The sequence below is a fragment of the Psychrobacter sp. UBA5136 genome, assembly GCF_002414005.1.
GTDB lineage: Bacteria > Pseudomonadota > Gammaproteobacteria > Pseudomonadales > Moraxellaceae > Psychrobacter.
The window spans coordinates 1-57,671 of sequence record NZ_DHYG01000067.1 but is presented as its reverse complement, the minus strand read 5'-3'; the positions used below and the strand labels follow the sequence as shown (position 1 = coordinate 57,671).

At 44.3% G+C, this 57,671-nt stretch carries 49 protein-coding genes (1 of these 49 running past the window's edge); 20 read left to right on the top strand and 29 right to left on the bottom strand.

The annotated features are described in order from the left end of the window. Both B4240_RS11340 and B4240_RS11335 read left to right on the top strand, forming a co-directional pair. Positions 1-1,207: the 3' portion of an acyl-CoA dehydrogenase C-terminal domain-containing protein gene (locus B4240_RS11340; protein ID WP_296239286.1), read on the top strand. It extends 578 nt beyond the left edge of the window; only the last 1,207 of its 1,785 coding nucleotides appear in the window; the start codon falls outside the window, past its left edge; it ends in the stop codon at positions 1,205-1,207. Positions 1,208-1,580: 373 nt separating this feature from the next. Further along, on the top strand, positions 1,581-4,022 hold the full coding sequence (locus B4240_RS11335; RefSeq protein WP_296239284.1) for a site-specific recombinase: 2,442 nt from the start codon (positions 1,581-1,583) through the stop codon (positions 4,020-4,022). A gap of 106 nt (positions 4,023-4,128) precedes the next feature. Here B4240_RS11335 and B4240_RS11330 read toward each other — a convergent pair whose 3' ends face one another. The 7 genes from B4240_RS11330 to pdxA all read right to left on the bottom strand — a co-directional run bounded on the left by B4240_RS11330 (position 4,129) and on the right by pdxA (position 12,877). Then, the gene (locus tag B4240_RS11330) at positions 4,129-4,974 is read right to left on the bottom strand and encodes a symmetrical bis(5'-nucleosyl)-tetraphosphatase (protein WP_296239283.1); all 846 of its coding nucleotides are present in this window, start codon (positions 4,972-4,974) and stop codon (positions 4,129-4,131) included. Between the two features lie 45 nt (positions 4,975-5,019). Further along, positions 5,020-5,883, bottom strand: a complete 864-nt coding sequence (gene rsmA, locus B4240_RS11325) for a 16S rRNA (adenine(1518)-N(6)/adenine(1519)-N(6))-dimethyltransferase RsmA (RefSeq protein ID WP_296239282.1) — start codon at positions 5,881-5,883, stop codon at positions 5,020-5,022. Positions 5,884-6,307: 424 nt separating this feature from the next. Next, positions 6,308-7,342, bottom strand: coding sequence for a fimbrial protein (locus tag B4240_RS11320; protein ID WP_414707128.1), 1,035 nt, complete (start codon positions 7,340-7,342; stop codon positions 6,308-6,310). After that, positions 7,339-9,894: a fimbria/pilus outer membrane usher protein gene (locus B4240_RS11315; RefSeq protein WP_296239280.1), complete on the bottom strand. Its 2,556-nt coding sequence runs from the start codon at positions 9,892-9,894 to the stop codon at positions 7,339-7,341. Before B4240_RS11315 ends, B4240_RS11320 begins: the two co-directional genes overlap by 4 nt. A gap of 69 nt (positions 9,895-9,963) precedes the next feature. Beyond that, entirely contained in the window at positions 9,964-10,689 is a 726-nt protein-coding gene (locus B4240_RS11310) for a fimbrial biogenesis chaperone (protein ID WP_296239279.1), read from the bottom strand. Between the two features lie 77 nt (positions 10,690-10,766). Next, on the bottom strand, positions 10,767-11,300 hold the full coding sequence (locus B4240_RS11305; protein ID WP_296239277.1) for a fimbrial protein: 534 nt from the start codon (positions 11,298-11,300) through the stop codon (positions 10,767-10,769). A 482-nt stretch (positions 11,301-11,782) separates the two neighbouring features. Continuing rightward, positions 11,783-12,877 (bottom strand): 4-hydroxythreonine-4-phosphate dehydrogenase PdxA, encoded by a 1,095-nt coding sequence (gene pdxA, locus B4240_RS11300; RefSeq protein ID WP_296239275.1) that lies wholly within the window; start codon positions 12,875-12,877, stop codon positions 11,783-11,785. 345 nt (positions 12,878-13,222) lie between these two features. Between pdxA and dnaB the strand changes: the two genes are divergently transcribed. The 3 genes from dnaB (at position 13,223) to argF (ending at position 17,062) form a co-directional block, all read left to right on the top strand. After that, entirely contained in the window at positions 13,223-14,626 is a 1,404-nt protein-coding gene (dnaB, locus tag B4240_RS11295; RefSeq protein ID WP_296239274.1) for a replicative DNA helicase, read from the top strand. A 190-nt stretch (positions 14,627-14,816) separates the two neighbouring features. After that, positions 14,817-15,941, top strand: coding sequence for an alanine racemase (gene alr, locus B4240_RS11290; RefSeq protein WP_296239272.1), 1,125 nt, complete (start codon positions 14,817-14,819; stop codon positions 15,939-15,941). Between the two features lie 197 nt (positions 15,942-16,138). Then, complete coding sequence (gene argF / locus B4240_RS11285; RefSeq protein ID WP_296239270.1) at positions 16,139-17,062, top strand: ornithine carbamoyltransferase; 924 nt, start codon at positions 16,139-16,141, stop codon at positions 17,060-17,062. Positions 17,063-17,367: 305 nt separating this feature from the next. Here the strand turns inward: argF and rpiA are convergent, their stop codons facing one another. Then, positions 17,368-18,027, bottom strand: coding sequence for a ribose-5-phosphate isomerase RpiA (gene rpiA, locus B4240_RS11280; RefSeq protein ID WP_296239269.1), 660 nt, complete (start codon positions 18,025-18,027; stop codon positions 17,368-17,370). Between the two features lie 357 nt (positions 18,028-18,384). Here rpiA and ilvA point away from each other — a divergent pair, with 357 nt between their 5' ends. From ilvA to B4240_RS11245, 7 genes are all read left to right on the top strand, one after another. After that, positions 18,385-19,938 (top strand): threonine ammonia-lyase, biosynthetic, encoded by a 1,554-nt coding sequence (gene ilvA, locus B4240_RS11275; RefSeq protein WP_296239267.1) that lies wholly within the window; start codon positions 18,385-18,387, stop codon positions 19,936-19,938. A gap of 263 nt (positions 19,939-20,201) precedes the next feature. Next, positions 20,202-20,642 carry an RNA-binding S4 domain-containing protein gene (locus B4240_RS11270; protein ID WP_296239265.1) on the top strand — a complete coding sequence of 147 codons (441 nt, stop codon included), beginning with the start codon at positions 20,202-20,204 and terminating at the stop codon, positions 20,640-20,642. 219 nt (positions 20,643-20,861) lie between these two features. Then, positions 20,862-21,359 carry a low molecular weight protein-tyrosine-phosphatase gene (locus B4240_RS11265; protein WP_296239263.1) on the top strand — a complete coding sequence of 166 codons (498 nt, stop codon included), beginning with the start codon at positions 20,862-20,864 and terminating at the stop codon, positions 21,357-21,359. A gap of 93 nt (positions 21,360-21,452) precedes the next feature. Then, positions 21,453-22,613 (top strand): UDP-N-acetylmuramate dehydrogenase, encoded by a 1,161-nt coding sequence (gene murB / locus B4240_RS11260; RefSeq protein ID WP_414707127.1) that lies wholly within the window; start codon positions 21,453-21,455, stop codon positions 22,611-22,613. After that, on the top strand, positions 22,603-23,376 hold the full coding sequence (locus B4240_RS11255) for a YdcF family protein (protein WP_296239261.1): 774 nt from the start codon (positions 22,603-22,605) through the stop codon (positions 23,374-23,376). The genes murB and B4240_RS11255 overlap by 11 nt, the downstream gene beginning before the upstream one ends. A 286-nt stretch (positions 23,377-23,662) precedes the next feature. Then, positions 23,663-23,995: a cbb3-type cytochrome oxidase assembly protein CcoS gene (gene ccoS, locus B4240_RS11250; RefSeq protein WP_296239260.1), complete on the top strand. Its 333-nt coding sequence runs from the start codon at positions 23,663-23,665 to the stop codon at positions 23,993-23,995. 114 nt (positions 23,996-24,109) lie between these two features. After that, positions 24,110-25,093 carry a sulfite exporter TauE/SafE family protein gene (locus B4240_RS11245; protein WP_296239258.1) on the top strand — a complete coding sequence of 328 codons (984 nt, stop codon included), beginning with the start codon at positions 24,110-24,112 and terminating at the stop codon, positions 25,091-25,093. 134 nt (positions 25,094-25,227) lie between these two features. On the opposite strand, the gene B4240_RS11240 is transcribed toward B4240_RS11245, so the two are convergent. After that, positions 25,228-26,418 carry a DEAD/DEAH box helicase gene (locus B4240_RS11240; protein ID WP_414707130.1) on the bottom strand — a complete coding sequence of 397 codons (1,191 nt, stop codon included), beginning with the start codon at positions 26,416-26,418 and terminating at the stop codon, positions 25,228-25,230. Positions 26,419-26,640: 222 nt separating this feature from the next. After that, positions 26,641-26,856 carry a cold-shock protein gene (locus B4240_RS11235; protein WP_011513806.1) on the bottom strand — a complete coding sequence of 72 codons (216 nt, stop codon included), beginning with the start codon at positions 26,854-26,856 and terminating at the stop codon, positions 26,641-26,643. A gap of 529 nt (positions 26,857-27,385) precedes the next feature. On the opposite strand from B4240_RS11235, the gene aroQ reads away from it, so the two are divergent. Together aroQ and B4240_RS11225 are read left to right on the top strand one after the other, a co-directional pair. Next, entirely contained in the window at positions 27,386-27,922 is a 537-nt protein-coding gene (gene aroQ, locus B4240_RS11230; RefSeq protein ID WP_296239257.1) for a type II 3-dehydroquinate dehydratase, read from the top strand. Between the two features lie 227 nt (positions 27,923-28,149). Next, positions 28,150-29,451 carry an ABC1 kinase family protein gene (locus B4240_RS11225; RefSeq protein WP_296239255.1) on the top strand — a complete coding sequence of 434 codons (1,302 nt, stop codon included), beginning with the start codon at positions 28,150-28,152 and terminating at the stop codon, positions 29,449-29,451. Here the strand turns inward: B4240_RS11225 and B4240_RS11220 are convergent. After that, entirely contained in the window at positions 29,448-30,278 is an 831-nt protein-coding gene (locus B4240_RS11220) for an ion transporter (protein ID WP_296239253.1), read from the bottom strand. The two genes, B4240_RS11225 and B4240_RS11220, sit on opposite strands and share 4 nt — an antisense overlap. A 358-nt stretch (positions 30,279-30,636) precedes the next feature. On the opposite strand from B4240_RS11220, the gene B4240_RS11215 reads away from it, so the two are divergent. Then, entirely contained in the window at positions 30,637-31,386 is a 750-nt protein-coding gene (locus B4240_RS11215; RefSeq protein ID WP_296239250.1) for a YebC/PmpR family DNA-binding transcriptional regulator, read from the top strand. Between the two features lie 99 nt (positions 31,387-31,485). Here the strand turns inward: B4240_RS11215 and B4240_RS11210 are convergent, their stop codons facing one another. Then, positions 31,486-32,058 (bottom strand): methylated-DNA--[protein]-cysteine S-methyltransferase, encoded by a 573-nt coding sequence (locus B4240_RS11210; RefSeq protein ID WP_296239249.1) that lies wholly within the window; start codon positions 32,056-32,058, stop codon positions 31,486-31,488. Positions 32,059-32,121: 63 nt separating this feature from the next. Continuing rightward, positions 32,122-33,033 carry a signal recognition particle-docking protein FtsY gene (gene ftsY, locus B4240_RS11205; RefSeq protein WP_296239357.1) on the bottom strand — a complete coding sequence of 304 codons (912 nt, stop codon included), beginning with the start codon at positions 33,031-33,033 and terminating at the stop codon, positions 32,122-32,124. 962 nt (positions 33,034-33,995) lie between these two features. Between ftsY and B4240_RS11200 the strand changes: the two genes are divergently transcribed. From B4240_RS11200 to B4240_RS11190, 3 genes are all read left to right on the top strand, one after another. Continuing rightward, positions 33,996-34,148, top strand: coding sequence for a hypothetical protein (locus tag B4240_RS11200; protein WP_296239247.1), 153 nt, complete (start codon positions 33,996-33,998; stop codon positions 34,146-34,148). Positions 34,149-34,238: 90 nt separating this feature from the next. Further along, positions 34,239-35,705, top strand: coding sequence for a M16 family metallopeptidase (locus B4240_RS11195; protein ID WP_296239246.1), 1,467 nt, complete (start codon positions 34,239-34,241; stop codon positions 35,703-35,705). A 68-nt stretch (positions 35,706-35,773) separates the two neighbouring features. Then, positions 35,774-37,306 carry a M16 family metallopeptidase gene (locus B4240_RS11190; protein ID WP_296239244.1) on the top strand — a complete coding sequence of 511 codons (1,533 nt, stop codon included), beginning with the start codon at positions 35,774-35,776 and terminating at the stop codon, positions 37,304-37,306. A gap of 102 nt (positions 37,307-37,408) precedes the next feature. Here B4240_RS11190 and B4240_RS11185 read toward each other — a convergent pair whose 3' ends face one another. Further along, positions 37,409-38,398 (bottom strand): D-Ala-D-Ala carboxypeptidase family metallohydrolase, encoded by a 990-nt coding sequence (locus B4240_RS11185; RefSeq protein WP_296239242.1) that lies wholly within the window; start codon positions 38,396-38,398, stop codon positions 37,409-37,411. 307 nt (positions 38,399-38,705) lie between these two features. Between B4240_RS11185 and rodA the strand changes: the two genes are divergently transcribed. Continuing rightward, positions 38,706-39,848 carry a rod shape-determining protein RodA gene (gene rodA / locus B4240_RS11180; protein ID WP_296239241.1) on the top strand — a complete coding sequence of 381 codons (1,143 nt, stop codon included), beginning with the start codon at positions 38,706-38,708 and terminating at the stop codon, positions 39,846-39,848. A gap of 955 nt (positions 39,849-40,803) precedes the next feature. After that, on the top strand, positions 40,804-41,424 hold the full coding sequence (locus B4240_RS11175; protein ID WP_296239239.1) for a septal ring lytic transglycosylase RlpA family protein: 621 nt from the start codon (positions 40,804-40,806) through the stop codon (positions 41,422-41,424). A 202-nt stretch (positions 41,425-41,626) separates the two neighbouring features. Here B4240_RS11175 and radA read toward each other — a convergent pair whose 3' ends face one another. The 15 genes from radA to betT form a co-directional block, all read right to left on the bottom strand. Further along, positions 41,627-43,063 (bottom strand): DNA repair protein RadA, encoded by a 1,437-nt coding sequence (radA, locus tag B4240_RS11170; RefSeq protein ID WP_296239238.1) that lies wholly within the window; start codon positions 43,061-43,063, stop codon positions 41,627-41,629. Positions 43,064-43,358: 295 nt separating this feature from the next. Continuing rightward, positions 43,359-44,102 (bottom strand): LPS export ABC transporter ATP-binding protein, encoded by a 744-nt coding sequence (gene lptB, locus B4240_RS11165; protein WP_296239355.1) that lies wholly within the window; start codon positions 44,100-44,102, stop codon positions 43,359-43,361. 150 nt (positions 44,103-44,252) lie between these two features. After that, entirely contained in the window at positions 44,253-44,741 is a 489-nt protein-coding gene (gene lptA / locus B4240_RS11160) for a lipopolysaccharide transport periplasmic protein LptA (RefSeq protein WP_414707129.1), read from the bottom strand. A 213-nt stretch (positions 44,742-44,954) separates the two neighbouring features. Beyond that, positions 44,955-45,539 (bottom strand): LPS export ABC transporter periplasmic protein LptC, encoded by a 585-nt coding sequence (lptC, locus tag B4240_RS11155; RefSeq protein WP_296239235.1) that lies wholly within the window; start codon positions 45,537-45,539, stop codon positions 44,955-44,957. Beyond that, entirely contained in the window at positions 45,536-46,117 is a 582-nt protein-coding gene (locus B4240_RS11150) for a KdsC family phosphatase (RefSeq protein ID WP_296239233.1), read from the bottom strand. Before B4240_RS11150 ends, lptC begins: the two co-directional genes overlap by 4 nt. A 174-nt stretch (positions 46,118-46,291) precedes the next feature. Then, on the bottom strand, positions 46,292-47,284 hold the full coding sequence (locus tag B4240_RS11145) for a KpsF/GutQ family sugar-phosphate isomerase (RefSeq protein ID WP_296239232.1): 993 nt from the start codon (positions 47,282-47,284) through the stop codon (positions 46,292-46,294). Positions 47,285-47,561: 277 nt separating this feature from the next. Beyond that, on the bottom strand, positions 47,562-48,104 hold the full coding sequence (hfq, locus tag B4240_RS11140; protein ID WP_296239230.1) for an RNA chaperone Hfq: 543 nt from the start codon (positions 48,102-48,104) through the stop codon (positions 47,562-47,564). A gap of 386 nt (positions 48,105-48,490) precedes the next feature. Continuing rightward, positions 48,491-49,690 carry a tRNA (adenosine(37)-N6)-dimethylallyltransferase MiaA gene (gene miaA, locus B4240_RS11135; protein ID WP_296239228.1) on the bottom strand — a complete coding sequence of 400 codons (1,200 nt, stop codon included), beginning with the start codon at positions 49,688-49,690 and terminating at the stop codon, positions 48,491-48,493. Positions 49,691-49,798: 108 nt separating this feature from the next. After that, entirely contained in the window at positions 49,799-51,553 is a 1,755-nt protein-coding gene (gene mutL, locus B4240_RS11130) for a DNA mismatch repair endonuclease MutL (protein ID WP_296239227.1), read from the bottom strand. A 94-nt stretch (positions 51,554-51,647) separates the two neighbouring features. Further along, positions 51,648-52,172 (bottom strand): tRNA (adenosine(37)-N6)-threonylcarbamoyltransferase complex ATPase subunit type 1 TsaE, encoded by a 525-nt coding sequence (gene tsaE, locus B4240_RS11125; protein WP_296239225.1) that lies wholly within the window; start codon positions 52,170-52,172, stop codon positions 51,648-51,650. A gap of 27 nt (positions 52,173-52,199) precedes the next feature. Further along, on the bottom strand, positions 52,200-52,802 hold the full coding sequence (locus tag B4240_RS11120; RefSeq protein WP_296239223.1) for a 6-pyruvoyl trahydropterin synthase family protein: 603 nt from the start codon (positions 52,800-52,802) through the stop codon (positions 52,200-52,202). Positions 52,803-52,965: 163 nt separating this feature from the next. Beyond that, the gene (locus tag B4240_RS11115; RefSeq protein ID WP_296239221.1) at positions 52,966-53,295 is read right to left on the bottom strand and encodes a YnfA family protein; all 330 of its coding nucleotides are present in this window, start codon (positions 53,293-53,295) and stop codon (positions 52,966-52,968) included. Further along, a complete protein-coding gene (locus tag B4240_RS11110; RefSeq protein ID WP_296239220.1) occupies positions 53,292-54,113 on the bottom strand; it encodes a PhzF family phenazine biosynthesis protein in 822 nt (273 codons plus the stop codon). The genes B4240_RS11115 and B4240_RS11110 overlap by 4 nt, the downstream gene beginning before the upstream one ends. Positions 54,114-54,168: 55 nt before the next feature. After that, entirely contained in the window at positions 54,169-54,630 is a 462-nt protein-coding gene (locus B4240_RS11105; RefSeq protein ID WP_296239218.1) for a methyltransferase family protein, read from the bottom strand. Between the two features lie 459 nt (positions 54,631-55,089). Continuing rightward, complete coding sequence (gene betT, locus B4240_RS11100; protein ID WP_296239217.1) at positions 55,090-57,324, bottom strand: choline BCCT transporter BetT; 2,235 nt, start codon at positions 57,322-57,324, stop codon at positions 55,090-55,092. Between the last annotated feature and the right edge of the window lie 347 nt (positions 57,325-57,671).

Sequence of the window (57,671 nt, the reverse complement as noted above, 5' to 3'; positions counted from 1 at the left end):
TGGTACCAAAATCTTTATCACCGGCGGTGAGCATGACCTCACTGACAATATCATCCATTTGGTACTCGCAAAAACCCCAAATGCGCCAGAAGGCTCTAAAGGTATCTCGCTATTTGTAGTGCCAAAATTCTTGGTTAATGAAGATGGCAGCTTAGGCGAGCGCAACACCTTAGCGGTTGGCTCTATCGAGCACAAAATGGGCATCAAAGCCTCAGCCACTTGTGTGATGAACTTTGACAATGCCAAAGGCTGGATGGTTGGCGCAGAAAACACTGGTCTGTCTTCAATGTTCATTATGATGAACTATGAGCGCGTGACCATGGGTCTGCAAGGCTTGGGCGGTTCTGAGCTTGCTTACCAAAATGCGGCGCTCTATGCCAATGACCGTGGTCAAGGCCGTAGCGATACGCAAATCCAAAGCCCAGAAAAGCCTGCTGATGCCATCATTCATCATGCCGACGTTCGCCGTATGCTGTTAAATGCCAAAGCCAACACCGAAGCGTCACGCTGCTTTGCCATGTATGTCGCCAAAAACCTCGATGAAGAGAAGTTTAGTACTGATCCAGAAGCCGCTCAAGCCGCTGCTGCGCGCGTTGCATTACTGACGCCTGTTGCTAAGGCTTTCTTGACCGACAAAGCGTTAGAAGCGACGATTGATTGCCAGCAAGTATTTGGCGGTCACGGCTATATCCGCGAATGGGGTATGGAGCAAATCGTCCGTGATACCCGTATTGCCCAGATTTATGAAGGTACCAACGGCATTCAAGCGCTTGACTTATTGGGCCGTAAAGTTGCGCGCAATAACGGCAAATATGTCACCCATTTCTTAGGTGAGATTCGTGATTTTGTCAATAATATGCAAGCGGATCACGGCATTAAGCAAGCGACGCTAGACGCTGCCGATACCATTGAAGAGCTCACCACCACTGTGCTTAGCAATATTAGCTCACGTAAGAGTGAGATTAATGGCTGCGCCGTTGATTACATGCATGCTTTTGGTTACCTCGCCTACTCGTACATGTTTGCCTTGATGGTTGAAGCTGCGAATGGCAAAGAAGGTGAGTTCTACACCAACAAAGCCAAGCTAGCCGATTATTTTGTTGGTCGTATCTTGCCACGTATCAATGCTCATGCGCAGATGGTCAAAGCTGGCAGTGATCCAATGATGAACTTTGATCTTGCTTACTTTGATGTACCTGCTAGCTAATTTTTCACTTTTATAATAAAGTAAGCCGTATCAAACTAAGATAAAAGGGACAGCCACGTTACTGTCCCTTTTTTTGCCAAAAATACTGTCGCAGCAAGCAGCGCAATCACTAAGAGAATAACTGCTAACAAAATAATTAACCGCCCATGCATCGTTACGATTAAAATAACGCACAGTTACGCGGATTAATTTTACTAAAAGTTTCTTTAATTTTTAAACGAGAGAGCGATACATTAGCGAGCTAAAAATTAGCAATCAAAAATCCCACCTACTTATTGCAACATCGATAAACACAACCATTGCGAAAAACAAATATATCCTTGCCCGCACTAAATAATAACAAAGACTGAAATAACCACATAAGGGATGCGATGTGTCAGAAATAAAACACATTTTACAACAGATTACCGCCTTAAGTGATGTGCCAGACCCTGCGGTACTCAAGCGCTTAATCGATGAGCTACGGGTGAGCGATAAAGAGCCCGCGTTAGCCAATCAAAAGATGCAAGATTTGATTGATGTTTTACGTCAGCATCCAGAATATGCCGATGGGCTGGCAAGTTTCGTTTTAAAACTCATTATTGAATATCGCCAAATTGCGCTATACACCGACACGGGCATCATGTCGGATCAGGGCTTTTTTAATAGTCTGCGCCGCCTGATCGGCCATCGTTTTTTACCGCTGTTGCCACAAGAAGATTCTGTTATTGAGCTGGTCGGTTATTTATTTGATAAACGCTCTGATGAGCGCTGGCTTGCCAACATCGACAAGGACAAATGGGATACGCTGGTCGGGCTACTCAAGGTCAATGAGCCACATTTAAACTTGGTCGCGACGGCAAAAAACAGCATTTTAAACGCAATTATTATTTTATCGTATCGTATCAGCGGTATCGGTTTGCATCCGGATTTGATGGAATTTTATCCGCAAATGCTCAATTATTCAGCATCATTTGTGGCCCAAAATCAAGAAGCCGTCCTGTACGTCAATCAGTACCGTGAAGCACATGAGCTTGATACGTTAACCGATATCATCCCTGACAAGGCGGTCGACCCTGCGCCGTTACTGGTGATGATTGAGCAATGTGAAGACATCGTTGCTACCATACGCAAGCGCATTTATAAAACCGGTATCTCAATCCGCCTAACCAACATGATGCTGCGCTTGGACCAAAGCTTACGGCGTATGCGCATCCTAACCGAGCTGGTGGCGGACAATTACGATAAGCGCGATCGGGCGATCATCGAGCTCATTCAAGCGCTGATTACCAGCGCCAGTCGCCGCTATAGTATTGGTTATTTGATTGATAATAATACCAAGCTCTTGTCACGCAAGGTCACCGAAAACGCCAGCCGCGTTGGCGAGCATTATATTAGTACCGATAAGGCCGGCTACCAAAAGATGTTTAAAAAAGCCTCTATTGGCGGTTTTATCATTGCTTTTATGGCAACGATAAAAATACTGGCGTATCACTTAGCGCTTGCGCCGATGGGGCGCGCTTTTATAAACAGTATGATTTATGGTTTGGGCTTTGTGTTTATTCATATCGTCCATGGTACGGTCGCCACCAAGCAGCCCGCTATGACGGCCGCGGCAATCGCCTCTACCATTTCTGACGGTTCTGGCAAAAAATCGCACCAATTAAATAAGCTATCAGAATTGGTGGTCGATATTTTGCGTACCCAGTTTGTCGCGATTATGGGTAACGTCATGGTAGCAATACCAGTGGCGCTGATTATCTCGTTTGCGTGGTTGCAATATACGGGCGCGCCGATGATTAATGCCGATAAGGCCGCGCACTTACTGCATGATCTCGACCCGTTTCATTCCTTAGCCCTACCGCATGCCGCTATCGCTGGCGTGTATTTATTTTTAGCGGGTCTTATCGCTGGTTACTATGATAATTTGGCGGTTTATAACCAAATCGGCGCTCGTATTCAGCGCCACAGGCTACTGCAATACTTATTGCCCAAAGCTTGGTTGCAGCGTTTGGGCGGCTTTATCGAAGCCAATCTCGGCGCTATTATGGGTAATTTTTTATTCGGGGTGTTCTTGGGCAGTACCGCCACCATAGGTTTTATATTTGGCTTGCCAATTGATATTCGCCACATTGCCTTTGCCTCGGCGAATCTAGCGCACGGACTGTTTAATATGTCCGCCAATCAATGGGATTGGCCGGTTGTTTTCATCTCTATCTTGGGCGTTGCCCTTATCGGAATGGTCAATCTGATGGTGAGCTTCTCGCTGGCATTGTTTGTGGCGCTGCGCTCTAAAGAAGTCAAATTTATGGAGTGGAGCCGTTTAACCAAGCAGCTTTTTAGTCATATGCTGACCCACCCGTCCGACTTTTTTTGGCCACGCGATAAACCGATGAAGTACGCGCGTATCGACAGCCAAGGTCACATGATTTTTGATGATACCCATGCTCATAAAGGCGGACAACCCATCCCCCATAACTATGTCGTGCGCCGTTTATCGGATGTCAAAATCCTGCCCAAATCTAAGCAAGAAAGTATGCAAAATGAGCAGGCGATTACTGATATAGATTATGATAATAATATATCGGATAGTCATGCTGACGCGGCGCTGAAAAGTCGAGAAACGCACAGTACTACTAAGCCAGTAAGCGCCAAAAAAACGATCGACCTCGATGATGGACTAATAGATGAGGAGCTAAACAGCGTCCCTTACCGTAATGATATCCAGTACGATAAGCTGCCTAAAGGCGAAGATAGCAATCCTGATAGTAAAGCCGCTGGCGATGCCAAAACGCCCTTGCCTAAACCAAAAAAACCACCAAACCTACCCAGTTAATGGGTAATTTTGGTGGCTGAGCTGGTGATTTAACTGACAGCTTAAATGCTAGGTTAATATTTATTTTAAGGTTTTTATCTAAAAAGTTTTATATAAAGCAGAATGACTATTCTTCTTCTGGCTGTACGCAGTGAGCACTTGAGGTGATGGTTTTACCGTCGCCCAAACGATAAGCAAATAGGTAATTACCCCAAACACAGCCACCATCAAGCGCACGCGCATACGGCAAGTCGACCTCAGCTTTAAGCGCGGCCCAATGGCCAAATAGCACCTTGCGCGCTCGCGGTACTTGCCATTCAAACCAAGGTAAAAAATCCTTTGGCATCGGCTCATCCAAACCTGCTGAAAAATCAAATTCAAGCGTGCCGTCTTGTTTGCACAAGCGCATACGCGTGAAGTAATTGGCAATCGCGCGCATTTTGGTATAGCCATGAATATCTGCATGCCACTCATCGGCGGTTTTGCTATATAAGTGTGGCAATAAGCGATCGAGCTGTTTTAGACTGCCTTTTAGCTGCGCCTCTAGCTGCTGCGCATATTTCGCCGCAGCCTTAATCGTCCAATGCGGCGGAATGCCGGCATGTACCAGCACCGTCTGCTCATCAGGGTAAGCCAGTAGTGGCTGATGACGTAGCCATTCTAATAATTCATCGCAATCATCGGCAGCAAAAATAGGCGCAGTCTTGTCTTTTTTCTTAATCGATGTCGCCCCGCGCCAAACTGCAATTAAATTGATATCGTGATTGCCAAGTACCGTTGCCGCAGCGCCCTTTTCACATAGAGACTTTACATGACGCAGCGTACTTAGCGAGTCTTCACCGCGTGCCACCAAGTCCCCAGCAAACCATAGCTTGTCTTGCACAGGGTCAAAATCTAAGGTTTCAAGTAACTGCAGGTACGCGGCGTAGCAACCTTGCAAATCACCGATGACATATTGATGGCGAAAACTCATAACACCTCTATACTTTTTAGATGATAAATTACGCTGCTAGATAAATTACGCTCCTACTTGGCGCGCTTGATTACTCAGATTGACAAAATCTTTCACACTTAAGGTTTCAGGACGCGCTTGCGGATCGATGGCACAAGCAGCAAAATCTGCTTCGCTTAGGGTCGGCAGTAGCGTAGAACTTTTAAAAATAGCCCGCAGTGTCTTACGGCGATGGTTAAAGGTTTCGCGTACCACGAGCGCAAAATACTCTTCATCTTCTGCCACGACTGGCTTATTAAGATACGGCGTCAAGCGAAAAACCGCACTGGTGACTTTTGGCGGCGGATTAAAAGCACCGCGCGGTACGGTCAATAAATAATCGGTATCGCAGTAATATTGCATGATGACCGATAAGCGGCCATAGGTTTTACTGCCGACGTCAGCGGTGATACGCTCAACCACTTCTTTTTGTAGCATAAAATGCATGTCTTGAATGACATCCGCATAACTGAGCAAATGAAAGAGTATCGGCGTAGAAATATTATATGGTAGATTACCCACTACGCGCAGCTTACCGCGCTCAGGGCTATACAGCTCACGATAATCGACATGCATGGCATTGTCTTTAATAATCGTAAAGTTCGGATGGCTATTAGCTCCAATACGAATGCGCAAACTATCTGCCAAGTCACGATCCAACTCTACCACGGTCATCGCATCGACTTCTGCCAATAGCGGCTCTGTTAGCGCGCCCATACCGGGTCCAATCTCGATTAAATTGTCATCTCGCTCTAGGCGAATACTGTCAACGATTTGACGAATGACACTAGCGTCATGTAAGAAGTTTTGACCAAAGCGTTTACGCGGTTGGTGTTTGGCAGCGCGTAGGCTGTTAGAAATAGATTGAGCATCAAACGTAGTTTTGGACATAAAAAGGTCTTAATCGATAAAAGATAAATGGGCTATCGCGCTATGGCAGCAATGTGCTGGATTTATATGCGCTTTTATTTGCTGGCTTTGTAATACGAAATTATAGCACAGCTCATAATTACACTGTATTTTTGAGATATTTTATTAATAAACTACCCATACCTTATCACAACCGACACATTGCTTTTTTTGTTCTAAAATCCTTTATTATAACGACGATTATGAGAATGAGCATGGTTCCCTAGTGAGGACTTGAATGTTTGGCTGTAGGCTAATAGTATCAACATTTTAGATAAATAAAATAGGCGCGGTGTACTTCGTTGTGTACATACATTGAGCTTTTAAATCATCATTTTTGTGTATCATAAGCGCTATTATAGGAATAGCGTCAGTTACGAAAAAAATTATACTTTAATAATTCAAATTACTCATACTCAATAGTCACAGTCGCCACTGAGCTCACCTTTCCTGGTGTAATAATGGCATCTGTTTGATAGTAGCTTGCATCTAGCGGAACATTGTATTGAATGTTTTGATTCGACTTAACAGTTCCCAATGCAAGTTTTTCGTTTTTTACAATTACTTTACTGACATTGTTATAGTTTGTCTTTAGTTGAATACCGACACCTTTCGCTCGGGTTGATGCAGGCGCATTGTTAGCCAACACATTCGTTGTATTAGGTGCTAGCGTATAGTCAAAATTCAAACTAATTTTATTGCTCTGTACATAGGCTGTTAAATTTTCACCACCATTACATAAAAAGTTTAGATCAAAAGCCTGAGTACCTTGTGTAGAGCCAACACCTTTAAATCCAGATTTATTGACAGTAGGTAGTTGCACAGTCTTATTAGGCTCTCCTAATAGCTCACATGAGGATGAAGCAATTGTAATAGCATTACCGTACACTGTACTTGTCAAAAAAGGATTATTTACATCGTCACGCGAATGATAACTACTGTACCTACCTGCAGTCAAAGCGCCCGATCCTGTTGAAGCAGCCGTTTTAATGATCTCAACAACAAAAAAACCTTCGCCTAGTGTATAGGTCTTATCTCTGAGAAGCGTACCGCCTGACAACGCTTTGCTGTAGGGATAGTAGCCGGAAAAATCTGAGCCATTTCCAGCATCTCTGTACAAACGAATTCCTATACCTTTAATATTAGTGTTATAAACAGAATCACCACCTGCTGGGCTTAACGAAGGGGTTTGTGAAAGAACGGCTTGTATTGTCCCTCCGAAAATATTGCAACTAATCTTAGAACCATTAGGGGTAACAGGAAAAGAAGCGCGTCGCAAGACCGTTCCAACGGGATCGCTCGGTCTAACAACGACTCTGCCTACATTCATACTGATATCAATAGGTGTAAAGCCCCAGTCGGCCGTACACCTTGCATATACCTCTGAACTTAAAACACAGCTCATTAGCAAGAAAAAACTATTTAATAGTCTAGAGCTCATTGGCATAAACCTTCTAACATCAGCATATTTTTCTCATTCTTTGATGACTGAGCGGTGACATCATATTGTATCTTGCATTGCGCATCTTGTGTCTCTCCCCACTTTACTGTCACTGTATCAGCCAGAGTGTTGGTGCGTAGATACACTAAGCTGCCTTGAGCAACCATACCCACATACTCACCTTTTGAGTCGAATACTTCAGATGCAAAAGGCAATGTCTCCCCTTTGGCATCTAAACTTCTAATATAAAGTGCTTTTCCTGACTTGGTCACAAAATTAACTTTTGAGATTGATCCGGCATAAGGCGCAATGCGTTGACTACTGCCATCCAGCTCTACATCTAATGACATATTCTCAGGGTTTAAAACAATTTCATTTAAACGATAAGGGGTGACATAGGGGATCACGGCATAGCCTGATTTATTAATGGTTAAACCGTTGGTATTATTGACTTTAGCGCCTGTAGCGTCAGGAGCATATACTAAAACCATGGTTTGGCCTTGGTCTGGTCCAAAAAGTACACCCTCAGAGTGAGCAACAATATTGCCTCTTGCCGTTAATGATACTTGTTCGTACTGATCTGAAGTACTGTATGAGCCACCTAAGGTAGTAACGTTGGTACGGTATTGTACGTTGGTATTGAAGCTTGAGCTGTCTTTATAGTCTGTTGATACTGAAGCGCCATAGTTAAATCGATCGCCTATTACTCCACTCATGCCGACGGTGGTATTATCTTGAGTATGCGATGAATTTACATTTATAGAATTACGTTTAAAAGAAAGTGGTAATGATAATGTTAACAGGTATTCAGTATCGTTCTCACTCCTACTTGTCGAACTATTTTCTACCATTCTTCTAATGGCTGACACCCCATAGTTCAAATTCCGATAGTTATTACTATAACCGACCTGATATTGTTTGGTGGTTTCTTCACGATCCCAGTAATCTACCCAAGACCCAGTCGCATAGAGATTCCCCCAATCATTAGGCAACCCCTGATTTAACGTTATTTGAAGTTCGCTACGCTGTTTACCATAGTATTTAGAGCTTATGCCCTTTTTTTCTAATTCTTGAGCCAGTAAGGCATCACGCAGATTATAATAATTTTCTGTTGAATAACGATATGCGGCCAAGGTTAAGTTAGTATCTGTTGGTGTAATGAGCTTACTGTAACTGAGGCGGTAACTTTGTCCTACCTCTTTATCACGACGATCAAAATTTGCTTGAGAGTGCGTCATATCTAAAGCAACTGCCCCTATTGGTGTGGCAAATGCACTACCTAACGTCAACGCCGTATAATCTTCTGATCCTTGAAAGCCCCCATAAGCCGTTATACGATTATTAACACCCCGTTGATATTGACCTTGAACAATAAACGGATTCATATCTATATCAGTGTCACGAAATTGCCCCGTCATGACTGAATAACGACTCATACCTGGACGCAACATTTGTGCGACTGACGCATAAGGAATTGCGTATTTCTGAATATCGCCATTAGCTTCTAGAATAGAGACTTCTAGCTCTCCACCATAACCGGTAGGATATAGATCATTAATCTCAAAGCTTCCAGCAGCAACGGTAGTTTGGTAGATTAGTTGACCTTGCTGACGAATTTCAACTTTAGCATTGGTTTGAGCATTACCTCGAATTCTTGGTGCATAGCCAAGCATACTATTGGGTAGCATGCGGTCATCACTAGAAAATTCTGCACCACGATAACCAAATGAGTTGAATACCTCACCATTGGTAAAGCTATCACCAAGCGTTAATACACCTCTATACTGAGGAAATGCTCGCTGAGCATAAGTACTAATAGCGTCATAAGTTGATTGAGTGTCTTTGCTCTCAGTCTCATCCTCCCACTTCCACTGACCATTGTGACGAAATTGCCAGTCTGCAAAATTTGCACCTGTACTTAATGATACAAACGCATTGGTATTGTCTTCGCTATTTTCTATTTTATTATGAGCTTTATAGGCGCTCGCATTGTACGAGACAAATGCAGCATCAATACCACGATCCCAAACACTAGGGTCAACGTACCCTTGTGCATTTCTTTCCATGGCAATTTGTGGAATCGAGATATCAAATCTTAACTTTGAGGAGTCAAACTCATAAAAAGAATCCTGAACCCATTCACCCAGCTGTTGACAGTTTTTATTATTGACTGCCAGTCTTTCTTTAATAACCTCTGCTTTTATACCATATTCAAGCAATTGTTTTGAGGAAAAGCAGGTATATGCACTTTTATTATCTTCCGTATTTTTGAACGCTATTTGATGCTTGCCAAACCAGTTACCATTGATATAGACATCTACGTTGTAATCACCTGGTAAGATCGCATTAGCATATGTAAAACGTTTAATGTCGATGTTTTTAGCTTCACCGATTAGGAAATCTGAGTTAAATTCAGCTATTTTTTCAGTAGGTCCATTTTCAATATCACTGGCTGATGCCAATGTGGTTATGCCAAGAGTGATCACACAATACGCCAAACAGCATTTAAGATGCTGCTTAATATTTTTAGAAATATGCAAGGTGTGTTTCATAACACGGCCACTTTATTGAAAATATAATTTCTCTTTGAGATGACTCAATTTGAATAATAAAAACAAGACTTACTTAATCTTATGAGTGACTCTTCCGCCATAATCATTAATGGTGGTAAACGTCATATTTTGTGTATTAGAGCTTTTTAATAGAACGCTCTGTTCAGAAAAAGGCTTTAGCATCAATCCTTCTGACAAAATATCAATGGTTTTGCCTGCGTTCTCTTGGGTAATAGAGGTGATTGTTATATAAAAAGGAGTTGGATTTTTGGCTAGGAGATTAGAACCTGTGCTGCTCCACTGAATTTTTTCAGGAGCTAGAACAACATCTTGTTTTATACCGCTAGGACGATAAAACAACTTGATACGTGAGCGAACAGCTAATTGTAAGAAATTATCAGGAGCTGCTGTTTTGTCTTGTGCTGAAGGTTTTGGTGGTATATCTAATACGTTTAACCAAAACAAGCTTTCTTCTGTCTTACTTAATGTATTCACGGTAGGCAAACTCATGATACGTATAAATTGACTTTTTTCCCCCTCCACACGTGAAATAGGTGGCGTAAGAATAAAAGGCGCTTTTGATTGATCAGGGGTTGAATTTGGATCACCTTCATCAATCCATACTTGGACCAAAGAGGGGTTTTTTCCATCATTACTTAATTGCAGCGTAACCTCACGCGCATCAGAAGGATAAACCGCACGTGTCCCATGAATAATAATTTCTGCATGAACTAAACTGATAGGTGTTAGAAGTGTGATTAAACAGATTTTATAAAACAGCTGTTTTACAGACATAAATTTCTCTCTACCTAAAATTAAAAAAAAGAGCTAGGCCTGTTACTTCTCCTAGCTCTTTTTAATCTAGTAAAAGATTACTGATAAATAATTGTATATTTTACAGTTGTTGCAACACTACCAGGAGTTGAAGCACCAGTAGCATAGTACTGTGCATAGTAGTTAAGATCTGCTGAACCAGCACTGCTTACATCTACTAATTGTGAGTTAGTCTGTACACCACCAGCACCTGCAGCTAATACTGGAATAACAGCATTGTTTGAACCTAGCAATTGGACCTGAACATTAGTGGCTGTTCCAGTCGCGTTGTTTAAACGACCAGTATTGAAATCAACAGTTGCACCGGGCTCGAAATAAGTCGCAACTTTACTACCAGCTGTACAATCAGTCAGATTAATAGTAAATGGCGTGCGACCTGCAACATCACCAGTGTTTGCTAATACTTGCTGAGAAACCGTAGGAAGTGTGACTGTGAAATCTTTACCTTGTGCGCTATTAACCGTACAAGTCTTGTCTGTTACCTGACCATTGATTGTAATAGTACCATCAGCTGCAAAAGCAGTAGAAGTTGCTAATACTAATAATGGAATCGCTAATAAAATCTTTTTCATAGTTATTACCCTCGAAATTATATTTGTAACTTTAGATCAAGGTATTTTACTTAAAATATATAAATAAGTAAACATTGGTAATAACTTATCTATTTTCATTAATTAACAAGTATATGATATTAAAGGAAAATATTTATTTCATTACTAGAAATAGGGCTTTTTTCCTAATTTACTGATTAACAAAAGTTTATTAATATACCCTAGAAAAAACCGTTTAAACCATTAAATATGCCGTTCGTCCTATACATTATTGACATAACAGAAATAATGTGCGCATACAAAATTAATCTAAGGTTCTAATATGGGTATATCCCAAGGGAACCAGTCATTTCACCCTCTAAACCTATTAACAGACTACTTAAAACAGACTGTTAATAGGGAATCACTTTTATTAGACCGTGTCTAATGACTCATAAATAGCCATCATTCACACTAAAGTTGCCCAATCAATACTGCGTGACAAATGCCGCTAAGGCACTAACTTATGCAAGAGGTCCATTAACAAGCGATTTATCTGCCATCTCATTAGCCATCAATAATGCTTGGTATAAGCTGGTCGCACTTGCACCCCCTCGCCCTGCTAAATCAAGCGCTGTACCATGATCAACCGAGGTACGAATATAAGGCAACCCCAAGGTAAGATTGACGGTATCGCCAAAGCCGTGCGATTTGAGCACTGGCAAACCTTGATCATGATACATAGCAATCACTGCGTCACAATTCGCCAAATGCCTTGGGGTAAATAAGGTATCCGCTGGCATCGCCTCTGATATATCGACCCCTGCATTGATAAACTCTTGCAGCACGGGATTGATAATCTCAATTTCCTCAGTGCCTAAATGCCCGCCCTCGCCTGCATGAGGATTGAGACCACAGACCAATATACGCGGCTGGCTTAAGCCAAATTTCTCGTGCATATCGTCAATAACAATTTGCACCGTTTGGCGTACATTATCAGCAGTGATGGCAGCAGGGACATCTTTTAGTGCTAAATGGGTGGTGACAAGCGCCACTTTCATCGCTTGATTAGCAAGCATCATCACGACTTTCTCACAGCCACTTTGCTGCATAAAAAACTCGGTATGACCACTAAACATGGTGCCATCGAGCAGTTTAATATCGGCATCTATTAAGGCAGATTTTTGCAATGGACCTGTGACGATAGCAGCAACTGTCTTGTTGATCGCTAACTTATGGGCGATGTCCAATTGCTTGGCAACCATCGCCGAATTGCGCGTATTAATTTGCCCGCAGACAACTGGTTCAACACAAGGCGTATTTAGCAAAATAAACGCATTATCATTATTAGCATTAGTATCAGTTTGCTGTGATATTTGCTCTATAAAATTATCGGCTGCTATGTCTAAATCGACCGTTTTCCAAGTCGGACAAGTCTTTAATACCCCTGCTTTGACAAGCACACTTACGCGCGTCTGCATCGCTTCACTATCGGCAGTGATCCAAATTGGACGGGCAAAATCTTGCAGTTTACCCTCAGCTGCCAGCATCAGCACGATATCCATACCGATACCCGCCGGCTCACCCGTTGTGATTAATAATGGCAATTTTTTTTGCATAGTGAAAACATCCTATTGTGACATTAAGATTTTGATTTATTTATATTTTTTATTAGAAAAATCAATTTTCATCGTTAAGTCTAACCTTAAACATTCTAGCTCATCAAAGACGGTGTTTTTATAGATAATTACTTATAACGTCCGAAAAAAGGGCAGAATGTGTTAAACTTTCGCCTTTCATTGTAGCATTTACTAGCAAGCATTGAGACCACGTTTGGTACCTCTATCATAACTGTGCGTCGCCTTTGTTTTGTTGCATCATTACTAAAATAAAAACCTTACCACATACCCATCTATACCTTTTTTATAGCATTTTTATACCGACTTTTGACACATTAGGCACCCATGGCAGACAACGAAAAAACCGACGACTTACTCAATCAGACACCGCCGCACAATATCGATATTGAAAAGGCTTTGTTGGCGTCTTTGATGAGTATTGAAGAGGCGTACGATAAAATTGCAGATATCGTCACCAAAGACGATTTTTATGCGGGGCGGCACCAGTATATTTTTGATGCGATTGCGCATTTAGCAGCAGTCAATGAACCTTACGATACGGTCATGGTGCATGATTGGTTGGAGGCACAAAAACTGCTAAAAAGCGCGGGCGGTGACAGCTATTTGGCCGATATTTTGAGCCAAAGTCCCGCTACCTTGTTTAACTTAACCGCTTACGCCCAGCGCGTACGTGAACTCTCGACCTTGCGCCAGCTGATTACCACGGGTAATGAGATGCTAACCCTTGCCTACAATCCAAAAGACCAAACGGTCAGCGATATTTTGGACAATGTTGAGGGCAAAATTTTTAGCATTAATGAGCAGCATAACAAGCGCGCAGAGCAACGTGGCCCCGTTGGTATTACCTCGGTGTTGACCAATGTCATTGATAAAATTCAAGAGTTAAAGTCAAACCCTGACGGCATGATTGGCTTGCAAACGCCATTTGTTGAGTTAAACAATAAAACCCAAGGTTTACAAGCGGGCGATTTGATTATCGTTGCGGCGCGTCCGTCTATGGGTAAAACCACCTTTGCGATGAACTTGGCAGAAGGCATTTTATTTAACGAAGATTTACCCGTGGTAGTATTTTCAATGGAGATGCCAGCCGAGTCCATCGTCATGCGTTTACTATCGTCTTGGGGCGCGATTAATCAGACGCACCTGCGTTCTGGGCAAATGAACGAAGATGAATGGGCAAAAATGATGAATGCCATTCAGCATTTGCAATCTAAGCATTTGTATATCGATGACAGCACGGCCCTGCCGCCATCAGAGCTGCGTTCGCGCTGCCGCCGTATTGCCAAAAACCATGACGGCAAACTTGGTGCTATCGTCGTCGATTATCTACAATTAATGAAAGTACCGAGCCTTGACGGCAACCGCGTGGGTGAAATCTCGGAGATTTCTCGCAGCTTAAAAGCCTTGGCTCGCGAGCTTGGCTGCCCCGTCATCGCTTTATCACAGCTTAACCGCAGTCTAGAAAACCGTCCTAATAAGCGCCCTATCATGTCGGATTTGCGCGAGTCGGGTGCGATTGAGCAGGATGCCGATTTGATTATGTTTATTTATCGCGATGAGGTTTATAATGAAAACTCAGACCACAAAGGCGTGGCTGAAATCATCATTGGTAAACAGCGTAACGGCCCTATTGGTACCATACGCTTGGGCTTTGAAGGACAATTTACCCGCTTTATCAACTTGACGCCAGAATACTATCAAAACGTCAGCTTTGAAAATGATGAGTAATCGGCTGAGTAAAGAATAAACCAAACGAACGTTACGCTTAATCAGCAATTACCCATAAAACTAGCCAGTGCGTCATCAGCCAAATTGATGACGCACTGGCTTTATTGCTTTACCACGTGACTCGTAAAACCATTTGATTGATTAAACCGTTTTACTAATAAAAATAACTTTGCTAATAAAGAAGGCCATTATGCGTACCATTACAATTAAGCCAGCCGCCATCACTCATAATTTGGCTCAAGTTAAAAAACTGGCGCCAAAATCCAAAGTTCTGGCTATGGTCAAAGCCAATGCTTACGGTCATGGCGTCGCAGCCGTCTTGCCAGCATTGCAAAATGGTGAGCAACAGGCAGATGGTATCGGTATTGCAACCTTGATGGAAGCATTGGAAGCGCGGCAATTGGGCTGGCATAAAACCATCGGACTTATTGAGGGCGCATTTACCAAGGATGAGTGGCAGCTAGCGATCCAGCACGATATTAGCTGCGTGATTCATCATGAGCCGCAACTGATATGGGCATTAGAAAATACTCCGCCTGCTACTAGCGCCACTCGAGTGGTTTGGCTGAAATACAATACTGGCATGAACCGTCTAGGCTTTAACGACCAAACGCTTATTCCAGCAGCCAAACGCTTGCACGAAGCCGGTTATCAGCTTATTTTGACCACCCATTTTGCCAATGCCGATGACCAAAATCATCCACTAAACACCATTCAAATCCAGCGCTTTAACGATATGCTGCATATTTTAAGAGAAACCATCAGCAGCGATATAAAAGGCTCTTTGTGCAACTCGGCGGGTATTGTCAATTTCCCCGAGCATCATCACGATTGGGTACGTCCGGGCATCATGCTCTACGGCAGTACACCTGTCATTGACAAAAGCGCCCATGATTTGGACTTACAGCCAGCGATGGAATTTAGCGCGCAGATTATTGCGCTACAAACGGTCAACGCGGGTGACGGCATCGGCTATGGCAGCCGCTGGACAGCTGCGCAAAATACTAAAACGGCATTGGTCAGTATCGGATATGGCGATGGTTATCCACGGGTGATTGATAATAATGCTTACGTTTTAGTCATCGATGCCAAAAATTACCAACGCTATCCATGCGCGGTAATCGGACGAGTAGCCATGGATATGATTGTCATTGATGTCAGCGCTGTTCCAGAAAGTGCGGCTTTAAATAGCAAGGTGATATTGTGGGGTGATGCGCCGCACGTCGATGAAGTCGCCGCCCATGCTGGTACGATTAGCTATGAGCTGCTATGCCGCCTAAGCGCGCGGCCAAATCGAAAAATGGCAGAGTCATAATCGCTAGAGTGTAAGGTAAGGACGGTTTGCCAAACGGGCGAAGCACTGCTGAAGCATGGCAAATTGGACATTTACATTAAGCCCAATTGCGCTATACTAAAAGTTTGTTGTCGCCCCAGTACATGCATTGACGCGATATGATTGCTGACTGACAACGTAACATTTTTCATCGATTGTGATCGACTGCTAGGATTACTATGAGTTTGCGCCATTTTTTGACCTTATCTGATTTAACCAAACAAGAACTAGAAAACCTCATCAAACGCGCTTGTGAATTGCGCAAAATGCAACACGCTGGCGAGATTTATCAGCCCTTTGTTGGGCGCACGCTTGGTATGATTTTTGAGAAATCATCCACCCGTACGCGTATCTCATTTGAGACTGGCATGGGTCAGTTTGGCGGCAGTGCTATCTTTTTATCACCAAATGACACCCAGCTTGGTCGCGGTGAGCCGCTAGAAGACTCCGCTCGCGTTATCTCAAGCATGGTCGATATCATTATGATTCGTACCTTTGGGCACGAAAAAGTTGAAACCTTTGCTGAATACTCAAGCGTTCCTATTATCAACGCCCTAACCGACGAATTCCATCCATGCCAGCTGCTTGCCGATATGCAGACGTATTATGAGCATCGCGGCAGTATCGAAAATAAAATCGTTACTTGGGTTGGTGATGGCAACAATATGTGCGCCTCCTACATGCAAGCCGCCAATCAGTTTGGCTTTGAGCTACGCGTCGCCGCGCCCTACGGTTTTGAGCCTGACCCTGAGCTGATGAAACGCTTCTCGCATTGCGTGAGCTTGGTCGAAGATGTACAAGAGGCAGCAAAAGATTCAAACTTAATCGTCACCGATGTATGGGCAAGCATGGGACAAGAGTCCGAACAAAACACTCGCGCCCGTCGTTTTGCGCCCTATCAAGTCACGCCATCACTGCTTGATAAAGCCGACCCTGAAGTGGTGTTTATGCACTGCTTGCCTGCGCATCGCGGCGAAGAAATCTCCCACGATATGCTCGATGATCCGCGCTCAGTGGTTTGGGACGAAGCGGAAAACCGCTTACATGCGCAAAAAGCCTTGATGGAATTTTTATTAAAAGACAAAATTAAGCTACCTGCCTAAAAATATAGTACTCTAATGTGAAAAAGATACAGCGAGGCTGGGATGAATTTTTTGCAGCCTCTGTTGACGTAGGCACAGCAAACAAGAAAAATTTACCCCAGTCTCGCGTTATTAAATAATGTATTTATTTTATTTAGCATCGACTATAAGCTGTTAAAAAGCACAACTTGAGATTTTGCTAAACCAGTAGGTATAAAATTAACAGATACAAAAAAGGCAGCGCATATTTTAATGCCCTGCCTTTTTTATGGTTTACGGTTTATTGATTACGGCTTTATTTAGCGTAAACCTAATCCATTTACAATTTATCGCGTCAAAGTCGTCACGCCATCATTGCCCGCTCTAAGCAATACATCGGCTTGGTTGGCGGCAAAAATTCCATTACAAACCACACCAACGATATTATTTAACTCTTGCTCAAACGCTAACGGATTACTCACATCCAAATCATAGGTATCTAAAATCACATTGCCATAATCAGTGACAAAGTCTTCACGATAAACAGGCTCACCGCCTAATCGGGCTAGCTGCCTTGCCACATACGAGCGCGCCTGCGGTAGCACTTCAATCGGTACGGGAAACTCGCGCCCCAAGCATTGCACACTTTTGCTTTCATCAACCATGCAAACAAACTTATTGGACGCTGCGGCGACTATTTTTTCACGCGTTAGCGCGCCGCCGCCACCTTTAATCAATTGCAAATGCTCATTTACCTCATCAGCGCCATCGATATAAACATCAAGCTGACCGGCAAAGTTTAAATCGACGATGTCGATACCCAAGGCGCGCAGCTTATCTTCGGTGACCTGTGAGCTTGCAACCGCGCCAGCAAGTCTTAACGTCGGCAGCAGCTCAATCAGACAGTTGACCGTACTGCCCGTCCCTACCCCAAGTATCATGTCATCTTCGATATAGCGGAGGGCAGCTTTGGCTGCGGCTTGCTTTTGTGCTTGCTGATCACTCATCATAAATCCTTGGAAAAATAAACGTATCACTTTGAGACAGGTAAAACGATAAAAGAAGTAAAATGCGCGCTTATTATAACCGATGGCTTTATAGGATGTTAGCGTAAATCCTATTCTAAATACTCATTATCTCTTCTCATTGCAATCATTACAAAAACTCCCTACTGCGCAGTCCCCACAAATTTGCAATTGTGTCTTGCAAGATAGTGAAAATCAGCATAGGCTAATCTATTTCGTTTTTGTGCTTGGTTTATGGCGATTTATAGCTACTTATCTTATGTAGCTGGCTAGTTATAAATACCTACTTTTAAACCATTTGCACTTTTTCATTTATCTTCACACTGTTTAGGAATCATTATGCTGTCACACTGGGTACGAGCCATCTTGCAAGCCACCGTTTATGACGTTGCCATTCAAACACCACTTGAAGCTGCTCCAAAGCTGACCCAGCGTTTTGCCAATGATATTCGATTTAAGCGCGAAGATTTGCAACCGGTTAAATCCTTTAAATTGCGCGGTGCGTATAATCGTATTAGCCAGTTGAGCGATGCGCAAAAAGCGCGCGGCGTCATTTGTGCTTCGGCAGGTAATCATGCGCAAGGTGTTGCCTACTCTGCCCGTAAGCTTGACTTGAATAACATCATTGTGATGCCAACCACCACACCGGATATTAAAGTCGATGCGGTACGCGCGCTGGGCGGTAACGTCGATTTGCATGGCGACAGCTTTGATGAAGCAAATCGCTATGCAATCAATCGTGCTGAGACGGAGGGCTTAACCTTTATTCCGCCTTATGATGATGAATTGGTCATTGCCGGACAAGGCACTATTGGTCTGGAATTAACCCAGCAGTGGCGCAACATGGATTATGTTTTCGTTGCGGTGGGCGGCGGTGGTTTGGTTGCTGGCGTGGCGGCATTTCTAGGTGAAGTAGCGCCGCATGTTAAAGTCATCGCGGTCGAAGCAGAACAATCCGCTTCTCTTAAAGCGGCACTTGAAGCCAATGAGCGCGTCAAGCTTAAGCAAGTTGGCTTATTCGTTGATGGCGTGGCCGTTGCCCAAATTGGCGAATTGCCTTTTGAGGTCGTACGGATGCAAAAAAGCGATGCCTCAGGTCCCTTAGTCGAGACTGACGTTGTTACCTGTACAAACGATGAAGTCTGCGCGGCAGTAAAGGATATCTTTGAAGAAAACCGTAGCATCGTTGAACCTGCCGGCGCCTTGTCCGTTGCGGGCATGAAAAAATATATTGAAGCCAATAATTTACAAGGTAAAAACTGCGTTGGTATCATCTGCGGCGCCAACATGAACTTTGACCGTCTGCGCTATATCGCTGAGCGTACGGAGATTGGTGAGAAAAAAGAAGCGATCTTTGGCGTGACCATTCCTGAGCAAACGGGCGCTTTCTTAAACTTCTGCCGCAGCCTGCATGGCCGTAACATCACTGAGTTTAACTACCGCGCTGATAGTAAAAAATCGCCAGACTCGATGGAGCCTGCGTCAATATTTGTCGGTATCGCTCTAAAAGAAGGCGAGAAAGAGCGTCAAACGATTAGCGCCCAGTTGGCAGCCGATGGCTATCAAGCACATGATTTAACCGATGATGATATTGCCAAATCTCATATTCGTTATTTGATTGGCGGTCATGCCCATGTCGAAAATGAGCAGTTATTAAGTGTGGTTTTCCCAGAACGTCCGGGCGCACTGCTAACTTTCTTAGAAAAACTGGGCGATGACTTTAATATTACCTTATTCCATTATCGCAATCATGGTGCCGCTGAAGGTCGTGTATTGGTTGGCTTACAAGCCTCTGAGGGCAACTCTCGCCAGCTACAAGATGCGCTTCTTGATATTGGTTATGACTGCACCATGCTCAATGGCAATATCGGCTATCAGTTGTTTTTAAAGTAGGTTTTTAAAACAAACTCTAAAAACAAATTTTTAGCAATAACGATGACAGCACAATGACAACATAGGGTAAGCGGCTTATTTAACTAAAATTGGCCGCTTACTAATATTGAGGGTCCTATGGCATGTACCGAGGTCTTATTGGCTTTAAACTTTCTATTTATCTATACGAGCCGCTTTTTAATGACTTTAATCGCTTAGCGCTCTTTTAATTCCCAAAAAAACCACCATTATTATCTTAGTTTATTGATATTTATGAGGTTTTGATGAGTAAACACAATAAAAACCACAATCAGCCGAGCCATAGCCAACCAGATACGGTGCGTATGCGGCTTGATAAATGGTTATGGGCCGCACGCTTTTATCGCACCCGCACCCTTGCTAAAGAAGCCATCGAGAGCGGACGCGTCCATTACGCTGGGAGCCGCGTAAAAACCAGTAAAGAGATTGCCGTTGGTGATGAACTCAGTATTCGCCAAGGCTCAGCCACCGCGATGACTGAAAAAACAGTGATTGTCGAAGCGCTAAGCGCACAGCGTGGTAACGCGACGGCCGCCCAAGTGCTGTATTCTGAGACTGAGGAAAGCGTAGAGCGCCGCGCCTATTATGCCGAACAGCGCAAACTTGCCAATCTTGCCCGTCCTGATAATAAACCCAATAAAAAAGAGCGTCGTGATTTGCAGCGCTTTAAAAGCAAGCAAGACTAAAGGCTGCGAGGTTTAACAGCTTGCTATTATTGACTGCTTTAGCAGCTTGCTATCATTGACTGCCTAGCGTGACCCTGTTGTTTTACCTCTACCCTTGCCATTCACCGTATTAACCGTTACGCTGACAGCCCATTAATTTACTCGATAACATGCTAAGCAACCGCATTAACCATGCTGGTCTTGATAGCATGTTTTTTTGTTGTGATAAAAGGTCATTATATGCCAATTAAAGCGTCTACTCCTTCCTCTGTTCTAGTGGTTTGTTTGGGCAATATTTGCCGCTCCCCAACTGCCGAAGAGATTTTCCGTCAGCAAGCAGCGATTGCTGGACTGGCGATGAAAGTGGATTCGGCAGGGACGGGAGACTGGCACATCGGTCATGCGCCAGACGAACGTGCGCAGCGCCATGCCAAAGCCCATGGTTATAACATCAGTAAATTGGTCGCGCGCCAAGTAAGCGCTGATGACTTCCGCAATTTTGATTTGATTTTGGCGATGGATGCGCAAAACTTAGCCGACCTAAAAGCCATCAAAGACAGCATCAGCGATACAGAGGGCAAACTTGCCAAACTGGCGCTATTTAGCGAAGAAGATCCGACTTACGGCGGCGATGATGTGCCAGATCCTTATCAAGGCGACGCCGATGATTTTGAAGAAGTGATTGAACGGATCGAATCTAGTGCCCAAGCTTGGATTGAAAGCTGGAAAACCGCTTAGCGATAAAGCGTTATATTTCTGCACCTTTACGCCCTGTATCCTTTATAATAAACGCCGCATTACTTTTTGTTTATTTGCCCCATAGGCTATGTTATGACCTCAGCTTTACGCCTCGATTCTAATGCACAACCTACGACATCAACCAAACTAGCGGATGACTTACCGCAAGTTCAGTCAGCCGATTTGTCCCATAATGATTTGTCCCATAGCAATACTATGGCTCTGTCATGTATAGCAGATGAGGTCGTCATGCTAACGGATGAGGCGCAACTTGATGCCTTTATGGCAAACTATGTAAAAGAGGCGTCTAATAAGCCGTTATTTGTACTCTCGGGCGGCAGCAATGTTCTATTACCGGCGCAATTAAACACTATCGTCTTACGTCCGCAAATGCGCGGTGTCACTGTGACTGCGCAGACAGACCGTCACGTCGATATCGAGGTAATGGCGGGTGAAAACTGGCATGACTTGGTGCTGCATACGGTGGCTAAAGGTTGGTATGGACTTGAAAATCTGGCATTGATACCGGGCCTGACGGGCGCGGCGCCCATACAAAATATTGGCGCTTATGGTGTGCAATTAGAAGATTGCCTGCAGTACGTACGGGCTTATCACCTGCCAACCCAAACTTGGCATCATCTAACAGCAGCAGACTGCGAATTTGGCTATCGCGACAGTATTTTTAAACGCGCGCCTAATACGTGGCTAATCAGCCGCGTGGGTTTTCGTTTACATACTGATGCTAGCAGAATCCTTGCCAGCTATGGCGATGTGCAAACGGTTGCGCAGCGCTATGCTAGAGAGCAAGGGCGCAGTCAGCCTACTCCCGCTGACGTCATGCAGGCAATTATCGATATTCGCCAGCAAAAGCTGCCCGACCCCAAACAGCTCCCCAATTGCGGCAGTTTTTTTCAAAACCCTATTATTCCGCAAGCGCAATTTACCGCGCTACAAGCGGCTCATCCTAGCATCGTTGGCTATCCAATGCCTGACGCCACAGTTAAAGTTGCAGCTGGTTGGTTAATTGAACAGGCTGGACTGAAGGGTCATGGTCTGGCACCGATTGTCACCCATCAACAGCAAGCGTTGGTGCTGACCAATCACAGCCCATATCAAGCAACGCAAGCAGATGTGGCAAAGGCGCAGCAGCATATCGCGGCTATTGTATATAAAAAATATGCGATTCAATTGTCGCGCGAGCCAGTGTGGGTAAATGCTGACGGCTCTATCGGATATGATGAGCATGTGGTCTAAGCGATCATGGTCTAGGCGCTTATGGCGCTCTTACTTACGTTCAGCTGAGCGGATGATAAAGCTGTTTCGTATTATCAATGCCACCTTTTTACTTGGCTCAACGGCGGTTATTCTCGTCCTTATCAGTTTATTTACCCCGCTATTTTCACAAGCGGTAGTGTATATCTTGGGTCATTTACCTTTGCCAAAAGTGCCGCCAGCCGCCATGAGCTCTCCGCCAACTGCTTATGTGGTCTTAGGCGGCGGTCTGACCAATGACAATAACAATCAAACTATCCTCAATAGCTATAGTCTCAATCGCGCTCGTACGGCGGCAACTGCCTATCACGATTTGCCGCTGCCTATCGTCCTCAGTGGTGCTGAGGCGCCTTGGCTCGGTCAATGGCTTATCGACCATGGTATTGATGGTTTGATTAGCGAAAATGCCAGCATGAATACCTGCGAAAATGCCCGTTTTACCGCCAAGCGTATTCCTCTGTATCATGTTTATCTTATCACTGATAGCTACCATATGGCGCGAGCAAGAAGGCAGTTTGCCCTAAACGGTATCAATAGCACACCGATCAATGCTCCTTTACCGGTGCAGCGCGATTGGATGGAGCCGGCGCAAAATTTAAGCCATTCGCGGCGCGCGGTTTATGAAATCGCCGCTTACTTACGTGATGTGATACGCCCGCAAGCAAACTGTCGTCATGCCAACGATGTGACCTCGCAGCAGCTGTTAACCCCTAGAGGCAACGTCGTCAAGACGCCTACTGAATAGCGTCAATTTGAAAGCTATCGTGGATTCACTTTAAAACAGATATAGAGGCAACTGGGATAAATTTTTTTTCGTAGCCTCTGTGATAGCAACAATCAAGGAAAATTTATCCCAGTTGCATATAACGGTTAACGTATCGATTTTATCTTGAACTGACTGTACTAACCTGCCATTGCCACATTTATCTTACTGTGGCTTTATCTGCCCGCTCACCATTGGACGCTATAGACCATTTATGGCACTTGCGATAAGTGTATAATATAAGAAACGGCTATTTAAGAGGTTTGCCATGCTCAGTATGTTTTTATTAATTCCCTTAAGCTTAATGCTGTTCGTGGTCGCCATTTGGGCAGTGCGCTATGCGGTCAAATCAAACCAATTTGAAGATTTAGACAACGCCTCACAGCGTATAATTTTGGATGACCGTCAAGAACGTCGGCAGATAATTCAAGCTCATGAGCTTAGCGAACAGGCGCCTCAAACCAATGATACGGCTGCAAATGACAAGGTCGATGTCAGTATTGATAAGGGTATGGTTGATAACAGCATTGTTGATACGTCTAATAGTGATTCAACTCACGCGGATATCGCAACGGTTAAACAAACAGATAACGACAAATAAAGACGCAAAAATGCAGCCTTTTCTATCTCACTTATGCGTGTTTACCTTAACTCTTTTCGTTAAATAAAATGTTAAGGCAAGTCCGCTCTTTCCTCATTTTAGGAGTTACGCCCCATGACCACAGCTTTACTTGTTGCGGCATTATTTATGGGATTTTTTGGTTCACCGCATTGTTTAGGTATGTGCGGCGGTCTGGTCGCGGCATTTAGTTTATCGATGAAAGATGTAAGCCCTGCTAAACGCCGCGCTTTGATAGCCACTTATCATTTCGGGCGCTTAAGCAGTTATGCATTTTTGGGTCTAATCGCTGGATTAGTTGGTACAACTGTACTTGCACCTTTAATGACCAGCAATAATATACCGCGTATTTTACTCGGCTTGGTACTGGTGTTTGTTGGGGTCACGATGCTGGGCGCCCCATTTTTGGCCAAGCTTGAGCGCGTCGGTATGCGCTTTTGGCAGTTTCTCAGCCCGCTGCGACAAAAAGTTTTTCCGCTGAATACCTTTCCACGCGCCTTAGCAGCAGGCCTGTTATGGGGCTTTCTACCTTGCGGTTTGGTTTATGGCGCTCTACTGATTGCCGTTGTTGCGCACAACCCACTAGGCGGCGCGGTATTGATGTTTGTTTTTGGTTTAGGAACCGTACCGATGTTAGTTGCTACCCATGAAACAGTTGGTTGGTTGCGAAAGCACATTGGCCGCATGCGTTTAAGACAAATTAATGGCGCTATCATGGTTGTATCTGGCTTAGCGGTTGCTTTTGCTCCTATCGCAATGTCTAGCCTGCATGGTGGGCACGGCGGCGCTGGTCATCAGCACGGACAAATGAATCATGACAGCCACTCTGCTATGATGGCAGATGGCGATGATTCCTCTGAAGCAACAGCGACCACAGCCCATCATAATATGAACCACATGAATCACGAGATGACGCCTGTTACGCATGACATGAATGATATGAATAATACGATGGATCACAGTATGCATAATATGGAATCTAATGCGGCTCACGACATGAATCGCAGTATGAACCATATGACAGATGAGCAAGAAATGAATAGCCATCATCACGAAGCTATGCCAGAATCTTCTCAGTAGCAGTATAAAACTCATTATCAATCTATAAAAAAACCCTTAACATCTCAATGACGTTAAGGGTTTTTTATGCAGTAATGTTATTAAGCAGCACTTATTAAGCAATATTCACTAAAACAAGCGTTGCTTTAATAATACTATTCTTGCCATTGCTCAAGGCTAAACTTAGTATCTAAATGCTTTTCTAATGCGGGAATATTAAAAGCATCATCTTCACTAACAAAGCTGATACTGATACCCGTTTGCCCAGCGCGGCCAGTACGACCAATACGGTGGACGTAGTCATCTGGCTGATCTGGCAAAGTATAGTTAACCACATGACTGATATCATCGACATGGATACCGCGCCCCGCCACATCGGTTGCTACCAAAATGGAAGCATGGCCATCTTTAAAGCGTTGTAGATATTTTTCGCGCTTTTGTTGAATGACATCACCCGATAACATCACGATTTTATGCGCTTGCCGCAGCTTATGGTATAAGCGCTTTACTTGGTCTTTACGATTGGCAAAAACGATGACTTTTTCTACGGCGTTATCACTGATGATACGCTGCAATGCTGCTAGTTTTTGATCTTCGGTTAATAGGTAAAAATGCTGATCGACCAACTCACTGGTCTTATGCTCAGGCTCAATCTCCACAAACTCTGGCTCATGTAGCCAGCGATAAGCGAGGTTCATCACATCTTGGTTAAAGGTGGCAGAAAACAGCAAGCTTTGGCGATCGGTATTGGGCGGCATACGTCCGACCAAACGCTTGATATCTGGGATAAAACCCATGTCCAGCATGCGATCCGCTTCATCTAATACCAATACTTCGACGCGATCCAGATAAACCATGCCTTTGTGCATTAGGTCAATCAAACGACCGGGCGTGGCAATTAAGATATCGATATACTGGCGCTCAAGCTCGTGCTGCTGGGTTTCATAATTGGTACCACCCATAATACAGACGCTATGCAGCGAGGTATATTTGGTCAGGGCAATACAGTCATCAAATATCTGCTGAGCAAGCTCACGCGTTGGTGCCATGACAACGGCACGCGGCTCACCCAAGTAGCGCTTTTCATCGGCGGCAAAAGGACGTTTAAGCAGTGCTTCCATAATAGTCAGTAAAAACGTTGCCGTCTTGCCAGTGCCCGTTTGTGCCTGTCCGATAGCATCTTGATTTGCCAATGTATGCGGTAGTATTTGTGCTTGAATTGGCGTCAATTCGGTAAATCCCAAATCTTTTATGGCGCGCAAAGTAGCATCTGATAGCGGCAAATCCGTAAACGTCTTAAAAGTACTCAAAAAAATATCCTTTTGTATAAATCGCTTGTCTGTCATAAATAACTTGTCTGTGTTAACAAATAATGAGCGCATCATTTGTTATCTTTAATCAGGTAAGTGATAAAACCTGCAAGTATAAAAAAAGCCAAGCCCTGCGCCTAAACTTACCGAATATGCTGCGTTCAACCAAGCATAGGTAAGACAAGACGGGCTTGACTCAGTAGTATATCAGTAGTTTGTACAGACATTATAGCTGAACGGCGCTAATGACTGTAGCAATTACTCTTCTACTTTTCTGACTTCTTCAGCTTGCAGACCTTTATCGCCTTCTACAACGCTAAACTCAACCTTTTCGCCATCTTTTAAAGAGCGATAACCATCACCTTGGATCGCACGGAAATGGACAAAAATATCTTCGCCGCTGTCACGTTGAATGAAACCAAAGCCTTTTGAGTCATTAAACCACTTAACGATACCTTGCTCACGAGCTGACATAATATTACTTCCTAAAAAGTTTCCTTAACCCCAAATTCCTTTGCGACATTGCATATAAACGGGGTTGAAGATTATGAAATCAAAATGTAAGAGTACTACTCTACATACCATCATCTGAACCTAAAGCGTTTTACTACTCTCTTTATGCTTCAGCGTATAGTAAATTTACTATGACCAGTATAAGCTCATCCTAACATTGCTTTAAGCAATTCAATAATTAGCCCAACTGAATTTAGCAACAAACAAGTAATATTTGTTGCGTAAAAAATATCATAGCATGGGTTTTTGGCAACATAAAGACTTTTAACATGATTTTTAGCGCTTAGGGGGAATTTTCATGTTATTTTTTATAACAGCCCTTCTAAGCTATTATGATGAAGGGCTAAAACGTTTCTTATTTATGAATTTAATTGCTTAAAAACTTTAAAAAGCGCGTTTTTATAATATTATGTCGCTTGTCCCTTTAATAGCTTGTCCCTTTAATAATAAATATAACAACCAATTTCCCTTAGTAACGATAGAGTCCATTATGACCACCACTTCTCAGTCAGCAGCGACAGACAAAGCGTCACAACAAGATAGCCATCAAACTTTGACGCATAAATTATTACTTATCAACGGCGTTAATTTAAATTTACTTGGTAAACGTGAGCCTGAAATTTATGGTCATACCACCCTTGCTGATATTGAAAAAAATTTGCTCGCGCGCGCAGCCAGATATGGGGTTGAGCTGATTTGCGTCCAATCCAATCATGAAGGCAAGCTTGTCGATGAGATTCAATATTACGGGCTTTTGGCGGAGGCGGCCGCGCAAGTAGACGCCATCATTATTAATCCCGCCGCCTTTACTCATACCTCGGTTGCGCTGCGCGATGCGCTGCTGGCAACCCAAAAACCCTTTATCGAGGTGCATTTATCCAATGTTCACGCTCGTGAGCCGTTTCGGCAGCACTCTTATTTAAGCGATGTGGCCGTCGGCGTCATTTGCGGCTTAGGGCATTTGGGTTATCAGATGGCCTTGGATTATTTTCTGACCCATACTTATGCTCTAAAATTAGACCGCTAATTTAGCTATTATGATTTTTATCTGCATAGAGATTATGACAAAATAGCTATATGCAAAATAGTTACAGGGCAAAGCAGTTATCTGTCAAAATAGGCATACGACAAATATCATTGACGTAGCGATTAGGTTGCTTTTGGCACACTTTTGGCACATTAGTCAAACAGCAATTGTATGAGTAAAATAATAACATTAGGGCATAAAAAACAACCCACAATATGGTGATATGAATGGCAAAATCGTCCGGAAAACGCTTTATGAAACTCGCTGGCATGACCGCAAGTATTGCCGGTAAAGCTGCTAAAAACTCATTAAAGCATCTCTCAAGTGACGAAGAAAAGCGTCTAGAAGCGCGCTCAGCGCTGATGCAAGATGTCGGGGTGCAAATCGCTGAAACGCTTGGTGAAATGAAGGGTGCGGTAATGAAAGTGGGACAAATCGCCTCACAATATAAAGACGTGTTTCCACCTGAGGTTGCTACCGCTTTAGAAAAGTTGCAAAAAGATGCGCCGCCAATGCCCTATGCCCAGATACGCGCACAAGTTGAGCGCGAGCTAAAAGCGCCGATTGCTGAGTTATTTACTGAATTTGAAGAAGCGCCATTTGCCGCTGCCTCAATCGGACAAGTGCATAGAGCCGTTTTACCGTCTGGCCAAAGAGTCGTAGTCAAGGTGCAGTATCCTGACGTCGATGAAAACTGTGACAGCGACCTAAAACAAGTTCGCATGGCGCTAAAAATAGCCGGCGTCCTCAATATGAGTAAGCAATTACAAGAGCAGTTGTTTAATGAGATTCGCCAAAGCCTGCATGACGAGCTGGACTACGTTAAAGAGGCGCACAACCTGCAAGTATTTGGCGCCTTTCATGCCGATGATGACGGCCTTATTATTCCTAAAGTGATCAGTAGCCACTCATCCAAGCGCATTTTAACCTTAACCGAAGAGATGGGTGAGCCGCTTGCAGTTGCCGCAACTTGGGACAATGACATTAAACAAAAAATCGCCAAACGCCTGTTTCATTTTAGCGCCGGACAGCTATTTGGTTTATACCGCATGCACTGTGATCCTCACCCTGGCAACTTTGCTTTTCGCACCGATGGCAGCGTCGTCGCCTATGATTTTGGCGGCATTCGCAGTTACAGCGATAGCGAAGTACAGTTATTTCGCCGTTTTGCCAGACACGCTTTAAAAGGCGATCTAACCGCGCTTGAGCAAGACTTAATTGCCCTTGATATCCGCCGTGATGATGACAAGGTTGTGCCGGGTGAATTTTACGAGCAGTGGCTAGAGATAGGTCTTAAACCCTTGTCTATAGAACCCTATCAAGAAGGCCCATTTGACTTTGGTAGCAGTCAAACCCATCACGAAGTCATCGCCCAAATGCGCACCTCTTTAAAGTATTTCGGTCAGTTTCAGCCGTCAGCGACGACGATGATGCTTGACCGTACGATTTCGGGTCAGTATTGGAATTTGGTCAACCTAGGCGTGGTCATTGATTTATCGCCGCTGGTTGCAGAATATATAGAATACTAGACGTGCAGTGCATGACCGCAGCGATCGCAGAAATCAGCACCAACCGCATGGCCAAATTTGCCGCAGTTTGGACAGGCTATAGGGTTTAATTGTGGTCGCATATTACGCGCCAGCTCAGCGGTAAAAATACCCGTCGGTACGGCAATAATCGCATAACCGGTAATCATCACCATCGATGCTATCGCTTGCCCGATTGGCGTTTTTGGTGACATATCGCCATAGCCGGTGGTCGTGACCGTGACCACCGCCCAATAAATAGAGATGGGAATACTGGTAAAGCCATTTTCTGGCCCTTCCACCACGTAGACGACCGAGCCAAAAATAGTCACGAGCAAGACGAGTGATAAGAAAAACACCGTGATTTTCTGCTGGCTGGTTTTAAGCGCTGAAGCAAGAAAACCCGCTTGCTGCATGTACGTATTGAGCTTGAGCACCCGAAATACGCGCAAAATACGTAGTATGCGAATCACAAGCAAATACTGAACGCCGCCAAATACGAGGCTTAAATAGCTTGGCAATACCGACAATAAATCCACGATGCCAAAGAAACTAAAGGCATAGCGAAAGCGATTGGGCGCTGAGAATAACCTTAAGATATATTCCATGGTAAACAAAATGGTAAAAAACCATTCTGCATAACGAAATAAGGTGCCATATTGTAAACGCATATACAGCACACTATCGAGCATGACGACAGCGACACTGGCCAAAATCGCAATCAACAACACAATATCAAACAGCTTACCCAAACGGGTGTCGGTGCCTTCGATAATGATATGAATGCGGTTGCGCAAATGGGTGATGGCTTCGGCGGTTGGTTGCTTCATAGAGTCAATAAAGTCACAAAATCAGTGGTCATATAAAACCGAACGCTCTAGGCTGCCATGGACAAGCTAAGGTTGGTCAAAATGCGCTAAAGTGGTTTATAATATTGCAAATATTGCTGCTATCGACCGTCATCGTCAGAATTGACAGTGGATCAAAAGATAGAAATTAGCAGTGTAGCAAAAAAGAGCGCCAAACGACATACAAATCGTTGACTTGCCGTTAGGTCGATTACACTGCATTAACAGCTCAATCATATAATAAGAATACCTCGTCAGGTATAAAAAGTTGTTACTAAAGTATGAGTGCGCGACTTTTTTATCCGCACTATACATAACCCGTAAAACGTAAGGACGTCATATGGCAGGCCATTCAAAATGGGCAAATATCAAACACCGTAAAGCCCGTCAGGATGCGGTGAAAGGTAAAATATTCACCAAAATTATTCGTGAAATTGTTTCTGCTGCCAAGCAAGGTGACCCCGACCCCGATAAAAACCCGCGCCTGCGTGCGGTTATTGAAAAAGCACTGTCAGTTAATATGACGCGAGATACCATTAATCGCGCGGTGGCTCGCGGCACTGGCAGCGATGACAATGACAATATGGATGAGGTCAGCTACGAAGGCTACGGCGTTGGCGGCGTTGCGGTACTGGTCGAAACCATGACAGACAACCTTAACCGTACGGTCAGTGAAGTGCGCCATGCCTTTACCAAAAATGAAGGCAATCTTGGCACCTCAGGCTCAGTTTCTTATTTGTTTACCAAGCGCGGTGAAATCGTCTTTAACGATGTCAGCTTAGAAGAAGAAGTCATGCTCGCAGCCTTGGACGCTGGGGCACTTGATATCGAAAACGATGGCGAGTCGCTACTGGTCATCACTGAATGGGAAAATTTTGGTCAGGTAAAAGATGCGCTCAATGCCGCAGGGCTTGTCTCTGACAATGCCGAAGTGACCATGGCCGCCGCTACTAGTGCTGAGATTGACAACATTGATGACGCCCTAAAAGTGATGAAAATGATCGATATGTTAGAAGACATCGACGATGTGCAAGAAGTTTATAGCAATGTGTCTTTTACAGATGACGTCATGGCACAGCTTGAGCAGTAAACCTTTATTACGCATATTTTTTTGCTTATATATAAATGAAGCCAAACGCTTAAAACGTTTGGCTTCTTCGTATTTATTTATAATGAACAAGAAACTAAGTTAAGCTTTGCAAGTAACACCTTCGAGCGCGAGCAAGTATGTTTTCTTATCTAAGCCGCCCGTGTAACCGCCTAGCTTACCATCGCTAGCAATCACTCGATGACACGGAATGATGATGCTAAAGGGATTTTTGCCATTAGCATTAGCAACCGCGCGAAAGCCTTTAGGATTACCTACTCGCTGCGCCAGTGTCGCATAACTGATCGTTTCGCCATGCGGTATCTTTTGCAACTGTTGCCAAACGCGTTGCTGAAACTCTGTACCCAAACTTATATCTAATGGCAAATCAAATGCTTGACGCTCACCTTTAAAATACGCGGTTAATTGCTGAAGTGTTTCGATAAGGAGCGCTTCGGCGGGCTTGTTTTCGCTTAGGCTATTTTGTGCAATAAAGGTAAAATCTTGATCGACAAGTCCATAATGTTTTTTAAGCTTGGGAATAGATTTTGAGCTATGCCAAGAATCGCCAGCCTGCAGCCAATTGACTTCGACCAGCTTAGGGCTGCTACGCTCATGCCTACTGGCAATCAACGCTAACTGGTGCGATTCAACGGCTGCGATGGTGACTATCATGTCTCTTCCCTCTAAACACTCATGTTTTTAACAGGTATTTATTCATTAAAAAAACCTAGGGCGCTACTCTTTATCATCAGTTTCAAATAAGGCGGCGACAAACTGTTTTGGACTAAAGGCACGCAAATCATCAATCGCCTCACCAACGCCGATATAGCGGATAGGCACATCCGTGGTTTCAGCGATATTAAAGACCACGCCACCTTTGGCCGTACCATCTAATTTAGTAATGGTAATACCCGTCAATGGCACCGCTTTGTTAAATAACTCGACTTGGTTGATGGCATTTTGACCCGTGCCAGCATCTAACACAATCATGCCTTCGTGCGGCGCGCTTGGATCGGCTTTACGCATGACGCGCACAACTTTTTCAAGCTCCGCCATTAGGTGGGTTTTATTTTGCAAGCGCCCTGCGGTATCAGCGATTAATACGTCGATATTTTTTGCTTTAGCAGACTGCATGGCATCAAAGATAACAGAGGCGCTATCAGAGCCATGACCTTGGGCGACGACTGGAATGTTATTGCGCTCACCCCAGATTTGTAGCTGTTCGGTCGCCGCGGCACGGAAGGTATCGCCGGCTGCCAGCATGACGGATTTGCCTTCACCTTGTAAGCGCTTGGCAAGTTTACCAATCGTGGTGGTTTTACCAACACCATTGACACCCACCACTAAGATAACAAAAGGTTTTTTGCTGGTATCAATAACCAGTGGCGCAACTTTTGGCGTTAAGATATCAACCAGCTCAGCTTGTAAGGCTTTATACAGTGAATGCGCATAAATCAAATCACCACGGGCGGTTTGCTCGGTGAGACTTTTGATAATGCGGTTGGTTGCGTTAACACCGATATCAGCGACCAATAGTTGGTCTTCGACTTCTTCTAATAGCTCATCATCAATCTCTTTGCCACCGATAAGAATATTTACCATCCCTTCGGCAAGGTTTTTACGCGACTTACTGAGTCCCGTTTTCATGCGATTAAACCAGCTGCCTTTTTTCTTATTTTCCTCATTCTGTTTTGATTCTTGCGACTCTTGTGCCTCAGGCGCGGCGGCTAGCTGCTGTATCTCGGTCTGCGCATTCGATATAGCACTAGTGTCACTAGTAGCAGGTGTCACGCTTGCACTATCGCCCAGATGGTCTTGCAAAGGCATCGTAGGAATTTCAGTTGTAGACATTGATGGAGCAGCACTTATTTTATCGGTATTTGCAGTGCTTTTGGCGGCAGTTTCTACCGTACCTTCCAAAGTTTTTGCCGATGAGCTTTGCTTTTCTGTCCCGACAATGGGCGACCCTAACGGCAAGTCCGCCGCTGCATCGCTATGTGAGATATCTTTAGGCTCATCAATGATGGGCACGGTTTGCGCCGGCAGACTGGGTAAGGTAATATCATCGTCATCTAAGTCATCAAGACCGCCGTCGAGGTTGATGATCACACGGTTGCTATTATTGGGATTATTCATAAGCTTGCCCTAAAAATTATCATTATCAGTAATTTGTTTTAAAGTGACTGTTTTCAAGCGACTTTTTTCTAAAGTGATCTTTTTCTAAAGTAACTTTGTTGCCAGTTTGTGGGTATATAGCAGGAAATCATTTTTAGCCTAGTTTAGCATAATTCAAGTGGCGCTTAGCCTTTAGCATCGCAGAGCATTATTAAACTATAAAAACCTATCCATTAATAAAACACAATGGCAAAAAGACTGCTATAAACACTGTAAAAATCCATGCTATTGACCATACAATAAATTGCGTGATTATCTAAGTAAGCTCTGCTTAAGGTTTGGACACAAAAAACTGACGTTCGCTGTGCCAAACTTCGCCTACTCTTAGCGTGCATTGTTTAGCGTGCCTTGCTTAGCGTGCTTTGCTTGGCCTGCATGGTGCCGCTATATGCCAATTTTATTTTTTACTCAACCATTCATACTGAGACCCTCTTATGTTATCACTATCGAACCATTATAAAAAAATGACCCAAATGAGCGCCGCCTTGTTGCTTGCTACTATCGCGCTGTCATCGACGGGTTGTAGCACCACGCAAGAGTTTAAACCGACTGCTAGCGTCATGGTTGGGGCGCATAAATCCTTATAAAACGTTATTCATTTATTCGAACCAATAGACTCAATGCTGCATTCATTGAACCGTTTTTATAAATCATTATTTTTATAAGTAGAAAATATCATGTCATTCACTCTAAGTTTGCGTATCGCATGTAGCTTGGCGCTTGCCACCAGCCTTGCCGCTTGTCAGACCAGCCAAATCAATCCAAACCATTCAGACTCTCAAGTCATTCAGCAAAAAGTAGCGCCGCCTACTGGCGATAAGTCGTCGGCGCTAGCGATGGATATGTCTGGTCGCCACGAGTACAAGCTCAAAAATGGACTAAAAGTAGTGGTTAAAGAAGACCACCGCGCGCCTGTGGTCATGACTCAGATTTGGTATCGCGTCGGGTCGGCAGATGAGCCAGTCGATAAAGGCGGTATCTCTCATTTGCTCGAGCACATGATGTTTAAAGGCACCACTGAGGTGTCAAGCGACGATTTTGAGCGTTTGATTGCGAAATTTGGCGGCGTTAACAATGCCTTTACCAGTTACGACTTCACTGGTTATTACGAGTTATTCCCCGCCAATCGCTTACCTCTAGCTTTAGAGCTAGAAGCGGATCGGATGAAGAATTTGGTTTTTGATGACAAAGCCTTTGCCAAAGAACATCAAGTAGTGATGGAGGAGCGACGTCAGCGTACGGATGACAACCCCCTTGCTAAAGCTTATGAGTCATTCCGCTTACTGGCATTACCGAACAGTCCGAAAGGCGAATCGGTCATCGGACCCATGGACGAGCTTGAATCAATTACCCTTAACGATTTAAAAGATTGGTATAAAACTTGGTACGCGCCTAATAATGCGACTTTAGTTATTGTCGGTGATGTCGAGCCTACCGAAGTATTAAAGGAGGTCAAACGCTACTTTGGTGAGCTAAGACCAAGCGCCTTGCCAAAGCGTCCCGCAGTCACGCAAAAAGGCTTTCGCGGCTATCAGCAAGTAGAATCTGAGCAAGCGGTACAAGTGCCGGTTTTATTGATGGGTTATAACGTGCCCAGTCTGGTGACCGCTGGCGCTAATAATGAGAAGCAAGCTTATGCGCTCTCTCTGGCGCAAGACGTGCTAGATGGCGGACTATCAGCACGCCTTGAGAGCAGGTTGGTACGCGAGCAAGGGCTACTTACTACGGTAGGTACGTCTTATGACTTGCTTGATCGCGGCGATGGGCTGTTTTTGATACAAGCAACCCCGAGAGAAGGCGTCAGCTTAGCGCAGGCACAGCAAGCCATCATTAGTGAGATTAATAAGCTAGCGACCGACCCAATCGCTGCCGATGAAATCGAGCGCGCCAAAACCAACACCGTTACCGGTTTGGTATACGCACAGGACAGCATGGAAGGTCAGGCGCGTATGATTGGTTCGCTGCAATCTATCGGTCTTGATGATAAGCTGCTGGCCAAATTGCCAAGCAAACTTGATAGCGTGACGATTGCCGATATCCAAGCAGCAAGCAAAAAGTATCTGGTCAAAGACAATTTAACGGTGATGCATATTATCCCGCCTAAAGAGGCTACTCAAAAAGAGACGGTAAGCAAGGCCAAATAAAACAATAGGCTAACCAATTGTTTTAGCAAAAACTCAATACTTATGACCTTATGAATAAGAAGAAAGACATGACTCAAAGACCTTTTCTTAAGAAAACCAAATTCTTATCTAACTTTAAGCAGCTGCCTCATCTCAGTGTAGGTATTTTTTTGGGTATGATGAGCTTAACTACTATCGCGCAGGCCGATATGGCAGGTGGCGAAGATGCTCGCACGCCCGCAGCTGCGGTCGACACCAGCGCGCCTATTGCCGCTCTCACTAAACTAAGTAGCCTTGATAATGCCAAACCTTTAGAAGTCACGGTGCCAAAGATTCAGAGCTTTAAGACCAAAGCCGGTATTCCTGTGCTTTTCGTGCGGACGACTACCTTGCCCATCGTTGATATCGATTTGCGCTTTAATGCCGGTAGCGCCCGTGATGGCAGTATCAGTCAGTCAGGCTTTGGTATTGCCAATATGACCGCAATGATGCTTGAGCAAGGCTCCAAACGCTTAGATGAAAATGAATTTACGCGGGCGGTCGAAACCTTGGGTATCAATCTAGGTAGTAGCGCCTATAAAGACATGTTTATTGTCTCGTTGCGCAGCTTGTCTGATGATAAGCATCTACTGCCTGCCGTTGATTTAATGACCCAAATGCTCACTGAACCGCGCTTTGATGAACAAATCTTAGCGCGCAACAAAGCACGCTTACTGGTCGGTTTACAGCAGCAAAAACAAGACCCCGGCAGCCTTGCCAGCATTGCCTTTAGCAAGGCGCTATATGGCGACCATCCTTATGCGCATCCATCGGTTGGTACGCTAGAAACGGTGCCAAATATTGAAAAGCAACAGCTCATCGATTTTAAAAACCGCTATTTAGTCGCCGCCAATGCGTCGCTTGCCATGACGGGCAATTTAACGTTAGAACAGGCCAAAAAACTGGCTGAAGACATAACGGCTGACCTACCAGCTGGTCAAGCAGCGGCTACCCTGCCCGAACCAAAACCATTAACCCAGCCTCAGCACATTCATATACCGTTTCCTAGCACCCAAACCACGGTATTGATGGGACAATTGGGCAAAAAGCGCGCGACCGACCCACAAGCACAGCAACAACAAACCAACTTTGCCGTTGGTAATGAAGTGCTAGCAGGGGGCGATTTTAACGCCCGTCTGATGACCGAAGTCAGGCAAAACCTTGGTTATACTTATGGTATCTCAGGTTCAATGAACCCGATGCTAGCGCGCGGGCCTTATCAAATTGGGTTTTCAACGCGTAATGACAAAGCGCGCGCCGCGATTGATGCTAGCTTAGCCGTGATTAATGAGACCTTAGACAAAGGCATTACCAGCGATGAGATGAAATTGACCAAGGATAATTTAAAAAACAGCTTCCCGATGGGATTTGCCAGTAATGCAGGCATAAATGGTCTGCTTGGTATGATGAATTTTTATCAGTTGCCTACCAGCTATCTGACCAATTATGTCAATCGTATTGAACAAGTGAAACTGTCAGAGATCAATCAAACCTTGCGTGACACCTTAAAACCTGACAACTTTCTAATCGTGACCGTCGGTGAAGTCAACCCTTGGGATGAAAAGAAATCTAAGAAAAAGTAAAAAACCTGATAGCATGTTTTTTACAGACGTTAAAAAAAGTTTAGAAAAAAGCTCAACCAGTAAGATTATTGGTTGAGCTTTTTTCAATTGAAGAGGCAGATTTTAATAACGGCAAGCCGAGCTACTACTGGCGTGGTTAAAGCCCCATTTCCGATAACCATCGGTGTCCAAATGAATAGCGCCGGTAGAATATAGCCCTAAACCAAATTTATAAGCCTGACCTTGATATTGCCAAAACTCGCATAAGCTGTCTTGCATGCGACTTAGCTGCCATTGATTGCCTTCATATTCAGGTACCCAAATATCCATCGCGCCTGCGGTCATGTGCTTACTGGCACTTGCCCCGCCCGCGCAATTATTGAGTCCGGGGCTACGATATACTGAACGTATCTCGGTACTGGCAGGCAAGATTCCTTGGCTTTTTAGCTGACTGTATAACTGTAAGGTCGGTACGATATTTGCCCATAGCTCCTGCGGCGGTAGCTGATAGGGCTCATAGCCGCATTTATCCCAGCTACGGGCGGTCGTCAGCAGCTGCGATAAAGGTGGTACGTTTCTCGCGCCGACTCGCGAGCTTAAATAGCGTTGATAGTTGGCCACTTGGCTTGCACGGTAGCTGTTACTATTTAACCACGCATTAAAGTCCATACTGGTAAAATCGTTGTAATTATTATTCCCAAAACTATTATTTCCAGTACTATAAGTGGTGTTATAACGCGGCGTCCCTCTATTGCTAATGACCCGCTTGCTCTCTTCTATCGATACGCCACTACCAAAATTAAATTCACGCTGTTTTTGTTGAATGAGCCCCTGCATACTATCGCCGCCAAGCGCACCTGACCTATAACTGCCTTCGCTCAGTATGGTCGCGCCGCCGCTGTAGCTATTGTTTTGACTGCCATAACTGCTAGCAGGCGTGATGTAAGCATTGCCGCTGCTATCGCTTGCGCTACTGCCACGGCGTATTTGGATGCGGCGCTCGCTGTTATCACTTATAATAGCGGCATGCACAGAAATACTGCTGGCACAAATACCTAAGGCAATAATAGGCTTATAAATTTGCCTACAAACAGATTTTTTTGTCTTTATCATTACAAGAAACTACCGCTAAAAACGTTTTATCGATACTATCAAATTTTAAGCAAGCAGGCTAAACTATCGCAGCGAATTTGTAGCCGCTTACTCGTTATTAACACTTATCCTTATAATGTTTATATTGTCGTTACTTTATTACGGGCAAGTTACTGGACTCGTTATCAAGTCCGTGCCTAAGCTTTTAAGTGGTTAAGCCTTTAAGTGCCTGAGCCTTTAAATAGACACTTTATAATCATTAATCGCTTACTTATTGTTTGTCAAAGCAGACTTTCCTTTCACGCCCATTGTCAGTCACATTTTGCCTATGCCTTCTAACTTACAATACCGTTTTTCACGTCAAAGCCACCATTTAGGTCAGGGTCATGCGCCGACGCTTTGGCAACGTATTCATATCGATCCTTGGTTGACCTTATTATTACTAACGGTTTGCTGCATTGGTTTAACGATTTTGTATAGCGCGGCAAGCCAAGATACGAACATGGTTATCCGCCAAATTGTCAGCTATGGCGTGGCATTCACGGTGATGTTTACCATGGCGCAGATACCGCCCAGCCTTTATCGTACCTTTACGCCCATATTTTATGTGTTGGGGCTAATATTGTTGGTACTGGTTGATATCATTGGCGAGGTGCGTATGGGTGCGCAGCGCTGGATTAATTTACCCGGATTTGGCAGTGTCCAGCCTTCAGAGTTTATGAAACTTGGTATGCCAATGATGTGTGCGTGGTTTTTATCCAAACGCGATTTACCGCCGTCGTTATCAAGTATTGCTATCACTTTAGCGTTAATTGTAGTCCCTGTATTATTAATCGCTAAAGAACCTGACCTTGGGACTTCTTTATTGGTTGCCGCCAGTGGTATCTTTGTGTTGTTTTTGGCGGGGCTATCGTGGCGCTTGATTGCCAGTGCGGCAGCACTAGCAGTGCCACTTATTGCCTTCGCTTGGAATTTTTTGTTGCACGATTACCAACGTACGCGCGTCTTAACGCTATTTAATCCTGAGGCTGACGTCCAAGGGGCGGGCTGGAATATCATTCAATCCAAAACGGCTATCGGAGCGGGCGGTTTAACGGGTAAAGGCTATTTAGAAGGTACGCAATCGCACTTACACTTTTTACCAGAAGGTCATACCGACTTTATTATCGCCGCTTTTTCTGAAGAATTTGGCTTGCTTGGCGTGATTTTACTGCTGTTTATCTATGCATGCGTGCTCTCTCGCGCTTTATACATTGCTTTTTCGCACCCTGATACCTACAGTCGACTATTAGCAGGCGCGATTGCCATGTCTTTTTTCGTCTATGTGTTCGTCAATGTCGGTATGGTTGGCGGCATCCTACCGGTCGTCGGTGTGCCCTTGCCTTTTATTAGTTATGGCGGCACAGCTATTGTGACGTTAATGGCAGGTTTTGGCTTACTAATGTCAATTCATACGCACAAATCTGGCTAGGCGCCTTCTTGTTATAAAAGCTTTTTTGCAAACGTTAATTGTCTTTAAAATGGAACCTTTATAGCCATTATTATGCTCAATAAATATGATAAATGCGGGTTGAAATGGAGATATAATCACCCTATATAGAGATTTATAAAATCATACGTTAACAAATTAGCCTGCAAATTTGAGCAAAATATGCGGTGCTAAGTAATCGAACGTAACAACGAAACGGCTAAAATTAAATGAATATCTTCTCTGCTAACCCTTTTTTATTTGTCACTAATTCTACACTAATTACTATTAAAATCTTCACTTTTTTGCTTTAAAAATCAACCTAAGTTGTTGTTTTTAATAGTCATTATTCCTTAAAACCTACACAAACCTACCCACAAAGCATTATTAATGACCGATTAGTACTGTCAGGTTTTATTCCTTGTTTTTTACAAATAATTGCGTTACCCTCGTTTTACTGTAGTTTGATACACAACCCGTACATAGCTACTAAGAAAGATATCATTTAATTATATTGCGGTTGTAGCTCATCCGTATAGTTAGCAACTTGTAGATTTTGGACTTTCAAAGTTACTACTTAATTAACGGTTTAATAACAAAGAAATACGCAACACTCTTTAAACCCTTTATTAATTTAGCAATAGTAAAAAGTCCACTATCGTCTTGCAGTACCCGATTTTAGTTGTTGATTCGTTGTTTGTTTAATATTGTTAACTATCATTTGAGCGTATCATAAGTATGTGGTCAGTTATGTAAACGCCTACTCTTATGATGATGAAATGAAAAATTACCATATGTTAGAGCTTATAAAAGCCTGAGTTGACTATCATCCTGATAAAAAGGCAGATGATAGAGAGGCTTTAGAGTTTGCGGCACTGTTAGAGTGGTCTAATACTGCCTCGCTCCCTTTAAGAAGTTTTTAGAGTTAGGTTCTAATGTATATGCTATAGAGGTATTTATGAATAAGCGTTTATCTGGTTTACTTACAATGTCAGCCGTTTTATTTGCTGGCTCTGCAATCGCTACTAATGCAAATGCTGTAGAATCCAAAACCTCTCTTGCAATGCTTTCGCAAGATAACGCCTCCCATATCGACCGTGTACTCGGTGAACTCAGTCGTCAACATGACGGCGCATCAAGCTTAGTTAAATCTGCCCGTCAGCCTACTTCATTGGCGCTTAGCAGCTCACTGCTTGCTAGCGACACCGCGCAAGTATCCAATGACGAAGATGTTTTAGAGCGTCTAACGGCAGTGGCATCTAACTCTGTGAGCAAATTTAAACAAACCGGCTTAGCTTCTTGGTACGGTCGTAAGTTTCATGGTCGCAAAACCGCTAGCGGCGAGACCTTCGATATGAACGGCTTAACTGCTGCTCACCGCTCGCTGCCACTAAACTGCTACGTTAAAGTCACCAATAAAACCAATGGTAAAAGTGTCGTCGTTAAAGTCAACGATCGCGGCCCATTCCATGGTAATCGTGTGATGGATTTATCATATGGTGCTGCCAAGCAACTTGGTATTACCAATAAAGGTGTGGGTAACGTCTCTATTGAGCGTGTTTCAGGCCCAGCCTCTTAAACCCTTAACGTTTTAGACCATTCGCGGTTTAAACCTTTAACGGTTTCGTATCAAAAACGGCTTAACCTTAGTCTTAAAAAAAGCGCCTGACTCATTTAAGTTAGGCGCTTTTTTGTTTTTTAACGTTTACATTGTAATCGTTAACGTTAGGCAGCCGTTAACGTCAGGCAGCATGAACATCAGACAGTTTGTGATCAAAAATTTATAACTCAAACGCGCTTTCAATGGCATCATCCAGACGTTCGACCGCAATGACATTGATGCCTTTAAACTGCGGTGCATTTTTAGCAGGCGCATTGGCTTTAGGAATGATGGCGTGTTTAAAGCCGTGTTTCATTGCTTCTTTTAGGCGCTCTTGTCCGTTAGGAACAGGACGAATCTCGCCCGATAAACCCACTTCACCAAAGACGGCAAGCGATGACGGCAACGGCTTTTCTTTGATACTAGAGGCACAAGCCAATAGCACCGCCAAATCAGACCCTGTTTCTATCACTTTAACACCGCCGACGACGTTAACATAGACATCTTGCCCACTGGTATGGATACCGCCGTGGCGATGCATGACCGCCAGCAGCATCGATAGACGCTGAAAGTCCAATCCCAAAGCCATACGTCTGGGTGACCCTTGTGAATCATCAACCAAGGCTTGTACTTCGACCAGCAGCGGTCTGGTGCCTTCACGGCTCACCATGACCACAGAGCCTGCTACAGGTTTGTCGTAACGACTTAAAAATATCGCTGACGGATTGGCGACTTCTTTTAGTCCCATATCGGTCATACCAAAAATGCCCAACTCATTCACGGCGCCAAAACGGTTTTTTACCGCGCGAATCATGCGAAAGCGCGAGTCAGATTGACCTTCAAAATACAAAACCGTATCGACCATGTGCTCAAGCACGCGTGGCCCTGCAAGCGTCCCCTCTTTGGTCACATGCCCGACTAAAAATAGCGCCGTACCAGTCTGTTTGGCATAGCGGGTCAAAATAGCCGCTGATTCTCGAATTTGACTGACGCCGCCCGGTGCTGAATTAATGGCATCGGTATAAATGGTTTGAATCGAGTCAATAATAGCAATCGCCGGCTGCTCTTGTGTTAAAGCCGCACAAATGGTTTCAACGTTGGTTTCAGCAAGTACGCGCAATCTATCGGCTGGCAAATCTAAGCGCTTAGCGCGCATCGCTACTTGGGCGAGCGACTCCTCTCCCGTCACATACAGCGCGCTTCCTGCCAGTGAATCGGCCCGTGCCATATTGGTCGCAGTTTGCAGCAAAATCGTTGATTTACCAATACCAGGGTCACCGCCGATCAAAACGACAGAACCGGCAACTAACCCGCCGCCTAGCACCCGATCAAATTCGCTAATGCCTGTTGGCAAGCGCGTATCTAACGTCACACTGACCGCATTCAGCGGCATGACCGCACTGTGCGTACCCGAGTAGTTGCCAGCAGGCGTACCCGCATTACGGGAAACGGCACGGCTGGCACTGGGTTTTGAAGTATTCTTATTGTGGTGCGGCATACTGACGTTTGGCGCTTCAACCAAACTGTTCCATTCGCCGCAGTCTGAACACTGTCCTGCCCATTTACCAAAATGCGCACCGCAGCTTTGGCAGACATAACTGCTTTTATTTTTTGCCATAACGTATGAGCCTTATTCAGATGATCAATCAAGAATAATAAATAAATTTTTATCACGCCTTGTGAGCGCTTGAATGTACGAATAATAGAGATGATATATCAGCCTGTAAAATCAGGCCGTACTTTATAGAGAGCGGAATTTGTAAAAGTAGGTTTGCACAAGTGGGTTTGTAAAAGCGCATTGATAAAAGACAGCAGCCAAATATTCGTTGCATGATGCAAAATGACGAAATATGGGGCCGAAAATACGGATGAGGATTAAAGAAAATAATGACTTACTAAACCGTAAAGCTCCTTTACACCTGAAAGTCTTTACCAAGGTAGACCGATTTTACCAATTCATTGTCTAATACTTCAGATGAGGTGCCTTCAGCAATGATAGCGCCTTCTGAGACGATGTAGGCTTTTTCACAAATGGCTAAAGTATCACGCACGTTATGGTCGGTGATGAGTACACCGATACCACGGTTTTTTAGAGTTAAAATAACGTCTTTAATATCCCCAACAGAAATAGGGTCGACACCGGCAAAAGGCTCATCCAACAAAATAAACTTTGGGTCGGCTGCCAACGCGCGCGCAATCTCACAGCGGCGGCGCTCACCGCCTGAAACGCTCATACCGAGAGATTTGCGCACATGCTCTAAATGGAACTCGCCGATCAATTTTTCAAGCTCTTGGCGCTGCTCAGAGGCGTTTAATTCTTTACGGGTTTGCAGAATAGCTAAAATATTGTCTTCAATTGATAATTTACGAAAAATAGAAGCTTCTTGCGGCAAATAGCCGATACCAGCGCGCGCGCGCTCATGCATGGCGTATTTTGATAAGTCCATTTTTCCTAAGGTAACACGGCCCTTGTCCATATTCACCAGCCCGACCACCATGTAAAAACTGGTGGTTTTACCCGCACCGTTTGGCCCTAGCAAGCCAACAACTTGTCCTTGGTCAACGGAAAATGACACATCTTTTACCACCCAGCGTTTACCGTAGCGTTTGCCTAAATTTTGCATCGTTAAACGGGCGGCAGGGTCAGAGTTATTCATTGACGCTACAGCATCACTGTTAGGCTCATTATTATTAAGAATATCATTTTTAATATCGCTCATCACTGACCCATCACTTACCATTAAAGTTGCAAAATTCTAGCATTAGTACAGATTACTTAACTGCTTGTATATCAAAAGATAATTAGCTTAGCGTAAGCTGCTTCGATTGGTGCTGTTATTAGGTGGGAAGACCAACTCTACGCGTTGATTGCCACCAGCGGTGGCTTCTACATCGCCTGCTTTTAAGCTGTAACGAATGACATTACCCGCAAAACTTGCGCCATTTTGTACCAATTTTGCATTACCAGTGAGCGTGACGATTCCCGTGACGGCATTATAATCAATCTTATTTGCCTGACCTTTTGCCAAGCCTTTTTCTTGCGTCACCACCTGCTGCATGGTTGCAGGTCGACCAGTTGCGACGGCCGAATTGATACTACGGCCCTGTGATAAATTGACCGTGATATTATCAGCGGTCATTTTAAACGTCCCTTGCGTAATCACTACCGTACCCGAATAGCTGGTAACCCCTGTACGCTCGCTATAAGTTGCCTTATCAGCCAATAGCTTGATCGGCTGATTGGCATCTGATGGCAAGGCATGGCTGTATAGTGGCAAGGCTAGCAGCATCACCATCGGCAGTGCACGCAGACTGGTTGTTACTTGAGTAGAGCGCGTCGATAGCAAGTGTAAAGTAGGCAAAAAATTGGATTTCATAAAAGTTACTCGTGTCATTATGGGTAGTGGCGTTTGCAAACTTCCTGCTAGGTGCTGCTTGTAAAGATTATCACATCAATATGATGATTAAAAAATGCTGCCATTAGTGCAATGTTAGAGCTTAGATCGGTATTAAAATAAGGCTTTATCTTGGCGTTTGGCTGGCGTAAAAGCCACGGCAACTTGGCCAAATTCATAATCGCCGGTTTCAAGGTTGGCTTTCATGCTTGCTGCCTCAAAGCGGTTCATACCTTGCTCGACTTTGACCGGCTCATCACTATAAACTTGACCTGACTTGGTATTGCCTTTTAGGGTGCTGCCCGTCACTTTAATCGGTTCAATGTCAGACGCGCCCGCCTTTCCTTCACTGATTAAAGAAAAGCCACCTGATAAGCTCATGTCGCCCGTCTGCTGACTGATAGCGGCGCTGCCCGCTTCGATACGATAACGCTGCTCATCTGACGGCTCCCAATTCATCGTGATGCCTTTCATCTCATCCTTATTGGTTACAGGATTATGCGTCAATGACTCAGCATTTAGCTCGTATTCTGTTTCACCTTTTTCATTGGTCTGCACCGCTTTAATGTCTGTCGCTTCATAATCGACATCAGTCGGTTCAATACTAACCGGCGGTGTGACTTCTCCTTGCTGCTTAAAAAACCAGCCCGCAATAACAGCGATAACCAACGCTAGGATTATTAAAACACGAGTATTCACGACCAGTTATCCTCAAGTTTTTCTTCATCAGCCTTTGCGGCATCAAGCGTATAGTGCGCTATAAAGTCCTCATAGTGGCCATGACCTTTTAAAATTAAATCACATATTTCTCGTACAGCGCCCATGCCGCCGGCACGCGTGGTCACCATATGGCTGCGTTTTATGACTTCTGGATGAGCATTAGGAACGGTAGGCGCAAAGCCTACCGTTTGCATCGCTTTAATATCCGGCAAATCATCGCCCATATAAGCACAATCGGCAGCGCTGATATTGAGCGCTGAATCAAGCGTCGCTAACAGCTCATTTAATGCAATCAGCTTATCATCACGGCCTTGGACGATATAATCTACGCCTATCTCAGCGGCGCGTTTATCCACCATAGGACTGCTGCGTCCCGTGATAATAGCGGTCAAAATACCGTAACGCGCCAACGATTTAATGCCCACGCCATCCTGTACGGAAAAGGCCTTGGTCTCTGTACCATTGGCATCATAAATAATCTGCCCGTTTGACAAAATACCATCAACATCCATGACCAATAGCTTTACTTGTCCGGCTTTTTTTATTAAGTCTTGCATCAGTGCTCTCTTGTTAAGTGCTTTCTTATTAAATGCTTTCTTATCAAAGGCTATTTTTAATATGGTACTTATCAGTACAGTCGGTTTAAGTAAAATGAGGACAAAAACGCGCTGCTGGGATAAATCAAACAGGCTATACAGTACTTATTACTATAGTAATTATTAACTTAGTACTTACTTTACGCCGGCTTTTAATAAATCATGCAGGGTAATGATGGCCTCCAAGCGCTCTGCCTCATCGATAATCAGCAGCTGGCTAATGCCATTTTCATTCATCACACTCAAAGCATCGGAAGCGCGCATGTTTTTACTCACGCGGCGCGGATTACTGACCATCAGCTCACGCATGGGCGTTTTTAAATCAATGCCTTTTTCTAGGCCGCGGCGCAAGTCGCCATCAGTAAACACACCTACCACTTTTTGTGCGTCATCCGTGACCACCGTCATACCTAGGCGCCCAGCAGACATGGTCAATAAGGCTTCTTGTAAAGGTGCCTTTTGATTGATAAGCGGCAAATTTTCTGAATTGGTGTGCATCAAATCTTCAACCCGCGTCAGCAGCTGCCGTCCCAGTGCGCCAGCGGGATGCGATAACGCAAAATCCTCTGAAGTAAAGTTACGAGCGTGCACTAACGCCACTGCCAATGCATCGCCCAATGCTAAAGTCGCCGTGGTACTGGACGTCGGAGCAAGATTGAGCGGACAAGCTTCTTGTGATTTACCTAGCGTCAAGATGATATCCGCCGCTTGTGGTAGCATGCCGCGCTTGTCTCGGCTGATGCTAATCAGTGGAATATTTAAGCGCTTAACCACGGGTAGTAGCATTCTAATCTCGTCCGACTCACCCGAGTTTGAGATGGCAAGCAAGACATCGCCCTGCACCAACATGCCCAAATCGCCATGCCCCGCTTCCCCAGGATGCATAAAAAATGCCGGCGTGCCCGTAGAAGCAAAGGTCGCCGCTATTTTGCGCCCGATAAGACCCGACTTACCCATACCCGTGACCACGACACGCCCTTGGCAGGCTAAGATGATATCGCAGGCTTGCGCAAATCTATCATCGATTTGCTCAGTCAACAATTCTAGCGCCGCCATTTCGGTATGAATCGCTTCGATAGCCGTACTAATAAATTGTTTATGGGTTAGATTGCGTTGGGGATTACTCATACGTTAGCTCTATATTCAGTATTCAATGGCTCTACATTTATGGCGAATCAATAAAGCATTTTACTATACTATGACGGATATTAATAATACAGACTAAAGCCATACTTTCGTCATCGCTCGATTATTAAATCATGCTTAAAGACTGCTTAATGATTGCACGTTTATTTATACAAAAAAAACCCACTATATTAGTAGGTCTTAATCGGACAGATGACGTCTTAATAACGTACCCTTAATGCATCAGATATCAAGCTTTGCTACTTAGAGGCTTTATTACTTATAGACCATTGCTGTCGTCAGAGTCATCGTTTGAGTTATTTTCAAAACCATGATTGTCTGAAGAAGTATCAAAACCGCGGTCTTGACCAAAACCACCGCGCTCAAAGCCGCGGTCTTGACCTTGACCAAAACTACCGCGCTCAAAACCACGGTCCTGACCTTGACCAAAGCCGCCGCGATTAAATCCACTACGATTGGCAAAGCCGCGCTCTTCAAAACCGCCACTGCTAGCAAGATTACTACCGCGCTCAAAGCCACCACTCATACCACTACCCGGATAACCAACTGGCGTTCCACTTGAGACTTGCGTGCCCGCACCAGTCGCCGTACTACTTCTCGGATTGCGGGCTGGCACTACCGTTGAGATGGCATGTTTGTAAACCATTTGACTGACAGTATTTTTTAGCAATACGACATATTGATCAAATGATTCGATTTGACCTTGTAATTTAATACCATTGACCAAAAAAATAGAGACTGGAATGCGATCTTTGCGCAGCGAATTTAAGAATGGATCTTGTAAAGTTTGTCCTTTTGACATGACATCTCTCCTAAATATTATATAATTATTTTTAGTGTCAATTATTTTAAGTATTGCTTTAATTATAATGGCTAAGGGCAGATACAATAATAAGTTTTATTTATAAAACGTATCTAAATAAGCACTAATTCTTGTTAAATGATTTCACTTTACCGTGAATACGTTATTATTGTAAATAATTAAGTAACTGCTTGTCTCACAAGCTTTTTTACCGTCAATCGTCAATTAATAAGGATAAAAAGCAATAATATTAATATAATTCACACTATTCTACTATGATTTAATTATAGCAGTTATCTACCTTGTACTTTGAAACTAATTGTCATTATTTTTTACCTGTTGCCAATTTAACAACTGCTACCATCAGCCGTCAGTATAACGCGCTCTTAATATAGATAATCTCTTACCTGTGCCATGGTAGCAAAGGTTTTTATCGTTATATCGTGCGTCATGCGCTTATCCTCATCGCTAAGTCGACTTGACGGTGTTCTGGCATTTAATACCGTATCAGACTCATCAGCCAATTGAGTGAGTTTGCGCAGCCAAGTGTATTGACGCTTTGCCAGCTGCCTTGTCGCATATAATGCCTTATTTTGCATTTGCTGACAAGCAAGCGCCTTGGTTTGACCGCTGAGCGTCGATGACTGACCGCGCGCTTGAGTGGTAATATCTTGTTTTATTCTACTTACATTCGCTGCTTCTACTTTTGCAAAAGCCTCATAAAACTGTGCTTTATCCAAATGCGGCTGTTCAAATATCGGATGATTGATATGAACTAGGTACTCTAATACTTGCCGATAACCGACACAGCGCATAGAGGGCAAGTTTGGTGTCAGAGGATGCTGCTCAAGCAATCCGATGACTTCAGTGACCAAACCATCGTTCCACATAATATCTAGGCGCTGCTCGATACGCTTATGCAGCCATGAGCGCTCAGGCATCACTGCCAAGGCGTGCCACTGCTGATTAGGATTGCGCGCCAACGCTTTTTTCGGCTTTTGCTGCCAGTCACTGATGGGTATATTGGTTTGCAAATAAACCTCAACCGCGCGGGTAATACGCTGAGTATCAGTCGCATTAAGACGCTCATGGCTTATTGGATCTACTTTCCCTAGATAATCATATAGCGCTTCAATGCCTTCGTCTTGCCGCCACTGCTCGACGCGCGCGCGGACGTCATCATCACTATCTGGTACTGGCGATAGCCCATCAATGAGCGCCATGTAATACATCATGGTGCCGCCTACCAGTAGCGGTATTTTGCCATTCTCATGACAGCGGTCAATCAAACGGGCGACGTCACTGACGAATTCAGCGACACTATAGCTCTGCATGGGATCAATAATATCGACTAAATGGTGCGGATAACGCACGAGCTCAGCCGTCGTAGGCTTTGCTGTGCCGATATTCATATCACGATATATCAGCGCCGAATCTACTGAAATCAGCTCGTAACGCCCTGTATCGTATAGCTCATACGCCAATGCCGTTTTGCCACTTGCAGTCGGTGCCATCAGACACACCACGCTATTATTCGCCAGATGGGGATTTAAACGATAAGATGAGCTATCGGACGAAAATTGCATAGGACTGCCTTTATTTTTTATATGAGCATTGGCTAAAGTAGCGTTAAGCCAGATAGTAGGGTATGTTTTTGTTTGATATTTACTTACTTAGCTTTAGCTATGATGTGCTTATTCAGATGCAGATGACAGCATCAATGCCATTAATCGCTGGCTATTTATAGATTTGACAGCATGTTTAGCAAGTAAGTCTTCAATATCGGCGCTAAATGCCCATAAATCTTCTGCTGACATTTTTGCTGCTAAGTCCGCAAGCTGCTGATTAACCTCATTAGCATCATTAAATGGAACCTTTGCTCTAAACATGTCCGATTCAAATAACACGCTTAATTGTGCTTGCCATGTCTCAACGCCAATCAGCAAAAACTGACTTCGACTATAAAACAACAACCACGGTAGCGCTTTACCCTTTATACTTTCAATTGCATTCAAATCATTACTCGTATTTAGGATAACCTCCAAACAGTATGGTAAAGGAGCGTTTTTTATTGATAAATCTTTTGGCGTGTTAGCCGTGCTTATTAATGCGCTACTTTGATTTATATTTTCAGTAAAAGCAATCTCTTCTGATGAGTGAGAATCATCGGTATTTTCTGACAACTGATACGGCTGCTTAAGCTCATTTACTTGTCTAATTGCTCGCCTATTTTGCTGTGGCGTCAGAGTATTTGTATAAAATTTATCAGCCGATTCCACATTTGGCTTTGGATTGTTTATAGCAGTCTTACTGATGGATGTGTTGGTTTCTATAAATAATTTTTCATTTGCAATCGTTTTCGCACTCGCGGCAATAGTCTTCAGCTTTGCCTGAATTGCATGACTTAAATGCGCCATGATGTTATTGAGCGAGCTGATTTTAATGCGCTGCTTGGATGGATGGACATTGATATTAAGCCATTCGGTTGGCAAATCAAAATACAGCGCATAGCCGATACCTGCTAGCTGAGCACTTTGAGCAAGTTGGCGTAGCTGATTGCTAATCAATGCTTCTTTTACCAGTCTGCCATTCACATAGATTAGCTTTGGTAAAGTATCCTGCGCGTCCGTGCTAGGCCATAACCAACCATTAATGCTTGCTTGTCTATCAAAGCTATTATCATTGTATGCTCTAGGTTGCTGCATTAAACTGGTGAGGTCTATTACTATTTCTAACGCCTTATCCGTTAAAGCTAATCCAGTCGCTTGCTCAAGACGAGATAAAGGCAGACGATGAGCGTTATTGTTAGCATTTGAAAACAGCGACAACCGCTTTTTGTTATCGTGAAAGAGGCTTAGTGCTACATCTGCGTGTGCTAAGGCCACTTCGCGGACAATCGTTTCAATATGACCAAATTCTGTCGCAATAGATTTCAAATTGCCGCGGCGCGCTGGCACATTAAAATATAAATCTTTAACAGTAATGGTCGTACCGCGTTGGTGCACAACTGGTATGAGTTTTGGCATATCGTCCAGCACGCCTGCAACCTGTAACTGGCGGCCGATGCCACTATCATCATGACTACTGGTCAAGGTCAGACGAGAAACCGCCGCCGTCGCAGCCAGCGCTTCCCCGCGAAAGCCTAACGTCGTGATACCCTGCAAATTAGCCACGTCAGCGACTTTACTGGTCGCATGACGGGTGATTGCCATAACCATATCATCAGGATGAATGCCTGTGCCGTTATCAATCACCTCAATCATACCCATGCCGCCTTGAGTAATATGCACCTCAATATTGGTGGCAGCCGCATCAATCGCGTTTTCTAGCAGCTCTTTGACCACAGCGGCTGGGCGCGTCACCACCTCGCCCGCTGCCAATTGGTTAATCAGTAGCGGCGATAGTTTTTTGATGCGAAGATGAGAATGATTGTCTGGCAGTTCTGGCATGAAGAGGTATCGTTGTTTTACGTGATGATGGGTCAAGCTGGCGGGTATTTATAAGCCACATTCATTATAGTTATGAGTAGTTATGAAGTGCCAATTAACTCTTAAGAGAAGACAAATCCAAGTCTTGTGCCTGCCCTACCTTTGATAAACGCAGCTCAACCTGCCGCGCTTCTTTACCATTATCACTGCTGGTAGCTTGCGTCATATCAATAAATAAACTCGGCGGCGGTAAATAACTGTCCGCTCGGCTTGGCCATTCGATGATAACTAAGGCATTTGGCTCATCTAAATATTCATCAAAGCCAATAAAAGACAGCTCTTCTGGGTCTTGCAAACGATATAAATCGGCATGGTAAACGGGCTTAATTGAGCCGTCGCCCTGCTCGATGCTATAAGGCTCGACTAAGGTATAAGTAGGGCTTTTGACCGCACCTGTATGCCCTAGCGCTTGTAGCCAATAGCGCGTCAGTGTCGTTTTACCCGCGCCCAAATCCCCTGCTAGCCAAACGCTACCAGATAAAGGCAATGCTGCCAACTGTTTAGCCAAACGCTGAGTATCTTCTTCAGAATGCAATGTCAACGTTTTCACGTTTTTCTCTTCTTTTGTATTATTAGGCATCAGGCTGTCCTGCTTGTACTTGTGTCTTTATACTTGCGTCTCTACTTGCATTGTCACTGACGGATTGACAAAGCTTTCACCGCGCATCAATTTGGCATATAACTCAGGGTCGTGCCATTCGGCACGGACTTGCTCGCTAAATTCAAACGCTTCTAAATGAAGCTTACCCATTTGCTCATTTGCCACATCGTCCGCAAAACACTGGGCATAACCGGTTGCCGTTTCATGGGCAATCACCGAGTAAACGCTGACATCAGCTTCACCATTTTGCATTTGCGTTTGTTTTAAAATCTCTTGCGCCCAAAAGAATATCACGCGCGAAAACTGCTCTGCCGATGGCGATACTGGCAAACTTATCCAGCGCGCGCTAAATTTTTTACAGGCAGCGATATACTCAGGGTCGTCTTTATTCCAAAAACAAATCGCATGATCAAAGCTATCGATGATGTCTTTAATAGAGGATTTTAATAGACCAAAATCATAAACCATTTGCCCATGATCTAAGCGCTTAGCTTCTAAAATCAGCTCAATCTGATAGCTATGACCATGGATAGAATGCTTGCAGCGCTCAGAGCTACAATTACGCACAATATGCGCATTTTCAAATTTAAACAGTTTACGGATACGCATAATCATCAACCAAAACAGTAAGCATCTTTATGCTCAATATAAATAGTATAAAATAAATAATATATAAGTTTGCCGCGACGACGCATCGGCTGGTGGCTCATTATAGCAAATCGCGTTGACGCCGTAAGTAAGCACTTTTTAATGCTTTCATTAAAAACAGCAACTAATGGCGCGGCGCAAACATAATAATTGCCATTCCTAACAGCGCAATCGCAGAACCCACTATATCCCACGTGGTTGGCCTAATACCATTTACCGTCCACAACCATAAAATCGCCATAGAAATATAGACACCGCCGTAAGCGGCGTAAACTCGACCGGCTGCGGTGGGATGCAAGGACAGCAGCCAAACAAAGGCGGCCAAACTTAGCGCACCAGGAACAAGCAGCCAAATTGATTTGCCTTCTCGCAGCCATAAATAAGGCAAATAACATCCTACAATCTCAGCCAGTGCTGTAAGCGCAAACAGGCCAACGGTTTTTAGCTCAGTCAAACCTCTGACTCCTCAACGCTAATAAAGCCTGTCATATACTGCACGGCACTGCCAGAAATTAGCACCCTATCACCTGCGACAACGCAATCTAAAATGCCGCCGCGGCGCGATGCTTGATACGCAAGCAATGTATTTTTACCTAACTTTTCTGACCATAGTGGCGCGAGCCCCGTATGAACCGAACCCGTCACTGGGTCTTCATCGCCCCCATTGGCCGGCCAAAAATAACGTGAAATAAAATCGTAATCTATATAATCAGCGGAGGTAGCCTGACAGCTGACAACCACATTTAACGGCGCAAGCTGTTTTAATTGCTCGTTATCACGCGCCACAGTTAAAACATCGGCTTCAGCATTATAAATCACAAAATAGGCTTGCGAGTTTTTATAGACCTCAACTGGCGTAATAGACAAACCTGCCAACAAACTTGCGGGAATATCTTTAACTTTTTTAGGTTTAGTATTGGGAAAGTCCATTTGTATTTTGTCATCGTCTGTTTGTACAATGGTTAAAAACCCAACGGCTTTGGCAAAAAATTTGATGGATTCTACATTAGGATGCTTGTTAAATAACACAAAGGCAGATGCCAAGGTTGCATGACCGCAAAACGCAATCTCAGTTAAGGGAGAAAACCAACGTATATGATAAATGCCGTCATCATCAGCAACGATAAAAGCCGTTTCCGATAAATTATTTTCAAAAGCAATCGCTTGCATTAAATCATCACTTAACCAATCATCTGTAATGATAACCGCCGCTGAATTGCCTTTAAAAACCCTATCTGTAAAAGCGTCAACGACATTTATTTCTAATTGCATGGCATTCTCTTATTTTTATTAAGATTTATTGTTGAGTACTCTTTATGTCCAACGTTTATAGCCAACGTCTGACTTTTGCCTTATAAGTTTGATAGGTTTTGCCAAATTTCTGTGCCAACATCCGCTCTTCTGGCTGAATCTGAAAACGTGTCATATAAAGTATAAAAATGGGCAATAACACAAAGGCAAGAAAGTGCGACAGATATAATGCCCAGCTAAATAACACAAGCACCAAACCCACATACATGGGGTTGCGACTATATTGATAGATACCACTGGTCACCAAACTAGAGACCTTTTCTAGCGCTTGCGGATTTGGCGTGGTCTGCGCTTTTCTAAATTGAGTGACACCCAAAATGGCGCTACCCAGTCCTATGGCGCCTAAACCCACTGCCACTGCCGCCGAACCTTTAAACGAAAACTTCAAAGCAGGAGCCACTTTAGACACGCCATACATCGCAGCTGCCGTAACGATAACTTGCGCTACGGGCGGTATTTTTAATTCGAGAGAGTTCATATTAAGACCTTATATACACATACACAATTAAATGAGCTCTGAACGGCTAATTATTTATGTAGTTCTGATTTTTTAATTTTATGTCTTTTAACCCTTATCAGTTAAACATTTTACGCCGCTATTGACCCTACTTTACAAGTTTTAATTGACTATTCCTATTAGAATGAGCGGCTTTTTTATTCGTAAACGTATGATATGTTTAACGTAGGGTGCGCCCAGCGCACCGAAAAAACTTCCCAACCACAATAGATAGTAATAAGTACATAATGTCACCGCTAGCCCTGACAGTAGCGGCTATCCTGTCATGACTGCTAGGTTGCAAAGGCTTGGCGGGCCAGGGTGTCGCGGTAGCAGCAACCTGTCCCGCCAATAGCCGCCGCCCTAGCAGAAATGACAGATAATAGCGGATGGCAGGATCGGCTCCCCTATTATCTGCATCGTTTTACTACGACCATCCACTTAACCCTTACCTGTTATTCCAACTGGCGCTGAGTCTAAATCTGCCTCTGGTGGCGCGCTGATAAAAGTCAGATACGCTTCGTACTGCTCAAGCACATCATCGATGACTTGCTGCTTGGTCAAGCCCATCAAATCATAACCGCCAGAACCGGTTTGCGTGGTCACTTCTAAGCGATAATACACATCGCTGACTGGTGACATTTTGCCACTAAAGGTCGGTGACGGGGTCTCGACCATAGATACTTGATAATAAAAGTTGTTTTTCGCATCGGTAGCTACCTTTAATAATGGCCCACCAATATCGATATCGTCCGCTATATGAGGAATATTGTGCCGCTCGATATCGTAACCTTGCCGCTCAAACTCATTGGCGACGTCGTTTAGGGCAGGACGTACGACACGATCAAGAAATTGTACCGTCTCGCGCTTGGATGGGTATGCCAGCATGCGTCCCAGCCGCTGCTTCCATGATCGCTCTGGAATATGACCGCCACTTGGCGTGACAGATGGTCGGCGCAGCACCGTGCCTTCGCGCTCTGCTCGTTCTATTTTTAGTGCTTTAGAAAAAGAAAACATCACTAAATACGCGATAATAGTCACCGGCAGCGCAAAGATAAGCGTCGCGTATTCCATGGTAATGACGCCGCCTGCGATGAGCATCGAGATGGTCAGCATCGCCGTCAATACCGCCCAAAAAATACGTAGCCACTTAGGGCCATCCTCGCTTGGGTCAGGAATAGACGTTGAGAAGTTTGACATAACCATTGCCCCTGAGTTGGCGCTAGTGATATAAAACAGCAATCCTGATAGAGTCGCTAAAGCAACCAAAATAGTTGCTCCAGGGAAAAGCTCCAGCAGCGCATACCAACCGCGCTCTGGGCTTTCTACCGCAAGCTCAGCAAAAGCAGTGTTGCCTTGCAATACTTGAAAAAGGGCTGAGTTGCCAAAGAAAGACACAATGATAAAGTCGCATAAAACCGGCACCGTAATCGCTGCAATAACGAACTCACGCAGCGTTCGCCCGCGCGAAATACGCGCTAAAAACACCCCAACAAACGGCCCCCATGCCAGCCAAAACGCCCAAAAGAATAGCGTCCAACTGCCCATCCAATCACTACTACCGGGAACATAAGCAAAGGTTTTAAACATCCTAGCAGGTAAGGTAACAAAGAACTGACCAAGGTTTTCGACCAAAGCATTTAACAAAAATGCCGTCTCGCCAGCGATAAGGATGAATACCATCATCGCCACCGCGCTCCAAAGGTTGAGCTCAGATATCCAGCGGATACCGCGATCAACGCCTGAGGTGGTGGCAAGAATGGTCAAGATCACCGCGCCAATGACAAGGGCAATCTGCAATGTCAGCCCCTGCTCTAACCCGAACAGCTTTGAGAAACCAACGTTGAGCAGTACCACACCGATACCCATGGTGGTTGCCACACCAAACACGGTACCGACTAGGGCAATAATGCTGATACCATGACCGATAGAGCCTTTTACCCGTTTACCAAGCAGCGGATAAAGCGCCGCTCGTATCGACAGTGGCATGCCCCAACGATAGGCAAAATATCCCATCGCCATGCCAAGTAAGGCGTAAACCGACCAACCAGCAATGCCGTAATGAAACATCGTCCACACAACGGCATCTTGCATAGCGGCGGCATTTGCCCCTTCACCCGTAGGCGGGGTCAGATACTGCACAACAGGGCCAGTCACCGAGAAAAACAGCAAATCAATACCAACCCCAGCGGCGAATAACATCGCCGCCCACGTCCCAAGCTTGTATTGCGGCCGCGAATCATCGGGCCCAAGGCGCACGCTCCCTTCTTTAGACAACGCCACCCACAGTACAAAACCGATGACCATCACCATGGTAATCACATAGTACCAACCAAGATTGGTCGCAATCCAATCAACGACGGTTTTCATGGTGGTACTGGCGATGGCGGGCATAAAGATTGCCCATATTGAAAAAGCCACAATCACGATTGATGAGACAATCAGCACGCTCCAGTTGATATGGGCAACGCTGTTTTCGGACAGCTCTTGCGCGCCTTTTTTTAGGTCGCTACGAGAGATAGGCACATCTTCATCAAAAGGTTTGGATTGACGCTCTGTACCGCCAAACTGTCTACGCTCAAACGGCGCACGCGAGCTCTCACTGCTCTCACTTGCCAAGCGCGCGTGTGACTTGTCAGCCTCAGCTAAGCTGTCGTCATTTGGTTCGTTGTTCATCTGTATTCCTTATATTTGACCTATGACTGTCCCTATTAAGCCTACTATATTCTAACAATAGCCGGATGTCATACTTTGAATGCAATTTATAAGGTGATGATACAGGTTAAACAGGAGGTGTAAACCTTTGACACAGCCGAACTTAAATAAAATAGGCGAACTTGAATAAAGTTGTTACCTTAACAGTTAAGTGCGCCTGGGATAAATTTTCCTCAGCCATAAATCGTAAATTATAAATCATAAACACTCGGCCATAAAAAAGCCCATCTAACTCTCTATTGAGAAATTCGATAGGCTTTTTCGCAAGCAAATTAAGTATTTAATTTAATGAACTACCCACTACCTAA

What these genes read in the sequence shown, in the direction of transcription:
- B4240_RS11320 (WP_414707128.1), bottom strand. Translation starts at nt 7,342, where the DNA reads ATGAGCTCTAGACTATTAAATAGTTTTTTCTTGCTAATGAGCTGTGTT.
- miaA (WP_296239228.1), bottom strand. Translation starts at nt 49,690, where the DNA reads ATGCAATTTTCGTCCGATAGCTCATCTTATCGTTTAAATCCCCATCTG.
- B4240_RS11310 (WP_296239279.1), bottom strand. Translation starts at nt 10,689, where the DNA reads ATGTCTGTAAAACAGCTGTTTTATAAAATCTGTTTAATCACACTTCTA.
- B4240_RS11110 (WP_296239220.1), bottom strand. Translation starts at nt 54,113, where the DNA reads ATGCAATTAGAAATAAATGTCGTTGACGCTTTTACAGATAGGGTTTTT.
- B4240_RS11225 (WP_296239255.1), top strand. Translation starts at nt 28,150, where the DNA reads ATGGCAAAATCGTCCGGAAAACGCTTTATGAAACTCGCTGGCATGACC.
- pdxA (WP_296239275.1), bottom strand. Translation starts at nt 12,877, where the DNA reads ATGCAAAAAAAATTGCCATTATTAATCACAACGGGTGAGCCGGCGGGT.
- hfq (WP_296239230.1), bottom strand. Translation starts at nt 48,104, where the DNA reads ATGTCAAAAGGACAAACTTTACAAGATCCATTCTTAAATTCGCTGCGC.
- ccoS (WP_296239260.1), top strand. Translation starts at nt 23,663, where the DNA reads ATGCTCAGTATGTTTTTATTAATTCCCTTAAGCTTAATGCTGTTCGTG.
- lptA (WP_414707129.1), bottom strand. Translation starts at nt 44,741, where the DNA reads ATGGTGATGCTGCTAGCCTTGCCACTATACAGCCATGCCTTGCCATCA.
- B4240_RS11145 (WP_296239232.1), bottom strand. Translation starts at nt 47,284, where the DNA reads ATGAGTAATCCCCAACGCAATCTAACCCATAAACAATTTATTAGTACG.
- rsmA (WP_296239282.1), bottom strand. Translation starts at nt 5,883, where the DNA reads ATGTCCAAAACTACGTTTGATGCTCAATCTATTTCTAACAGCCTACGC.
- B4240_RS11105 (WP_296239218.1), bottom strand. Translation starts at nt 54,630, where the DNA reads ATGAACTCTCTCGAATTAAAAATACCGCCCGTAGCGCAAGTTATCGTT.
- B4240_RS11175 (WP_296239239.1), top strand. Translation starts at nt 40,804, where the DNA reads ATGAATAAGCGTTTATCTGGTTTACTTACAATGTCAGCCGTTTTATTT.
- B4240_RS11195 (WP_296239246.1), top strand. Translation starts at nt 34,239, where the DNA reads ATGTCATTCACTCTAAGTTTGCGTATCGCATGTAGCTTGGCGCTTGCC.
- B4240_RS11240 (WP_414707130.1), bottom strand. Translation starts at nt 26,418, where the DNA reads ATGACAGACAAGCGATTTATACAAAAGGATATTTTTTTGAGTACTTTT.
- radA (WP_296239238.1), bottom strand. Translation starts at nt 43,063, where the DNA reads ATGGCAAAAAATAAAAGCAGTTATGTCTGCCAAAGCTGCGGTGCGCAT.
- B4240_RS11220 (WP_296239253.1), bottom strand. Translation starts at nt 30,278, where the DNA reads ATGAAGCAACCAACCGCCGAAGCCATCACCCATTTGCGCAACCGCATT.
- betT (WP_296239217.1), bottom strand. Translation starts at nt 57,324, where the DNA reads ATGAACAACGAACCAAATGACGACAGCTTAGCTGAGGCTGACAAGTCA.
- argF (WP_296239270.1), top strand. Translation starts at nt 16,139, where the DNA reads ATGAGTTTGCGCCATTTTTTGACCTTATCTGATTTAACCAAACAAGAA.
- dnaB (WP_296239274.1), top strand. Translation starts at nt 13,223, where the DNA reads ATGGCAGACAACGAAAAAACCGACGACTTACTCAATCAGACACCGCCG.
- ilvA (WP_296239267.1), top strand. Translation starts at nt 18,385, where the DNA reads ATGCTGTCACACTGGGTACGAGCCATCTTGCAAGCCACCGTTTATGAC.
- B4240_RS11255 (WP_296239261.1), top strand. Translation starts at nt 22,603, where the DNA reads ATGTGGTCTAAGCGATCATGGTCTAGGCGCTTATGGCGCTCTTACTTA.
- tsaE (WP_296239225.1), bottom strand. Translation starts at nt 52,172, where the DNA reads ATGCCTAATAATACAAAAGAAGAGAAAAACGTGAAAACGTTGACATTG.
- B4240_RS11200 (WP_296239247.1), top strand. Translation starts at nt 33,996, where the DNA reads ATGTTATCACTATCGAACCATTATAAAAAAATGACCCAAATGAGCGCC.
- alr (WP_296239272.1), top strand. Translation starts at nt 14,817, where the DNA reads ATGCGTACCATTACAATTAAGCCAGCCGCCATCACTCATAATTTGGCT.
- murB (WP_414707127.1), top strand. Translation starts at nt 21,453, where the DNA reads ATGACCTCAGCTTTACGCCTCGATTCTAATGCACAACCTACGACATCA.
- ftsY (WP_296239357.1), bottom strand. Translation starts at nt 33,033, where the DNA reads ATGAAAACGGGACTCAGTAAGTCGCGTAAAAACCTTGCCGAAGGGATG.
- mutL (WP_296239227.1), bottom strand. Translation starts at nt 51,553, where the DNA reads ATGCCAGAACTGCCAGACAATCATTCTCATCTTCGCATCAAAAAACTA.
- lptB (WP_296239355.1), bottom strand. Translation starts at nt 44,102, where the DNA reads ATGAATAACTCTGACCCTGCCGCCCGTTTAACGATGCAAAATTTAGGC.
- B4240_RS11190 (WP_296239244.1), top strand. Translation starts at nt 35,774, where the DNA reads ATGACTCAAAGACCTTTTCTTAAGAAAACCAAATTCTTATCTAACTTT.
- B4240_RS11305 (WP_296239277.1), bottom strand. Translation starts at nt 11,300, where the DNA reads ATGAAAAAGATTTTATTAGCGATTCCATTATTAGTATTAGCAACTTCT.
- B4240_RS11150 (WP_296239233.1), bottom strand. Translation starts at nt 46,117, where the DNA reads ATGCAAGACTTAATAAAAAAAGCCGGACAAGTAAAGCTATTGGTCATG.
- B4240_RS11330 (WP_296239283.1), bottom strand. Translation starts at nt 4,974, where the DNA reads ATGAGTTTTCGCCATCAATATGTCATCGGTGATTTGCAAGGTTGCTAC.
- B4240_RS11265 (WP_296239263.1), top strand. Translation starts at nt 20,862, where the DNA reads ATGCCAATTAAAGCGTCTACTCCTTCCTCTGTTCTAGTGGTTTGTTTG.
- B4240_RS11215 (WP_296239250.1), top strand. Translation starts at nt 30,637, where the DNA reads ATGGCAGGCCATTCAAAATGGGCAAATATCAAACACCGTAAAGCCCGT.
- B4240_RS11245 (WP_296239258.1), top strand. Translation starts at nt 24,110, where the DNA reads ATGACCACAGCTTTACTTGTTGCGGCATTATTTATGGGATTTTTTGGT.
- B4240_RS11210 (WP_296239249.1), bottom strand. Translation starts at nt 32,058, where the DNA reads ATGATAGTCACCATCGCAGCCGTTGAATCGCACCAGTTAGCGTTGATT.
- B4240_RS11315 (WP_296239280.1), bottom strand. Translation starts at nt 9,894, where the DNA reads ATGAAACACACCTTGCATATTTCTAAAAATATTAAGCAGCATCTTAAA.
- B4240_RS11235 (WP_011513806.1), bottom strand. Translation starts at nt 26,856, where the DNA reads ATGTCAGCTCGTGAGCAAGGTATCGTTAAGTGGTTTAATGACTCAAAA.
- B4240_RS11270 (WP_296239265.1), top strand. Translation starts at nt 20,202, where the DNA reads ATGAGTAAACACAATAAAAACCACAATCAGCCGAGCCATAGCCAACCA.
- B4240_RS11120 (WP_296239223.1), bottom strand. Translation starts at nt 52,802, where the DNA reads ATGCGTATCCGTAAACTGTTTAAATTTGAAAATGCGCATATTGTGCGT.
- rodA (WP_296239241.1), top strand. Translation starts at nt 38,706, where the DNA reads ATGCCTTCTAACTTACAATACCGTTTTTCACGTCAAAGCCACCATTTA.
- aroQ (WP_296239257.1), top strand. Translation starts at nt 27,386, where the DNA reads ATGACCACCACTTCTCAGTCAGCAGCGACAGACAAAGCGTCACAACAA.
- B4240_RS11185 (WP_296239242.1), bottom strand. Translation starts at nt 38,398, where the DNA reads ATGATAAAGACAAAAAAATCTGTTTGTAGGCAAATTTATAAGCCTATT.
- rpiA (WP_296239269.1), bottom strand. Translation starts at nt 18,027, where the DNA reads ATGAGTGATCAGCAAGCACAAAAGCAAGCCGCAGCCAAAGCTGCCCTC.